The sequence below is a fragment of the Pseudacidovorax intermedius genome, from assembly GCF_001476815.1.
Classification (GTDB): Bacteria; Pseudomonadota; Gammaproteobacteria; order Burkholderiales; family Burkholderiaceae_C; genus Xenophilus; species Xenophilus intermedius_A.
The window spans coordinates 1-54,901 of record NZ_LDSL01000051.1 but is presented as its reverse complement, the minus strand read 5'-3'; the positions used below and the strand labels follow the sequence as shown (position 1 = coordinate 54,901).

Sequence of the window (54,901 nt, the reverse complement as noted above, 5' to 3'; positions counted from 1 at the left end):
GCCGCCGGCGTGCACCACCGCGTTCAGCCGCTGCCGCAGGGCCGCCGGCGTGGTGGCCCGTTCCTGCGGCACGGCCTGCAGCCAGGGTGCATCGGGCACGGGAAGCAGGCGCTGCAGCGCGGCCAGGCGCTGGTCGAAGTCGCCGCCCTGGCGGGGCAGGTCGAAGACCATGAAGCGCAGGCCCCGCCATTCGGTGTCATCGGGCACCTGGCTGCGGACGGCGCCCGACGCCTGCTCGAAGCGTCCGCGCCCGGCCCACAGTTCGCCATCCATGGGCACGGCGGGCCAGTTGGCGGTGAACCAGGCGGGCGCGAAGATGCGCTCGCCGCCGCGCGTCCAGAGCGCGCGGCCGTCCCAGTAGCCGCGTACGCCGTCGTACTTTTCGCTGACCCAGTAGCCGGCGAGCGGCATGCCCGGGCGCCACACCTCCGCCAGCATCAGGGCGGGCGGTGCGCTCCATGCCGGCGCGGCCAGCGTCGCCGCGAACGCCGTCAGCAGGAATGCGCGGCGCTGCATCGATGGGCCGTGGACCGGCGGCCGGGTCAGCCTTCGGCCGGCTCGTCGATGCCGCCGACCACGTTGCTGAAGCCGCCGTCCACGTAGGTGATCTCGGCGGTCACGCCGCCGGCGAGGTCGGACAGCAGGAAGGCCGCGACGTTGCCCACGTCGTCGATGGTCACGTTGCGGCGGATGGGCGACACGGCCGCCACGGCGGGCAGCAGCTTGCCGAAGCCCTTGATGCCGCTGGCGGCCAGCGTCTTGATGGGGCCGGCACTGATGCCGTTGACGCGCACGCCCTTCGGGCCCAGCGAGCCGGCCAGGTAGCGCACCGAGGCTTCGAGGCTGGCCTTGGCCAGGCCCATGGTGTTGTAGTTGGGCACCACGCGCACGGCGCCCAGGTAGGTCAGCGTGAGCAGCGCGGCCTGGTCGTTGAGGTAGGGCAGGGCCGCCTTGGCCATGGCCGGGAAGCTGTAGGCGCTGATGTCGTGCGCGATCTTGAAGGCCTCGCGCGACAGGCCTTCGAGGAAGTCGCCGGCGATGGCCTCGCGCGGCGCGAAGCCGATGCTGTGCACGAAGCCGTCGAACCTGGGCCAGGTCTGCGACAGGTCTTCGAAGAGTTTGGCAATCTGGGCGTCGTCGCCCACGTCGCAGTCGAAGACCAGCTTGGAATCGAAGTCGGCAGCGAACTCGGTGATGCGGTCCTTGAAGCGCTCGCCCACGTAGCTGAAGGCCAGTTCGGCCCCTTGCGCATGGCAGGCCTTGGCAATGCCGTAGGCGATGGAACGGTTGGAGAGGACGCCGGTGATCAGAAGTTTCTTGCCGCTGAGAAAGCCCATGGGTCTGCCTTGAGAAAAACTTGGGCAGAATTCTCGCATGCGACTCTGGCTGCTCCCGGCCCTTCTGGTTGCGGCGCTGCCCGCCTGGGGTGCGCACGCCTATGCCCAGTTCGGCGACATCAAGTACCCGGCGGGCTTCACCCACTTCGACTACGTCAATCCGGACGCGCCCAAGGGTGGCGAGATCCGGCTGGTGCCGCCCATTGCCGTCACGCAGTTCGACAAGTTCAATCCTTTCACCCTCAAGGGCACGGCGCCTGCGGGCCTCACGGACCTGGTCTTCGAATCGCTGCTCATCGGCAATCTCGAGGAGCCGTCCACGGCCTACGGTCTGCTGGCCGAGGACGTGGAGGTGGCGCCGGACCATCGCTCGGCCGTGTTCCGCCTGCGGCCCGAGGCGCGCTTCAGCGATGGGCAGCCCGTTCTGGCCGAAGACGTGGTCTATTCCTGGCGCACGCTCATCAGCAAGCAGGCATCGCCGCAGTTCCGCACGTTGCTGGCCGGCATCCGCAGCGTCAAGGCGGTGGGCGAGCGCACGGTGCGCTTCGACTTCGATTCGGACAGCCGCGAACTGCCGCTTCTGGCCGGCGGCATCCCGGTCTTCAGCCCGCGCTGGGGCAAGGGCAAGCCCTTCGACCAGGTCATCACCGAGCTGCCCATCGGCTCGGGGCCTTACCAGCCGTCCAGCGCGCGCCTGGGGCGTGACATTACCTATGTGCGCGACAAGAACTACTGGGGCCGCGACCTTCCCGTGCGCCGCGGCCAGTACAACTTCGACCGCATCACCTACAAGCTCTACCTCGACGACACGGCCCGCTTCGAGGGCCTGAAGGCGGGCGAGTACGACCTCAAGCGTGAATTCATCTCGCGCAACTGGGCGCGTCAGTACACCGGCCGGGCCTTCGACAGCGGCGAGGTCAAGAAGCAGGTGTTCCCGAGCGGCGCGCCGGGCGACTACCAGGGCTACATCTTCAACCTGCGCAATCCCAAGTTCCAGGACGTGCGGGTGCGACAGGCGCTGGGCCTGACGATGGACTTCGAATGGCTCAACCGCCAGCTGTTCTACGGCATCTACACGCGGGTGCAGGGCTGGTTTCCCAACAGCGACTTCCAGGCCAAGGGCGCGCCGGGCCCCGACGAACTGGCACTGCTGGAGCCGCTGCGCGACAAGCTGCGGCCCGAGGTCTTCGGACCCGTGCCGGCATCGCCCAGCACCGCGCCGCCGTCCAGCCTGCGCGAGAACCTGCGCAAGGCGCGCGCGCTGCTGGCCGAGGCCGGCTGGACCTACCGCGATGGGGCGCTGCGCAACGCCAAGGGCGAGGCCTTCACCGTGGAGTTCCTCAATGCCCAGCCCTCCGGCGTGCGGCTGGTGCTGCCCATGCAGGCCGCCATGGCCAAGCTGGGCATCCAGATGACCGTGCGCAACGTCGACGGGGCGCTCTACCAGCAACGCATGGACGACTTCGATTTCGAGCTCGGCAGCATCCGCATCCCGGCACGCACCACGCCCGGCAGCGAGTTGCTGGAGTACTTCGGCTCGGAGGCGGCGGGCACGCATGGCTCGGCCAACTACTGGGGCCTGAAGGATCCGGCGGTGGACGCGCTGATCCGGCACGCGCTGGCCGCAACCACGCGCGAGCAGCTGGGCACGGCCATGCGCGCACTCGACCGGATACTCACGACCGGCTACTACGGCATTCCGCAGTGGTACAGCAGTTCTTTCCTGGTCGGCTACCGGCCGGCGGGCTTCGTGCTGCCGCCGGTCATCCCGCCGTACTACGAGCCTGACACCTGGGCCGCCGCCACCTGGTGGCCGTCGGCCCGCAACAAATAAGGCGCCATGGGCAGCTACATCCTCAAACGCCTGCTGCTGATGGTGCCGACGCTGTTCGGCGTGCTGCTGGTGAGTTTCGTCGTCATCCAGTTCGTGCCTGGCGGGCCGGTGGAGCAGATGGTGTCGCAGTTGCAGGGCCGCGCCGCGGGCGGCGAAGGGCCGTCGGCCGGCGGCTCCGCCTACCGCGGCCGGCAGGGCCTGAGTGCGCAGCAGGTCAACGAAATCCGCGCCCTCTACGGCTTCGACAAGCCGCCGGTCGAGCGCTTCTGGCAGATGCTCAAGGCCTTCGCCACCTTCGACCTCGGCCAGAGCTTCTACCAGCGCAAGGCCGTGTGGGAACTGGTGAAGGAGAAGCTGCCGGTCTCGATCAGCCTGGGGCTGTGGACCTTCTTCATCAGCTACCTGATCGCGGTGCCGCTGGGCGTGGCCAAGGCGGTGCGGGCGGGCTCGCGCTTCGACTTCGTCACCACGCTCATCGTGCTGATCGGCTATGCGATTCCCGGCTTCGTGCTCGGCGTCGCGCTGCTGGTGGTGTTCGGCGGGCAGCTGCAGTGGTTCCCGCTGCGCGGGCTGACGTCGGCCAACTGGGCGCAGCTGTCGTGGGGCGCGCGCATCGTCGACTACCTGTGGCACATCGTGCTGCCCGTGACGGCCATGGTGCTCGGCAGCTTCGCCGTGACGGCCATGCTGACCAAGAACGCCTTTCTGGAGGAGATCCGCAAGCAGTACGTGCTGACGGCCCGCGCCAAGGGTCTGCGCGAGAAGCAGATCCTCTGGAAGCACGTGATGCGCAACGCGCTCATCCCCATCATCACCGGCTTCCCGGCGGCCTTCATCGGCGCCTTCTTCACCGGCTCGCTGCTGATCGAGACGCTGTTCTCGCTCGACGGCCTGGGCCTGCTGAGCTACGAGAGCGTGATCCGCCGCGACTATCCCGTGGTGCTGGGCACGCTCTACCTCTTCACGCTGATCGGCCTGGTGACCAAGCTGATCAGCGACCTGTGCTACGTGTGGGTGGATCCGCGCGTGAAGTTCGATTGAGCATGAGCGAGCCCTCCGCGCCTTCCGTCCCGCTGTCGCCCGGCCGCCGTGCCTGGCGGCGCTTCCGCCGCAACCGGCTGGGCTTCGTCAGCCTGGTGCTCTTCACCGTGCTCGTGGTGCTGAGCCTGTTCGCCGAGGTGCTGTCGTCCGACCGGCCGCTGGTGGTGCGCTACGAGGGGCGGCTGTACTTCCCGGTGCTGACCGACCATTCGGAGAAGACCTTCGGCGGCGACTTCGAGACGCCGGCCGACTACCTCGACCCCTTCATCCGCGAGCGCATCACCCAGGGCGCCAACTGGGCCATCTACGCGCCCAATCCCTATGGCCCGCGCACGCTCAACTACTTCGCCAGCCGGCCCAACCCGGCGGCGCCCTCGTCCGAGAACCTGCTGGGCACCGACGACCGCGGCCGCGACCTGCTGGCGCAGCTGATCTACGGCTTCCGGGTGAGCGTGCTGTTCGCGCTGGCGCTCACGGCCATCGGCGTGGTGCTGGGCGTGGTCACCGGCGCCATCCAGGGCTTCTTCGGCGGCAGGACCGACCTGGCCTTCCAGCGCTTCATCGAGATCTGGGGCTCCATGCCCGAGCTGTACCTGCTGATCATCTTCAGCGCCATCTTCGCGCCCAGCGTGGCGCTGCTGCTGGTGCTGCTGTCGCTCTTCGGCTGGATGGGGCTGTCGGACTACGTGCGGGCCGAGTTTTTGCGCAACCGGCAGATGGACTACGTGCGCGCGGCCCGGGCCCTGGGCGTGGGCAACGTGGCCATCATGTGGCGCCACATCCTGCCCAACAGCCTGGTGCCCGTCGTCACCTTCCTGCCCTTCCGCATGAGCGCGGCCATCCTGGCACTGACCTCGCTCGACTTCCTGGGGCTGGGCGTGCCGCCGGGCACGCCGTCGCTGGGCGAACTGCTCAACCAGGGCAAGGCCAACATCGACGCCTGGTGGATCTCGCTGTCCACCTTCGGCGTGCTGGTGGTGACGCTGATGCTGCTGACCTTCATGGGCGACGCGCTGCGCGACGCCATGGACCCGCGGAAGACCTGAGCCATGGCCGAAGCTCTCCTGCGTGTGAAGGACCTGCGCATCGCCTTCGGCGGCAAGCCGGTGGTGCATGGCGTCGATTTCGAACTGGCGCCCGGCGAGAAGCTGGCGCTGGTGGGCGAGTCCGGCTCGGGCAAGACGGTCACGGCGCTCAGCCTGCTGCGGCTGGTGCCCGATGCCCAGGTGAGCGGGCAGGCCTGGCTGGCGGGCGAGCCGCCGCGCGACCTGCTGGCCTTGCCTGAGCGCGAATTGCGCGCCATCCGGGGCCGCGAGATCGCCATGATCTTCCAGGAGCCGATGACGGCCCTGAACCCGCTCTACCCGGTCGGCGACCAGATCGCCGAGGTGCTGCGCCTGCACGAGGGCCTGGACGCCCGCGCCGCGCACGAGGCCGCGGTGCAGTTGCTGGCCGACACGGGCGTGCCGGAGCCGGCCCGCCGCGCGCGGGCCTTTCCGCACCAGCTCTCCGGCGGCCAGCGGCAGCGCGCCATGATCGCCATGGCGCTGGCCTGCAAGCCGCGCCTGCTGCTGGCCGACGAGCCGACCACCGCGCTGGACGTGACGCTGCGCGTGCAGATCCTCGACCTGCTCGACAGCCTGCAGCAGCGCTACGGCATGGCAGTGCTGATGATCACCCACGACCTGAACCTGGTGCGCCGCTTCGCCGACCGCGTGGCCGTCATGGAGCACGGCCGCCTGGTGGAGGAGGGCGCGGTGCAGACCGTGTTCGGCGCGCCGCAGCATGCCTACACCCGCAAGCTGATCGACAGCCGGCCCGAGCGCCACGTGGCCGAGCCGCCCGCGGGCGGCGACGAGGCACCGCTGCTGTCGGCGCGCGACGTCGTCGTCAGCTACCCGGTGCCGCGTCCGGGCATCCGCGGCTGGTTCGGCCGTGACCGTTTCGTCGCCGTGCAGGACGCCGACCTGCGGATCGCGCCCGGCGAAACGCTGGGCGTGGTGGGCGAGTCGGGCTCCGGCAAGTCCACGCTCGCGCTGGCGGCGCTCGGCCTGCTGCCCTTCTCGGGCGAGATGCGCATCGCGGGCCAGGCCTGGCGTGGTGGTGCGACGGCCGACCGGCCGCTGCGGCGGCAGGTGCAGGTGGTCTTCCAGGACCCGTTCTCCTCGCTCTCGCCGCGCATGACCGTCGGGCGCATCGTGGGCGAGGGCCTGGCGGTGCACAGCCCCGGGCTGTCCGAGGCCGAGCAACTGGCGCGCGTGGTGCAGACGCTGGCCGACGTGGGCCTCACCGACGCGCAGTTCCCGCAACTGCTGTCGCGCTATCCGCACGAGTTCTCCGGCGGCCAGCGCCAGCGCATCGCCATCGCCCGTGCGCTGATCGTGCAGCCGCGCCTGCTGGTGCTGGACGAACCCACCAGCGCACTCGACGTCACCATCCAGAAGCAGGTGCTGGCCCTGCTGCAGCGCCTGCAGCGCGAGCACGGCCTGGCCTACCTGCTCATCACCCACGACGTCGAGGTGGTGCAAGCCATGGCCCACCGCGTGATGGTGATGAAGGACGGCCGCATCGTCGAGCACGGGCCCGTCGAGCAGGTGCTGGGGGCGCCGCGCGAGGCCTACACCCGCCAGCTCGTGACCGCGGCCCTGGCCGTGCCGCCGCTGTGAGCGGCCGTGGACGGGGCGACGCACGCTCGGACGCCGCCCAGGGCTGGCGGGCGGCGCTGGCCTGCATGGTCGCGCTGTCGGTCGCCATGGGCCTGGGCCGCTTCGCCTTCACGCCCATGCTGCCGGTCATGCTGCACGAGGGGCAGATCGGCCTGCAGCAGGGCGGGGTGCTGGCCTCGCTCAACTACCTGGGCTACTTCCTCGGCGCGCTGAGCAGCGCCTGGCTGCGGGTGCCGGCCCGCGCCATGGTGCGCGGCGGGCTGGCGGCGACCGCGGCGCTGCTGCTGGGCATGGGGCTGCTGCACGGTTTCGCGGCCTGGGGGCTGCTGCGCGCGGCGGCGGGCCTGGCCAGTGCATGGGTGTTCGTCTTCGCCTCGGGCTGGGGCGCGCGCCGGCTGGCGGAATGCGGCATGCCGGCGCTGGGCGGCGTGATCTACGCCGGCCCGGGCATCGGCATTGCCGTCACCGGCCTGCTGGGCGGCGCGGCCGGGCGCTGGGGCGCCGCCTGGGCGTGGATCGCCTACGGGCTGCTGGCCGTCGCGCTCGTCGCCGCGGTGTGGTCGCTGTTCGGCGATGGCGACGCCGGGGCGCCGACGGCGGCCGCCCCGCCCGTTCCGAATGCCGCATCACCGGATGCGGATGCGCGCTGGCTGATCGGCGGCTACGGCCTGGCCGGCTTCGGCTACATCATCACCGCCACCTTCCTGCCGGTGATCGCGCGCCAGGCGCTGCCGGGTTCGCCGTGGCCGGACCTGTTCTGGCCGCTGTTCGGCCTGGCCGTGGTGCCGGGCGTGCTGATCGGGGGCAGGGCGCCCGTGCATTGGGACAACCGGCTGCTGCTGGCAGCGGCTTATGCCATGCAGGCGGCGGGCGTGCTGCTGTCGGTGGTGTGGCCGTCCATTCCGGGTTTCGCGCTCGGCAGCCTGCTGCTGGGGCTGCCTTTCACGGCGATCACGCTGTTCGCGGTGCGCGAGGCGCGGCGGCTTCGGGGCAATGCCGCGGCGGGACTGATCGGCTATGCGACCGCGTCGTACGGGCTGGGCCAGATCGTCGGCCCGCTGTTTGCGGCGCCGGTGGCGCAGCGCTCGGGCAGTTTTGCGGTGCCGCTGCTGGTGGCCGCCGCGACGCTGGCAACCGGCGCGGTGCTGTTCGTGTGGCGCTGGCGGGTCGCCCCGGGCCGCGCGACGGCCGGCTGAGACGACCGGGCGATTCGGGGCCGACTGCGCGGCAGGACCTGCCGTGATGCCCCGGAAACCAGGCACGGCATTCGCGTGGCCTGGCGCGAATGACAGGCCTTTTCCCGATGCCCGCCTACATTCGCACGCGGCGCAGATGCATTTGCGTGGCAAATTCCCTATAATCGGAGGCTCACGACCAAACGGGCGGGTACTTACCGCCCGTTTTTTTTGGTTGTCATTTTCCTCCGCTGTCTCGGGTACTCCATTTGCAGGCCCGCCGGATGCCCCGCCGTCCGGCAGGCCTTCGGTTCTGGGGCAGCGGAAACAGATTTGCACAGAAGGACGCACGCGACCGGTGGCATTGCAGCAGACGGTGGAAAAAACGGTGACCCAGACGGTGTCTGGGTTGGGTTACGACCTGGTCGAGATCGAACGCTCGGCGGGCGGGCTGCTGCGCGTCACCATCGACCTTCCCTGGGCCGGACCCGCGGCCGACGGTGCCGATGACGCACTGGTCACCGTCGAGGACTGCGAGAAGGTCACGCGCCAGCTGCAGTATGCGCTGGAAGTCGAGGGCGTCGACTACAAGCGGCTGGAGGTGTCCTCCCCTGGCATCGACCGCCCGCTGCGGCACGAGCGCGACTTCGAGCGCTTCGCCGGCGAGGTGATCGACATCGTGCTCAAGGCACCCATGGGCGAAGCGGCCGCCGGCCAGGTCAGCGCCAACCGCAAGAAGTTCCGCGGCACGCTGGAGCGCGTGGAGGCCGCGGACGGCAGCCACGGCTGGCAGATCGTCTGGAGCGACGAGCCCGCCGCCAAGCCGGGCCAGAAGGTCAGCAAGAAGCGCCCGCCTGCCACGCTGCAGGCGCTGGGCTTCACCCTGGACGAGCTGCGCGAGGCGCGCCTCGCCCCCATCGTGGATTTCAAGGGCCGCAAGCCCAGGAGCGGCGCGGCGACGCCGCAGTGACAAGAACGAACAGTAGGGTCATCGAATGAATCGCGAAATGTTGATGCTGGTGGATGCGATCTCGCGCGAGAAGAACGTCGAGCGCGACGTCGTCTTCGCCGCCGTGGAATCCGCCCTGGCTCAGGCGACCAAGAAGCTGTATCCGGGCGATGTGGACATCCGTGTGGCCATCGACCGGGACACCGGCGCCTATGAAACCTTCCGTCGCTGGCACGTCGTGCCCGACGAGGCCGGCCTGCAACTGCCCGACCAGGAAATCCTGCTGTTCGAAGCCAAGGAAGACGTGCCCGACGTCCAGGTGGACGAGTACATCGAGGAACCCGTCGAGTCGCTGCCCATCGGCCGCATCGGCGCCATGGCCGCCAAGCAGGTCATCCTGCAGAAGATCCGCGACGCCGAGCGCGAGATGCTGCTCAACGACTTCATGTCGCGCGGCGAGAAGATCTTCACCGGCACGGTCAAGCGCATGGACAAGGGCGACATCATCGTCGAGTCCGGCCGCGTGGAAGGCCGCCTGCGCCGCAGCGAGATGATCCCCAAGGAGAACCTGCGCAACGGCGACCGCGTGCGGGCCATGATCATGGAGGTCGACCTGACGCTGCGCGGCGCGCCGATCATCCTGTCCCGCTCGGCGCCGGAGTTCATGATCGAGCTCTTCCGCAACGAAGTGCCCGAGATCGAACAGGGGCTGCTCGAGATCAAGAGCTGCGCCCGCGACCCCGGCAGCCGCGCCAAGATCGCCGTGCTGAGCCACGACAAGCGCGTCGACCCCATCGGTACCTGCGTCGGCGTGCGCGGCACGCGCGTCAACGCCGTGACCAACGAGCTCGCCGGCGAGCGCGTGGACATCGTGCTGTGGTCGGACGATCCGGCCCAGTTCGTCATCGGCGCGCTGGCCCCGGCCAACGTGCAGTCCATCGTCGTCGACGAAGAGAAGCACGCCATGGACGTGGTGGTGGACGAGGAAAACCTCGCCATCGCCATCGGCCGCGGCGGCCAGAACGTGCGGCTCGCTTCCGAGCTCACGGGCTGGAAGATCAACATCATGGACGCGAACGAGTCGGCGCAGAAGCAGGCCGAGGAAAGCGCCGTCACGCGCCAGCTCTTCATGGAGAAGCTGGACGTGGACGAGGAGATCGCCGACATCCTGATCCAGGAAGGCTTCTCCAGCCTGGAAGAGGTGGCGTACGTGCCCATCGCCGAGATGCTCGAGATCGAGGCCTTCGACGAAGACACCGTCAACGAACTGCGCGCCCGTGCCAAGGACGTGCTGCTCACGATGGAGATCGCCCGCGAGGAGAAGGTGGAGGCCGTGTCGCAGAACCTGCGCGACCTGGAAGGCCTGACGCCCGAACTGATCGGCAAGCTGGCGGAAGCCGGCATCCACACCCGCGACGACCTGGCCGACCTCGCCGTCGATGAACTCACCGAAATCACCGGCCAGACCGCCGACGAAGCAAAGTCCCTCATCCTCAAGGCGCGCGAACACTGGTTCGACGGCGCACAAGAGTGATGTGATGGGAGGCACCAGATCCTATGTCCAGCACCACCGTTGCAGAGTTCGCACAGGAACTCAAGAAGACGCCCGAAACCTTGCTTGACCAACTCCGCAGCGCCGGCGTGGCCAAGTCTGCCGCTTCGGATGCCCTCACCGAGGGCGACAAGCAGCGCCTGCTCAGCCACCTCAAGGCGAGCCATGGCACTGCCGCGCCCGCCGAGCGCAAGAAGATCACGCTGACCAAGAAGTCGACCAGCGAGATCAAGCAGGCCGACGCCCTGGGCCGTGCGCGCACGATCCAGGTGGAGGTGCGCAAGAAGCGCACCTTCATGCAGCGCGACGACGCCCCGGCCGACAACGCCGCCGCCCGCGAGGAGGAAGAGGCCGAACTCGCCCGCCGCGCGGCCGAGCTGGCCCGCCGCGAGGAAGAGGCGCGCCAGGCCGCCGAGGCGCTGCGCCGTCAAGAAGAAGAACTCGCCCGCCAGCGCGCCGAGCGTGAAGCGGCCGAGGCCGCCGAGCGCGAACGCCAGGCGCGCGAAGACGCCGAAGAGGCCGCCGCCCGCGCCAAGGCCGATGCGGTCGACGCCGTCGACCGCACCCGCCGCGACCGCGAGGTGCAGGCCGAGCGCGCCCGCGCCGAAGCCGCCGCGCTGAACGCCGCCGCCCACCAGGCCCGCGTGGCCTCGTCGCCCACCGCCCGCGCCCAGGCCGAAGCCGATGCCGCCGCCGCCGCCAAGGCCAGCGCCGACAAGGTGGCCGCCGACCGCGCCGCGGCCGAGAAGGCCCGCGAGGACGCCAAGGAAGAAGCCCGCGCCAAGGCCGCCGCCGAATCCAAGGCCGCCGCCGATGCCGAGGCCGCCCGTGCCCGCGACCTGGACGAGCGCCGCCGCAAGGCCCTGGCCGAGGCCGAGGCCATCCGCCAGATGATGAACGCGCCCAAGCGCGTGCTCGTCGCCAAGAAGGAAGAGCCGAAGCCGGTCGAGGCCAAGCCCGCCGTCAAGGGCACGCTGCACAAGCCGGCCACCGGCACGGGCACACGTCCGGCCGGCGCCGCCGGTGCTCCGGCCGCGGCACCCGCAGGTCCTGGCAAGGAAGTCAAATCGGCCAAGCTGTCCTCCAGCTGGGCGAACGACAACGCCAAGAAGAAGGAAATCAAGACCCGCGGCGATGCCAGCGGCGGCGTGGGCCGCAACAACTGGCGCAGCGGGCCCCGCAGCCGCCGTGGCGGCAACGACCGCGACGATGCGCAGCAGCAATCGGCACCGGCCGAGCAGCGCATCCTCGAAGTGCACGTGCCCGAGACGATCACCGTCTCCGAGCTGGCGCACAAGATGGCCATCAAGGCCTCCGAGGTGATCAAGCAGCTGATGAAGCTGGGCCAGATGGCGACCATCAACCAGTCGCTGGACCAGGACACGGCCATGATCCTCGTCGAGGAAATGGGCCACAAGGCCGTCGTGGCCGCGCTGGACGATCCCGAAGCGTTCACCGAGGAAGAAGTGCAGGCCGCAGCGGCCGATGCCCTGCCGCGCGCACCCGTGGTCACCGTCATGGGCCACGTCGACCACGGCAAGACCTCGCTGCTGGACCGCATCCGCACCACCAAGGTGGCGGCGGGCGAGGCCGGCGGCATCACGCAGCACATCGGCGCCTACCACGTCGAAACGCCGCGCGGCATGATCTCCTTCCTGGACACCCCGGGCCACGAGGCCTTCACGGCCATGCGGGCCCGCGGTGCGCAGGCGACCGACATCGTCATCCTGGTGGTGGCGGCGGACGACGGCGTCATGCCCCAGACCAAGGAAGCCATCAAGCACGCCAAGGCGGCGAAGGTGCCGATCGTGGTCGCGATCAACAAGATCGACAAGCCCGACGCCAATTCCGAGCGCGTGCGCAGCGAGCTGGTGGCCGAAGAGGTGGTGCCCGAAGAATTCGGCGGCGACTCGCCTTTCGTCGAGGTCTCGGCGAAGACGGGCAAGGGCATCGACGAACTGCTGGAGCAGGTACTGCTGCAGGCCGAAGTGCTGGAACTGAAGGCGCCGGTGGATGCCGCCGCCAAGGGCCTGGTCATCGAAGCCCAGCTGGACAAGGGCCGCGGCCCGGTGGCCACGGTGCTGGTGCAGTCGGGCACGCTCAAGGTGGGCGACGTGGTGCTGGCCGGTGCGACCTTCGGCCGCGTCCGCGCCATGACCGACGAAGACGGCAAGAACACCAAGTCGGCCGGTCCCTCCATCCCGGTGGAGATCCAGGGCCTGACCGAGGTGCCGCAGGCCGGCGACGATTTCATGGTGATGGTCGACGAGCGCCGTGCGCGCGAGATCGCCACCTACCGTGCCGGCAAGTTCCGCAACACCAAGCTGGCCAAGCAGCAGGCCGCCAAGCTGGAGAACATGTTCTCCGAGATGACGGCGGGCGAGGTCAAGACGCTGCCGATCATCATCAAGGCGGACGTGCAGGGCTCGCAGGAAGCGCTGTCGCAGTCGCTGCTCAAGCTGAGCAACGAAGAGGTGCGGGTGCAGGTGGTGTACGCCGGCGTCGGCGGCATCAGCGAGTCGGACGTCAACCTGGCGATCGCCTCCAAGGGCATCGTCATCGGCTTCAACGTGCGGGCCGATTCCGGTGCGCGCAAGCTGGCCGAAGGCAACGGCGTGGACATCAAGTACTACAGCATCATCTACGACGCCGTGGACGAGCTGAAGACGGCGATGGCCGGCATGCTGGCGCCCGAGCGCCGCGAAGAGATCATCGGTCATGCCGAGATCCGCACGGTGTTCGTGGCCACGAAGATCGGCACGGTGGCCGGCTCGTACGTGCTGGACGGCGTGGTCAAGCGCGACGCCCATTTCCGCCTGCTGCGCGACAACGTGGTGATCTACACCGGCGAGCTCGATTCGCTCAAGCGCATGAAGGACGACGTCAAGGAAGTGCGCGAAGGCTTCGAGTGCGGTATCAAGCTCAAGAACTACAACGACATCCGCGAGGGTGATCAGCTGGAGCTCTTCGAGATCAAGGAAATCGCCCGGACGCTGTAAGCGCCGGCCAGAGGTCCCACGCCATGCCAGCGAAGAAGTCATCCGTCCCCAACCGCGGCTTCAAGGTCGCGGACCAGATCCAGCGCGATCTGTCGGAGCTGATCGCCCGCGAGCTGAAGGATCCGCGCGTGGGCATGGTCACCCTGCAGGCCGTCGAGGTCACGCCCGACTATGCCCATGCGAAGGTCTTCTTCAGCCTGCTGGTGGGCGATCCGCAGGAGACGCAGGAGGCCCTGAACCAGGCCGCCGGCTTCCTGCGCAACGGCCTGTTCAAGCGGCTGCACATCCACACGGTGCCGACGCTGCATTTCGTGTTCGACCGCACCACCGAGCGTGCGGCGGACATGAACGCCTTGATCGCCAAGGCGGTGTCCTCGCGCTCGAAAGACGAGTAGACCGATGACGTCGCCATCCCGTGTCAGGGTGCAGCGGCGCCCTGTGCATGGGGTGTTGCTGCTCGACAAGCCGCTGGGCCTGTCCAGCAACCAGGCGTTGCAGAAGGCCAAGTGGCTGCTGCGCGCCGAGAAGGCCGGCCACACTGGCACGCTGGATCCGCTCGCGACCGGCGTGCTGCCGCTGTGCTTCGGCGCCGCGACCAAGTTCAGCCAGCTGCACCTGGACGCCGACAAGTGCTACGAGACCACGGTCCGCCTGGGCCGCACGACCAGCACCTGCGACGCGGAGGGCGAGGTGACCGGCGAGCGGCCGGTCGACTGCACGCCCGAGCAGGTGCATGCGGTGCTGGCGCGCTTTCGCGGGCCGATCTCGCAGGTGCCGCCCATGCACAGTGCGCTCAAGAAGGACGGCAAGGCGCTGTACGAATACGCCCGCGAAGGCATCGTGCTGGAGCGCGAGCCGCGCGCGGTCGTGATCCATGCGCTGACGCTGCTCGCGCTGCAGCTGGACGGGCCGGAGCCCTTCCTTCGCCTGGCGGTGCAGTGTTCCAAGGGCACCTACATCCGCACGCTCGGCGCCGACATCGGCGCGGCGCTGGGCTGCGGCGGCCACCTGACGGCCCTGCGCCGCACGCGCACCGGGCCGTTCGAGGCGCCGCAATGCGTGTCGCTGCAGGCGCTGGAAGCGATGGACGAGGCGCAGCGCGTTTCGGCGCTGCTGCCCACCGAGGTGCTGGTGGACGGCCACGTGCCCGTCACGCTGGGCCCGGAGGATGCCGGGCGCTTCCTGTCCGGCATGCGCCGGCGCGGCAGCTGGGCCGATGCCGAGGCGGTGGCCGTCTTCGGCGCCAGGCCGCGCGCCTTCCTGGGCTCGGCCCATGCGAAGGCCGGCGAACTGATCCCGGGCCGACTGCTGAGCCCGACCGAAATCCAGCAAACCCTATTGCAAACCCAATCAAAGTCCCCGGAGGCCTCGCAGGAGGTAACGACACCATGACCCGACAGATCCGCAACATCGCCATCATCGCCCACGTCGACCACGGCAAGACCACCATGGTGGACCAGCTGCTGCGCCAGTCCGGCACCTTCGCCGACCACGAGAAGGTGGTCGACACGGTGATGGACAACAACGCCATCGAAAAAGAGCGGGGCATCACCATCCTGGCCAAGAACTGCGCCGTGAGCTGGAAGGGCACCCACATCAACATCGTCGACACCCCCGGCCACGCGGACTTCGGCGGCGAGGTGGAGCGGGCGCTGTCCATGGTGGACGGCGTGCTGCTGCTGATCGATGCGCAGGAAGGCCCGATGCCGCAGACGCGCTTCGTGACCAAGAAGGCGCTGGCGCTGGGCCTGAAGCCCATCGTCGTGGTCAACAAGGTGGACAAGCCCGGTGCCAACCCCGACAAGGTGGTGAACGCCGCCTTCGACCTGTTCGACAAGCTGGGCGCGACCGACGAGCAGCTGGACTTCCCGGTGGTGTACGCCTCGGGCATCAACGGCTGGTCCTCGCTCGAAGAAGGCGCGCCGGGCGAGCAGTGGGGCCCCGACATGTCGGCCCTGTTCGACACCGTGCTCAAGCACGTGCCCTCGCAGACGGGTGACCCCGCGGCGCCGCTGCAGCTGCAGATCTCGGCGCTGGACTTCTCCACCTTCGTCGGCCGCATCGGCGTCGGCCGCATCAGCCAGGGCACGCTCAAGCCCATGCAGGACGTGCTGGTGTGCGAAGGCCCGGACGGCAAAAGCTACAAGGGCCGCGTCAACCAGGTGCTGACCTTCCAGGGCCTGGACCGCGTGCAGGCCACCGAAGCCGGCCCCGGCGACATCGTGCTGATCAACGGCATTGCCGACATCGGCATCGGCGTCACGGTGACCGACCCGGCCAACCCCATGCCGCTGCCCATGCTCAAGGTGGACGAGCCCACCCTGACCATGAACTTCTGCGTGAATACCAGCCCGCTGGCCGGCCGCGAAGGCAAGTTCGTGACCAGCCGCCAGATCTGGGACCGCCTGCAGAAGGAACTGCAGCACAACGTCGCGCTGCGCGTGAACGAGACGGACGAGGAAGGTGTGTTCGAGGTCATGGGCCGTGGCGAACTGCACCTGACCATCCTGCTGGAGAACATGCGCCGCGAAGGCTACGAGATGGCCGTGTCCAAGCCGCGCGTGGTGTTCCGCACCGTCGACGGCGAAAAGCACGAGCCCATCGAGCTGGTGACGGCCGACATCGAGGAAGGCCACCAGGGCGGCGTGATGCAGGCCCTGGGCGAGCGCAAGGGCGAGCTGGTCAACATGGAACCGGACGGCCGCGGCCGCGTGCGCCTGGAGTACCGCATTCCGGCGCGTGGCCTGATCGGCTTCACCAACGAGTTCCTGAACCTGACGCGCGGCTCCGGCCTCATCAGCAACATCTTCGACAGCTACGAGCCGCACAAGGGCGACATCGGCGGCCGCAAGAACGGCGTGCTGATCTCCATGGACGACGGCGAGATCTTCACCTACGCCCTGGGCAAGCTGGATGATCGTGGCCGCATGTTCGTGAAGGCGAACGATCCGGTGTACGAAGGCATGATCGTCGGCATCCACAGCCGCGACAACGACCTGGTGGTCAACGCCACGCGCACCAAGCAGCTGACGAACTTCCGCGTGTCCGGCAAGGAAGACGCGATCAAGATCACGCCCCCGATCGACCTCACGCTGGAATACGGCGTCGAGTTCATCGAGGACGACGAACTGGTCGAGATCACGCCCAAGAGCATCCGCCTGCGCAAGCGCTTCCTGAAGGAACATGAGCGCAAGCGCGCCAGCCGCGAAGCCTGATCCCGCGCGCCCGGCGCGGCGCGGCCTGACGCATGGCCGCGCCGTCGCATTGATGGTGCTGGTCACGCTCATGTGGGCGACGGCCGGCGTCGTCACCCGGCAGCTGGAGCGGGCCGCCAGCTTCGAGGTCACCTTCTGGCGGAGCTTCTTCACGCTGCTGGCCATGGCACTGATCCTCGGTGCCTGGCGCGGGGGGCGGGGCCTCTGGCGCAGCCTGCGCGAGGGCGGGCGCCACCTCTGGATTTCCGGCGCCTGCTGGAGCGTGATGTTCACCGCCTTCATGGTGGCGCTCACGCTGACCACGACGGCCAATGTGCTGGTCACGCTGGCCATCGGGCCGCTGCTCGCGGCCCTGGCGGCGCGCCTTTTCATCGGCCATCGGCTGCCGCCGCGCACCTGGGCTGCCATTGCCGTCGCCGGCGCCGGCATCGCGTGGATGTACGGGGCGCAGATCGGCGACCAGGGCGCATTGGCGGGCACGCTGGTGGCGCTGTGCGTGCCCGTTGCCGGCGCCTGCCACTGGACCAACGTGCAGCAGGCGCATGCCGGCGGGGCCGACGTCGACCTGCTGCCTGCGGTGCTGATCGGCGCGGCCGTGTCGGCCGCCTGCACGCTGCCGCTGGCCTGGCCGTTCACGGCAAGCGGACGCGACCTTGCGCTGCTGGGCTTCCTGGGCGTGTTCCAGCTCGCCATTCCCTGCATGTTGTCGATGGTGGTGGCGGGCGTGCTCAAGGCGCCCGAGGTGGCGCTGCTGGCCCTGCTGGAGGTGCTGTTCGGCATCGCCCTGGCCTGGTTCGGTGCGGGCGAGGTGCCGGCACCGACGGTGTTCAGCGGCGGCCTGCTGGTGATCGGCGCGCTGGTGGCCAACGAGTGGCTGGGTTGGCGCGGGGCGCGCGTTGCCCGTTGAGGCGCGGCGTCACGGCTTAGGCCGGTGCCAAGCAAAAGGGGGCGTCATGCCCCCTTCGTGCTTCTTGGCGTCAGGGCCTCCTGAAAAGACGGCCCTGGGCACCTGCCGGATCCGGTTTACGGACGGGCGACCTTCCAGGCGCCGTTGAGCATGCCTTCGCCGGTGCGGTCGCCGGGCTTGGCATCCTTGGACCAGTAGTAGAGCGGCCAGCCGTTGTAGGCCCACTGCTTGCTGCCGTCATCGCGCATCACGATGGTGTAGCCGCCCATGGGCTTGGGATCGGCCGGGGCCATCAGCGGCGGCCAGTTGGTGGCGCATTGGCCGTTGCACATCGACTTGCCGCTGTTCTGCGCGTCGCGGGCGAAGGTGTAGAGCGTCTTGCCGTTCGGGCCGATCAGCACGCCGTCGACGGTGCGCGTGGGCGTGTCGGGCGCGGATGTCGTGGCGCAGCCGGCCAGCAGCGCGGCCAGGGCGAGGGCGGGCACGCCGATCAGGGGGGTCTTCTTCATGGCAATCATGCGGTTCTCCTGGTTGAACGAAAGACAGCCATGGGAGTGTAGGAAGAGGGACAGCGCCGAGCACGTAGGCGCAGGGCGAATTCCGCAGCGTTGGCCAAGGCCTGCCTTCCGACCCGGGGATGGCGTCAAAAGGCCAGATCGGGCAGCGTCAGCGGCCGACCGAGCGGGGTCACCCCGTCGTGGACCGGTTCACCGGTTATGGGTCTTGAGTGCCCGCTCGACCTCGCGCTTGCCTTCGCGGTCCTTGATGGTGTCGCGCTTGTCGTGCTCGGCCTTGCCCTTGGCCAGGGCGATGTCGCATTTGACCTTGCCCGCCTTCCAGTGCAGGTTGAGCGGCACCAGCGTGTAGCCCTTCTGCTCGACCTTGCCGGTCAGGCGCCGGATCTCTTCCTTGTGCAGCAGCAGCTTCTTGGTGCGGATGGCGTCGGGGTTGACGTGCGTGGACGCGCTCTTCAGCGGGTTGATCTGGCAGCCGACGATGAACATCTCGCCGTCGCGGATCATCACGTAGCCGTCGGTCAGCTGCACCTTGCCTTCGCGCAGCGCCTTGACTTCCCAGCCTTCGAGGACCATGCCCGCCTCGTAGCGTTCCTCGAAGAAATAGTTGAATGCCGCCTTCTTGTTGTCGGCGATGCGGGCGTTGGAGTTGTCCTGCTTTTTGTTGGCCATGTGGATTCCAGATGGGGGCGCATGGCATTCCTACAATCGGCCCGCACACACGTGCAGATTCTATGAAAAGTGTCCATAAGTCCGTCCTGATCTGGTACAGCGCCACCGAGATGTATGACCTGGTGACCGATGTGGCCCGCTACCCGGAGTTCCTGCCGTGGTGCGACCGGGCCCAGGTCCTCGAGCAGGACGAGGCCGGCATGACCGCCGAAGTGGGCCTGGCCTTCAGCGGCATACGCCAGAGCTTCACCACCCGCAACACCCATGTGGCCGGCCGCGAGGTGCGGCTGAAGCTGGTGAAGGGGCCGTTCTCGCAGCTGGAAGGCGTCTGGAAGTTCGCGCCCGTGGGCCAGGAAGGCGAACGCGCCTGCCGCGTCACGCTCGACCTGAACTACGGTTTCGACAACTTCGCGCTCCAGGCGCTGGTGGGACCGGTGTTCGACAAGATCGCCTCGACGCTGGTGGAGGCCTTCGTCAAGCGCGCCGAGCAGGTCTACGGCGAAGGCGGTCCGGCCGCATGATCGAGGTGGTGGTCTGCTGGTCGGCGGCGGCGCGGCAGGTGGTCGAGCAGGTGGTGCGTCTGCCCGATGGCGCATCGCTCGAAGACGCGGTCATGGCGGCGGACGTCGTTCACCAGTGGCCCGAATGGCAAGTGGGCAGCACGCCGGGCATCTGGGGCCGTGCGGCCGATTGGCGCGCTCCGCTGCGCAATGGCGACCGGGTGGAGCTGTGCCGGCCGCTGCTGGTCGATCCGAAGGTGGCGCGCCGGGAGCGTTTCCAGCGGCAGGGGTCGCGCACCGCGGGGCTGTTCGCGCGGCGGCGGCAGGGCGCGAAGGCAGGCTACTGAGGGCGGGGCGTCGTGCCGGGCTTGGCACGACGGTCGGCAAGAAATGATCTGACCTGGGCTCGGGCCCCTGGCACATCCAGCATCGAAGGGGCCATGCCCCCGCCCGTTCAACGCGCCGCGCAGTCGCTCTGCACGACGGACTGCAGCCGGCGCTGCTCGGCGGCCCGCGCGGCGTCGTCCATCACTTCGCGCTCGCCCTGGCTGTTGACGCGGGCGATGCGCATGCCGCTGTCCAGCGTGGCCAGCCCCTGGCGCGCACGGCTGCAGTTCTCCTGCTTGGCGCGGGCGAGCTTCTGCTCTTCCTCCGCACGCTTGGCTTTTTCCGCCTGCTCGGCCTGCCGGGTGCGTTCTTCCAGCGCCTTGTCCACGCGGGGCGCCGAGGCGGCCGCGGCAGGTGCCGGAGCGCGGCCGGCGTCGGTGGAGGGCGTGACCATCGGTGGGGGCGTGCCGCCCGGCGGACGGGCCAGGATGTTGCGCTCGGGCACTTCGGGCGGCGGTGCGCGGTCGCTGAAGACCTTGCGGCCGTTGCCGTCGATCCATTGCCATTGGGCCTGGGCAGCCAGCGGCAGCGCCAGCAGGGCCACCATGACGCAGAGTGCGGGTCTCATCCGGCCAGTGTAGTGGCTGCAGTGGCGCCTCGTTACAATCCGTCTTTTGGAGCTTCCACCATGCGCCTTCTCGGCAAAGCGCTCACCTTCGACGACGTGTTGCTGGTGCCTGCGTTCTCCCAGGTCCTGCCCAAGGACGCCTCCCTCAAGACCCGCCTTTCCCGCAACATCGCGCTGAACCTGCCCCTGGTCTCGGCCGCGATGGACACCGTGACCGAAGCCCGCCTGGCGATCGCCATCGCCCAGGAAGGCGGCATCGGCATCGTGCACAAGAACCTCACGGCCCAGCAGCAGGCGGCCGAGGTGGCGAAGGTCAAGCGCTACGAATCCGGCGTGCTGCGCGACCCCGTCGTCATCACGCCCCAGCACACGGTGCTGCAGGTGCTGCAGCTGTCGGAAGAGCTGGGCATCTCGGGCTTCCCGGTGATCGACGGCGGCAAGGTCGTCGGCATCGTCACCGGCCGCGACCTGCGCTTCGAGACGCGCTACGACGTGCCAGTGACCGAGATCATGACGCCGCGTGCCAAGCTGATCACCGTGGGCGAAGGCACCTCGCCGCTGGAGGCCAAGGCCCTGCTCAACAAGCACAAGCTGGAGCGCCTGCTGGTGGTCGACGACGAGTTCGTGCTCAAGGGCCTGATCACCGTCAAGGACATCACCAAGCAGACCAGTTTTCCGAATGCCGCGCGTGACGGCTCCGGCCGGCTGCGTGTGGGCGCGGCGGTGGGCGTGGGCGACGGCACCGAAGAGCGGGTCGAGGCGCTGGTCAAGGCCGGCGTGGACGCCATCGTGGTCGACACCGCCCACGGCCACAGCAAGGGCGTGATCGACCGCGTGCGCTGGGTCAAGCAGAACTATCCGCAGGTCGACGTGATCGGCGGCAACATCGCCACTGGTGCCGCCGCCATGGCGCTGGCCGACGCGGGCGCGGATGCGGTCAAGGTCGGCATCGGCCCCGGCTCGATCTGCACCACCCGTATCGTGGCCGGTGTGGGCGTGCCGCAGATCATGGCCATCGACAGCGTGGCGACGGCGCTGGGCGACAGCATTCCGCTGATCGCCGACGGCGGCATCCGCTACTCGGGCGACATCGCCAAGGCCATCGCCGCCGGTGCCAGCACCGTGATGATGGGCGGCATGTTCGCCGGCACCGAAGAGGCGCCGGGCGAGGTGATCCTGTACCAGGGCCGCAGCTACAAGAGCTACCGCGGCATGGGCTCCATCGGCGCCATGCAGCAGGGCAGTGCGGACCGCTACTTCCAGGAGTCGACCACGGGCAACCCGAACGCCGACAAGCTGGTGCCCGAGGGCATCGAAGGGCGTGTGCCGTACAAGGGCTCGATGGTCTCCATCGTCTACCAGATGGCCGGCGGCCTGCGCGCCTCGATGGGCTACTGCGGCTGCGCCACCATCGACGAGATGAAGTCGAACGCCGAGTTCGTGGAGATCACGGCCGCTGGCATCCGCGAAAGCCACGTGCACGACGTGCAGATCACCAAGGAAGCGCCGAACTACCGGGCAGAGTGATCCAGTTCTCGAGGGAAAGGGCCAGATTGTTCTGGCCCTTTTTCATTTTTGGCCTAGAATATGGTCCAAATTCTCCATAGATGGACCAGATTCGCCGCCATGCACACCGTTCCGATCCACCAGGCCAAGAGTCAGCTCTCCGAACTGATCCGCGCCGTCGAGAACGGCGAGGAGGTCGTGCTGACGCGCCACGGCAAGCGGGTGATCCGGCTCATCAAGGAGCCCGAGTCTGTGCAGCCGAGCATCGAGGCCCGCCGCCAGGCCATCGTGGCTGAACTGCAGGCCCTACGCGCCAAGGTGGCCGCGACGGCCGCGGGGCAGGGTGTCGGTTTCGACCTGCTGTGGCATCAGCATCAGGCCGCGCAGGTGTCGCGCACGGCTGCCTGGGGCGGCGCCGACGCAGCAGCGATGAACACGCGCAAGGATGCCGATGCTGGTCATTGACGCCTCGGCCTTCACCCGCTGGGCCTTCCCGGCCGAGGGCAGCGACCGTGTGTCGCAGGCGCTGATCCGCGTCATGACGGAGGAAGAGAGTGCGACCAGCGCCGCCACCTTCCCGCTCGACGTGCTGCAGGCCACCGGCTGTGCCCTCGCCACCGGCCGTTTCACGACCGCCGTCCACCAGCACGTGCTGCGGCTGCTGAGCCGGCTGCCGGTGGCGCTGGCGCCCATGCGCATCTCGCCGCTGGAGTTCTGGACCTGGGCGCAGTCGATGCAGCTCGGCCCGCACGACGCGGCCTACCTCAAGCTGGCCGTCGACCTCAAGGCGCCGCTGGTCACGATGGACCCGGCGCTGTGCCGCGCCTGTGTCCAGCTGGACCATCCCCTGATCACGGACCTGCAGTGAGCGCCCGAGCGTCGCTCGCCCACGCCCGCCTCGCACGGCAACCAACGCCCAGCCTCTGAACCACGCACCGCACGGTCCTGCCAACCCCTTCTTTCGGAGCCCACCATGCAACACGACAAGATCCTCATCCTCGACTTCGGCTCGCAGGTCACGCAGCTGATCGCCCGCCGCGTGCGCGAGGCCCATGTGCTGAGCGAAGTGCATCCCTGCGACGTCAGCGACGACTGGGTGCGCCAGTACGCGGCCGATGGCTCGCTCAAGGGCGTGATCCTGTCGGGCAGCCACGCCAGCGTGTACGAGGAGACCACCGACAAGGCGCCGCAGGCCGTGTTCGAGCTGGGCGTGCCGGTGCTGGGCATCTGCTACGGCATGCAGACCATGGCGCACCAACTGGGCGGCAAGGTCGAGGGCGGCCACAAGCGTGAATTCGGTTTCGCGGCCGTCCGCGCCCGTGGCCACACCGAACTGCTGCGCGACATCGCCGACTTCACCACCGACGATGGCCACGGCATGCTCAACGTCTGGATGAGCCACGGCGACAAGGTCAGCGAGCTGCCGCCCGGCTTCAAGCTGATGGCCAGCACCGACAGCTGCCCCATCGCCGGCATGGCCGACGAAGCGCGCAAGTTCTACGCGGTGCAGTTCCACCCCGAGGTGACGCACACGCAGCAGGGCAAGGCGATCCTGGAGCGCTTCGTGCTCGGCATCTGCCAGGCCCAGCCCGACTGGGTGATGAAGGACCACATCGCCGAGGCGGTGGAAGCCATCCGCCAGCAGGTGGGCGACGAGGAGGTGATCCTGGGCCTGTCCGGCGGCGTCGATTCGAGCGTGGCCGCGGCGCTGATCCACCGCGCCATCGGCGACCAACTCACCTGCGTGTTCGTCGACCACGGCCTGCTGCGCCTGGACGAGGGCAAGATGGTGATGGAGATGTTCGCCGGCAAGCTGCATGCGCGCGTCATCCACGTCGATGCCAGCGAGCAGTTCCTCGGCCATCTGAAGGGCGTGAGCGATCCCGAGCAGAAGCGCAAGATCATCGGCCGTGAGTTCGTCGAGGTGTTCAAGGCCGAGGCTGCCAAGCTCAAGGCCGGCACCGGCGGCCACAAGGGCGCCACCTTCCTGGCCCAGGGCACCATCTATCCGGACGTGATCGAGTCCGGCGGCGCCAAGAGCAAGAAGGCCGTCACCATCAAGAGCCACCACAACGTGGGCGGGCTGCCCGAACAGCTGGGTCTGAAGCTGCTGGAGCCGCTGCGCGACCTGTTCAAGGACGAGGTGCGCGAACTGGGCGTGGCGCTGGGCCTGCCGCCCGAGATGGTGTACCGCCATCCCTTCCCGGGCCCCGGCCTGGGCGTGCGCATCCTGGGTGAAGTGAAGAAGGAGTACGCCGACCTGCTGCGCCGGGCCGACGCGATCTTCATCGAGGAACTGCGCAACTTCGTGGACGCGTCCACCGGCAAGACCTGGTACGACCTCACCAGCCAGGCCTTCACCGTCTTCCTGCCGGTCAAGAGCGTGGGTGTGATGGGCGACGGCCGCACCTACGACTACGTGGTGGCCCTGCGCGCCGTGCAGACCAGCGACTTCATGACCGCCGACTGGGCCGAGCTGCCCTACGCACTGCTCAAGAAGGTGTCGAGCCGCATCATCAACGAGGTGCGCGGCATCAACCGGGTGACCTACGACGTGTCGAGCAAGCCGCCGGCGACGATCGAATGGGAGTGAAGCGGTCCTCTGCAGGATCAACGCCGCGGGCGTGACACCGCTGCGACGTTCTCAATACGGTGGCTGTTGCTGGAGCAGGCGGTTCTACCGGCCCATCGCTTCATCGCATGGGGAACGATGTGTCGTGAAAGGCATGTGGGCGAGCATCCTGGCCAAGTAGCGGATGCGCCCGCTGCCGATCATGCCGGACCGGGCACGACCGGGCGCATCAGAAGGCCTTGCCCAACCTCCGATCGACCGACCAGATGCCACCGCCGAACGCGGCGAAGAACAGGCAGCCGAAGGCCCAGATGCTGGACAGCTGCACGGCCTTGCCCTGCAGCAGGTCGGTGAAGGCGACACCGCCGTCCATGAGCCGCCTGGCGCCGTTGGGCGTCAGGAACTCGGGGTGGGCCTTGATCGCTTCCAGGCCGGCACCGCTGAGCAGCGGCTGGGCGTTGTATGGAAAGTGGAAGTGGAACCACACGGTCACGAACAGCATCACGGCGTTGGCCAGGGCGAAGGGCCGCGTCAGCAGCCCCAGCATGATGGCCGCACCCCCGACGACCTGCATGACCGCCAGCAGCGGCGAAAACAGCCAGCCCGGGTGGAAGCCGACCATCTCCACGAACTGCACCTGGCCCATCGGATCGAGGATCTTCGGCCAGCCCTCGTGCAGCAGCCAGCCGCCCAGGACCAGCCGCAGCAGCAGCCATCCCGCGGGCTGCGCGAAGTGTTCATACAGGCCGGCCAGTGCCGGGATGCACAGTTCGTCTCTGGAGACGCTGAAGTCGAAGGGCTGACGCATGGGAAGAAGCCTTGAGCAATGAATTGGCGCTGCGGCGTCCCGCGCAGGCGGGAGCGGGGCACACGCCATCTTCCCAGGCGCACGCCGAAGGCTGTTGATGCATGTCATGGTGGGGCCATGCTGGCCTTCCCGACCTGCGCCGCCATGGATCCGGTGTTGGCGTCGATGGAGAACCGATCGACTGCGCCGAAGTCAAAGTGACCCACCCGGGACACGACGGCGGGCTTTTGAAGGCTGCTGATGTCGACTCAGCAGCGGGCAGCGGAGATACGAGTGATGGCCCAGTCTCTTCGGCCCGCTACTCCGCGACGAAGCGGTTGCGCAGTGCGCCCAGGCCCGTGATGGCGACTTCCACGACATCGCCGGCGACGATCCGGGGCGACTTGCCGTCGGTGCCCATCCAGATCACGTCCCCGGGATGCAGCGTGAGATAGCGGCTCATGCGGCTGATGAAGGTCGGGATGTCGAACAGCATCGCGGATGAGGCAAACCGCGTCGTGACTGCCCCATTGACGCTGACCGTGGTCTCGGCCTTCGCCAGGTCGAAGTCCGTGTCGACCCACGGGCCCATGGGCTTGAAGGTGTCCGCGTTCTTGGCGCGCCAGAACGTGCGGTCGGATTTTTGCCAGAGGCGCTCGCTCACGTCGTTGCCGATGGTGTAGCCGAACACGCAGCCCAGCGCCTCGTCGGGGCTCAGGTTGCGTGCCCGCTTGCCGATCACCACGACGAGCTCGCCTTCGTACTCGATCTGCTGGGCATCCGAAGGGATCACCACGTCCTCCCCATGCGCAACGAGCGCATTGATGGCGCGGTAGCCGATGTCGGCCTGCTGGGGAACGACGGCCTGCGTTCCCGTCTCGGCAGCGTATTGCCGGATGTGCGTCACATAGTTCAGTCCTGCCGCGTAGAAGGTGCGCGGGATCAGCGGCACTTCGACCTTCACGTCGGCCAGTCGGTGGACCTGCCCCGTCCTTTCGGGGTCCATCCAGGGCAAGCCGCGCACGGCGTGAACCCGGTCGTCATCGTCCAGGATGCCGTGGTGCATTGCGCCGCTGGCCGGCTCGGAAAACTGTATCCATCGCATGGGCGGTCTGTCCTCGTGGGGGTGAAAGCTCTGGACTGTCGCACCGCACGCGGCCGACAGGATCGGCAACGCGAAGACGCCGGGTTTCGATTTCGTAAACCTCGGATTGGCGAAAGCGGCACGGCTGCGCCGTACCTGGACCCTAGATTTCTCCCGGACATCACCTTGCAGGAGACCCTCTTCGCCATGCTCACCGATTCGCGGAATACCTAAGTCGCACCACGGCCCGTGGGCCTGTTCGTTTCCGCGCCGGTTGCCGCCAGCGACGGGCAGCGCCTGCTCGAAGCCTGCGCCGCGGTCGGCCTGGAGGCCGTGCTGGTGGTGCACGACCGGCACCGTGCGCCGACCGAGGCGGCGTTGGCGCAGATCGACTACGCGCTGCTGTCCGTCGATGTCATCGGCGGCTCCAGCAAGAGCTTCATCGAGCCTGAACTCGCCACCTTCTCGGACACGCTGCGCCGGGCCCCGCGCCTGCGTTGGCTGCAGGCATGCAGCGCAGGCATGGACCGGGGCCTCTACAGCGAGTAGTACGACCGTGGCGTGCGCCTGTCTTCAGGATCGGGCAGCAACGCGCTGGCGGTGGCGCAGACCTCGATCGCCGCCGTGCTGGCCCTGGCACGCGGCGTTCCGCAATGGATCGCGGCGCAGCGCGAGCACCGCTGGCTGCCCTGGCGCGGTGGGCTCACGCCCGTGGCGCTGGAAGGCCAACGCGCGGTCGTCGTGGGCATGGGCGGCATCGGCACCCATGTCGCGCGCCTGCTGTCGGCGCTCGATGTCCGGGTCACCGGTGTGCGACGCGCGGCCGCGCCTGCCACGCACTTCGACCACGTCGTTGGATTCGACGCCCTGGGCACGGTGCTGCCCCAGGCCGATTGGGTCGTGCTCGCCTGTCCGCTGACGGACGAGACGCGGGGCCTCTTCAATGCCGCACGGCTCGCCGCCATGAAGCCCGGCGCCCGGTTGATCAACGTCGTCCGCGGAGAGATCGTCGACGAGGATGCGCTGGCCGATGCGCTTCCCGCCGGCACGCTGGCAGGCGCCTACATGGACGTCTTCGCCGTCGAGCCACCCCCGTCCGCGTCGCCCTTGTGGGACGTGCCGCATCTGCTGATTTCCCCGCACAGCGCCGGCAATTCGACCCAGCACCAGCGCAATGTGATCGAGATGTTCCGCGACAACCTGCAACGCCTGGCAGCCGGACAGCCGCCCGCCAACGAATGGAAAGCGCGCAGCCCAGCCTGAGCACGCCGCGCGGCGGGCCAGGAACGGGCAGTCGCACACCCAACCCCAAGGAGACAAGCGAGTGAAGAGACGTGTTCTGTTGAAATCGGCCGCGCTGGCGGCGGGCGCCTGCACCGGGCTGGCGCAGGCCCAGGGCGCCAGCGACTACCCGGCCCGACCCGTGACCATCGTCGTGCCCTTCGCGGCGGGAGGCAGCGCGGACGTCATCGTGCGCGCTCTGGCCCAGGAACTGTCGAGCCGGTGGGGACGGGCCGTGGTGGTGGACAACCGCGGCGGCGGCAACACCGTCATCGCGACGAGCGTCGTCGCCGGGGCGCCCGCGGACGGCTACACCCTGCTGTGCGCCAGCTATGCCTGGGTGACCAACCAGTTCCTGCATCCCAAGCTGCCCTACACGCCCGCCGCACTGGCGCCGGTCACGCTGCTGGGAACCTACCCGGAGATGCTGTTCTTGCGCGCCGACATACCGACGACCAACGTGTCCGAACTGGCAGCCTGGGTCAAACGCGCCGGCCGGCCGATGACTTTCGCCAATTCCGGCCCGGGCTCCAGCCTGCATCTGGCGGCTGCCGCATTCGGCGATGCCGCAGGCATACCCCTTACGCACGTCTCCTACCGCGGCAGCGCCACGGCCATGCAGGACGTGGCCGGAGGCCAGGTCGATGCCATGTTCGAAGGCCTCACCTTCAGGCCGCTCGCCGACGGGCGGCGCATCCGCGCCATGTCCGTGGCCCAGCCCAAGGCGTTGCTCGAATGGCCGGAACTGCCGGATGCGCGCCAGGCCGGCGTCGCCGACTTCAGCATGGCCTCGTGGTTCGGCCTGATGGCGCCGGCCCGTACCCCGCGACGCCGTGCTGGCGCGGATCGCCAGCGATGCGGGGGCGGCCCTGCGCAAGCCGGCGCTCGACGCGCAGTTGCGCAAGCTTGGCCTGCTGCCGGCGCCGGGGACGCCGGCCGAGTACGCGGCTTTCCTCGACAGCGAGCGCGTCAAACTGCACTCGGTGATCTCCCGCAACGGCATCACGATGGAGTAGCTGGGGGACAGGCGCCCAGACGGGCGCCCATCTTCTCTCAACAAAAAGCGCCGGCACCGAGCCGGCGGGCTTCATTCAGCCATCTGGTCGCGGTGGCGCTCGACCAGCTTGCTCAGCTTGTCGCGCTGGTCTTGCAGAAAGGCGCCGAACTGTTCGGGGCGCATGGGTGCAGGCTGCAGGCCGAGCGCCATCACGCGCTCATGGATCTTCTCGTCCTTCAGCACCGCGGCGACGTCTGCCGCGATCTGTGCCTGGATGGCTTTGGGCGTCTGCGCGGGCACGACCAGTCCGAAGTAGCCCGACACGTCCAGCCCGGGATAGCCGGCCTGCGGCGACGCCGGCAGGTCGGGCCAGTTGGGCAGGCGATCGGGCGGCGCCAGCACCAGGGCCTTGAGTCGCTTCTCGTCCGCGTACTGCTTGAAGTTGCGGCCTTCGGAGAACGCGTCGATCTGGCCGCCCATGAGGTCGTTGAATGCGCCGATGGTGCCCGCCTTGTAGCCGACCCGCAGCACCTTGATGCCGACGGTGTCGGCAAAGTCCAGGGCCGCGAGATGGGATCTGGAGCCGGTGCCAGCATGGCCGAAGGCGAGTGGCCTGGAGGCCTTCCTGGCATACGCGACGAACTCGGCCAACGAGTTCACCGGCAGGTCGCCCTTGACGAAGAGCGCCAGCGGATACCGGCCCGGCAGCGTCACCGGTGCCAGGTCGGCGGGTTGGTAGGGCAGGTTCTTGGCCAGGAGCTGGTTGACGGTGAAGGCGTAGCTCACGTAGCCGATGGTGTAGCCGTTGGCAGGCGCTTGGCGACGTAGTGGGTGGCAATGGTCGTCTGCCCGCCCGCGCGGTTGTCGATGATGACGGGCTGCTTCCACTTCTTGCTCAGTTCCTGGCCCAGGATGCGGCTGATCGCATCCGAGCTGCCGCCCGGGGCGAAGGGAACGACGATCGTCACGGCTTTGTCCGGGAAGGTCTGCGAGTGGGCGCAGACGCTGGCGCTCAAGACGCAGCAGACCAGCACGGCACGGGCGATGGGCTTTTTCATGGTGTTGTCTCCTCCGGCGCGGTCGGCCGGGGTGGGGTGAACGAGGCCAGGATCTCAGTCCTTGTAGGTCGGATCGATGTGTTCGAGTTGCCGCAGCATGGCCGGCCATTCGAGGACGCCGCGCCGGGTGACGCCGGGCTTCCACTGCGATTCGGCGAGCCGCACCACGTGTTCCGGCGGCATCACCAGCTCGGTGTTGCAGGCCATGGCATCCACCTGCACCTTGCAGGCGAGCTCCAGGCGGTACATCGTGTTGAAGCATTCGGGCACCGATGCGCCGAGCGCGACCAGGCCGTCGTTGCGAAGCACCATCACCTCCGCATCGCCCAGGTCGCTCACCAGGCTCTCGCGCTCGGCCAGGTCCACCGCAATGCCCTCGAAGTCGTGGTAGGCCACCTTGTCGAAGCGGGTGGCGGTCTGGGTCAGCGGCAGCAGGCCGCATTTCAACGCCGACAGGGCCATGCCGGCGCGGGTGTGGGTATGCATCACGCAGTGCGCATCGGGCCGTGCGGCATGGATGGCGCTGTGGATCACGAAGCCTGCGCGATTGACGCCAAGGTCGAGTTCGGACCGGTCGACGATGGTGCCGTCCAGGTCGATCTTGATGAGGTTCGATGCGGTGATCTCGGTGTAGAGCAAGCCTTAGGCGTTGATGAGGAAATGGCCGGGTTCATCGGGCACGGATGCCGAGATGTGATTGGCGATCATGTCGGTCATGCCGTAGACCGACGCCGGCCGGTAGGCGGCGGCCAAGTCCACGCGGGTCTGCCATTCCTGGGGGCTCACGTCATGCCGGCGGGTCCGGACGACGACACTGGTCATAGCCATGGTTGTCTCCTGATTGCGGTGGGTGCGGTCATTCCGCCTTGATGTTGGCGCTGCGGATCAGGTCGGCCCAGCGCTTGCGGTCCTGGGTCAGCCATTCCCGGTACTGCGTCGGGCCGCGATGGACGACTTCCGCGCCGAGTGCCTTCAGCCGCGCCTGCGTGGCCGGTGCCGCCAGTGCGGCGACCACGGCGGCGTCCAGCTTGTCGGCTATGGCCGGCGGCAGGCCGGCCGGTGCGATGAAGCCGATGGGCTGCGCGTAGTCCTCGAAGCCCGGAAGGCCCTCTTCGGACGTCGTCGGGATGGTCGGGTAGTCGGGATGCCGGCGGGCCGTGGTGACGGCCAGGATGCGCAGCTTGCCGGTGGCGACGAAGTCGCCCGCACCGATCATGGGGAAGAACATGAAGTCCACCCGGCCGGCCATCACTTCGGTCAACGCCGGTCCGTTGCCCTTGAAGGGGATGTGGTTCATGCGGGTCTTGCTGCGCTGCTCCAGCAGGGCGGCGGCCAGATGCGCCGAGCCGCCCACGCCGGCGCTGCCGTAGCTCACGCGCTGCGGCGCCTCCTGCGCCTTCTTCACCAGATCTTCGAGGGTCTTGAAGGGCGAGTTGCCGGCCACCACGATCATCTGCGGCAGCACGGCCACCTGGGCCACCGGGGTGAAGTCGGCAATGGGGTCGTACTTGACGAGCTCGGGCTGCAGCAACGGGTTCACGTTGTGCGAGATCGTGTTCATGAGCAGCGTGTAGCCGTCGGGTGCGGCATGTCTCACGAACTCGGTCGCGATGTTGCCATTGGCGCCGGCCTTGTTCTCGACCACCACCGGCTGGCCCAGGCGGTTGGCCATCTCCTGGCCGAGCACCCGGGCCAGCACGTCGGTGGGGCCGCCGGCGCTGTAACCCACCACCAGGCGGATGGGCCTGGAAGGGTAGTCGGGCTGGGCCATGGCGGGCAGGGCCGTAGCGCCCAGCAGCGTGGCGGCGCCGAACGCCGCAAGCCGCAGTACGGTGCGACGGGGTAGTTGCTTGTCCATGCGATGTCTCCTGTTATCGATTGCCGCGCGTCGCTTCGCTTGGCGTTTCAGTGGGAATGGCTTGCTCGCCGGCACATGGCCGCGGTCCGGGCTGCGGCGCGACGAGGGGCGCTGCGTGCGGCGGATCGGCGGGCCTCAGCAACTCGGCCGTGATCAGATGGGGCGCATTGGCGCCACAGAGCTGCTGCGTGCGCAGCAGTTCGTCGTGCAGGATGTCCAGCGCGCGCAGGGCACCCGCGTCTGCGCCGGCCACCGCGCCGAACAGCGTGGCCCGGCCCAGCAGCACGCCATGCGCGCCCAAGGCCAGCGCCTTGGCGATGTCGCTGCCACGACGAATGCCGCCGTCCACCAGCACCGGCACGCGTCCGGCGGCGCCCTGAAGCACTTCCGGCAGCGCCTGCAGGCTGGGCACTGCGCCGTCGAGCTGCCGCCCGCCGTGGTTGGACGCCACGATGGCATCGACACCCATGGCGGCCAGGCGCCGGCTGTCCTCGGCCCGGCAGACGCCCTTGACGATGAGCTTGCGACGCCAGCGGTCACGGACCTCGGCCAGCCGGTCCCAGTCGAAGGCGGGGTCGTAGCTGCGCCCGACGGAGGAGGCGATGGCCGTGGCGCTGGTGGCGCCCGTCTGCAGGCCGCGCAGGTTCTCCATCACGGGCATGCCGCGCAACAGCATGTCCAGCGCCCAGCGCGGGCGTGAGGCGAAGTCCAGGACGTTGCGCGTGGAGAAGCGGAACGGGATGGAGAAGTGGTTGCGGAAGTCGCGCTCGCGCTTGCCGCCCACGGGCAGGTCCACCGTGATGACCAGCGCTTCGTAATCGGCGGCCTCGGCGCGCTGGACGAGTTGCCAGAAGAACTCGCGGTTGCGCAGCACATAGGCCTGGAACCAGTGGCGGCCGGGCGCCTGATCGGCGATGGTCTCGATGGCGGTGGTGGCGCTGCTCGACAGGGTGTAGGGAATGCCGTGTCGGGCCGCTGCGCGCGCGAGCGCGAGATCCGCGCCCCTGAATCCGAAGCCGGCCGCACCCGTGGGCGCGATGGCCGCAGGCATGCCCGCCGCGGCGCCCAGCAAGGTGCACGCGGTGGAGGCCTCGGCCACGTTCACCAGGACGCGGGGCGCCAGGCGCCAGCGCGCATAAGCCTCGCGGTTGCCGGCCAGCGTGACTTCGTCCTCGGCGCCGCCGTCGTAGAAGTCGAACACGGCGCGGGGCAGACGGCGCCGCGCAAGTGCACGCAGGTCGGCGATGGCGTAGCAGCTGGCGACGTCCTTCGGCATGCGGTGCTTGCGCTCGTTCACGCGGCCTGGGCTTCCTGCGCCACGGGCGCGCGGGGTGTCCCGTCGTCATGGAAGAAGCGCGTGGCCATCACCTGGCAGCGCTTGATGAGGCGCGGCTCGTCGGGGCGGTAGTCCGGAATCGCGTTGTGGATGGTGCCCATGTTGTCCCACATCAGCACGTCGCCGACCTGCCACTGGTGGGCGTAACGGTACTGGGGCTGGGTCTGATGCGCGAACAGGAAGTCGAGCGCCTCCTGGCTTTCCTTCTCGTCCATCTCGTTGATGCGGACGGCGTACCCGGGATTGCAGTACAGCACCTGCTTGCCGGTGATCGGATGCCGCAGGAAGAGCGGATGCGACACCGGCGGCTTGGCGGCGCGCTGGGCCGGCGTCAGCGGCGGGCGGGTGCTGCCACGCTCGCGGCGCATCATTTCCCAGAACTTGTCGAAGTCGTGCAGCACGGTCATTCCCTGCAGGCGCTGCTTCCATTCGTCCGGCAGTCCGGCGTAGGCGGCGTGCATGTTGCAGAACGCCGTATTGCCCAGCGGCCGGCCGTCCCGATGGGGAATCTTCAGGCCATAGAGCACGTTCGTGAAGGCGATCATGTGGCTGTAGGACATGTCGGTGTGCCAGTCCTGCCCGGCATCCGAAAGGCCCAGCGGCTTGCCGTTCTCCACGATGTTGGACAGCACCATCACCTCGGGCAGGCCCGGTTCCTGGTAGGCGCCAGCCACGTTGATCTCCAGACGGCCGAAGCGCTGCGAGAAGTCGCGCAGATGCGTGGCGGTCAGGTCCTGGCGCGGATAGCTCAGCACGCCGTAGCGGCCCAGGGCGCCGAGCAGTTGCTGGAAGTTGGCGTCGGAGAGCGGTTTCGACAGGTCGAGGTCATCGACGCGCGCGCCGAGCGTGGCGCCACTTGGAACGATGTGCAAAGGCATGGTGGTTGTCCTCAGAAGGGGATGTGGGGGAAAGACCGCACTCAGAAGGCCGCTTCGAGCAATGCGCGCAGCGGCGAGGCATCGGCGACGGGGCGTGGGTTGTAGAAGAGGCCGCGCTCGCGCAGCGACTTGGCGGCGATGCGGTCCAGGGCGTCGGCCGGCACGCCGATGTCGCGCAGCCGGGTCGGCACGCCTGCGGCCGTCTGCAGCCATCGCAGGGCCGACACCAGCTCGCCTGCGCCCGTGCCGCCACCCGGCAGGGCCGCGGCAGCGCGGGCCAGCGGCGCAGCCGCTTCCTCGGCGTTGAACGCGACGCTGTGCGGCAGCATCACCGCATTGGCCGCGCCATGGCCCACGCCGGTGACGGCGCCGATGGCATGGCAGACCGCGTGGTGCAGGCAGGTGCGGGCGTTGATCAGCACCAGGCCCGACAGGTGCGCGGCATAGAGCAGCGCTGCCCTCGCGTGCGGGTCGTGCGGTTGCCGGTGAACGGCCGGCAGCGCCGTGAAGAACCGGCCGATGGCGTCCAGCCCGATGGTCTCCGCCAGGGGCGAGCGCTCCCGGGAATACAGGCCCTCGATGCAGTGGGCCAGGCCGTTCATGCCGGTGGCGCACATCAATGCCGCCGGAATGTCCAGCGTGGCTGCCGGGTCGATCAGCACAAGACGGGCAGCGAGCTGGAAGTCCGTGAGCAGCAGCTTGGCGCCTTCTTCGTCGCGCACGCCCAGGCTGGGCGTGACCTCGGCGCCCGACGCGGTACCCGGCAGGGCCACGATGGGCAGCTTGGGCGCGCGCAGCGGCGGCGCGACCAGCGTCGCGGGCGGCGTGAAACGTACGGCGTGATCGGCGAGCCGGCCGCCCTCGGCCGCCAGCAGGCACACCGCCTTCGCGGTATCGGAGGCGCTGCCGCCGCCGATGGCGACGAAGCCATCGATGCCTTTGGCACGCACCCGCCTCGCCAGGCGCTCCACCAGGGCGACGCTGGAATGCGCCGGCACCGGCTCTGCCAGCACGTGGTCCGCTGCGGCAAGTGCTTCGTGGGCGTGCCGGTAGAGTGCCGACGCTCTGACACGGGTGCCAGTGAGCACGAGCGGCCGGCGGATGCCAAGCCCGGCGAGTTCCTCGCCGAGACGGCCGATGCAGCCGTCGCCCAGTACCAGCCGCGTGGCCGGACTGCGATGGACGAAGGCGCGCATGTCCGGCATCAGGGCCGGGGAGGTCGGCTGCGCGCTCATTCCACGAAGGCGAGCGCTGCCACCATCTGCTGCTCGGCGATGCGCCAGTCGTGGCCCGCATCTCGCCTGAACACGGTGTGCACCCGGTTCAGCTTCGAGGGACCGGCGATGCGTGCCACGGCCACGCCATCCGCGGCTGTATAGCGGTAGGCGGTCATGTAGGCCTCCAGGACGGCCTGGTCGTCCGACATGTCGGCGACGTAGGCATTGGTCATGACGTGAAGGGTCTGCACATGGCCGGCACGCGCCTTCAAGGCGGCACCGATGGCTTCGCGGCCGTCCAGCCACTGGCCCTGCCGCAGCCAGCGGCCATCGTGGGTGAACTGCGCCAGCATCGCGTCGTAGCGGCGTTCGTCGAGCTGGTGGAAGAAGCGGTGCAGCTGCTGCACGAGCTGGCCCAGAAGGGGCGCGGCGGCGCTGGAGGGAACGGGCGTCATGGCGAAGAAGTCTAGGAAGCGGGTTGTCCGCCGGAGCACGCTGTTCGACAATCCGATGTTTCGAAAACAGAAACTGGAATTGACGGCATGGATCGCCTTCGCTGCCTTCAGATCTTCTCGGAAGTGGCCCGCTGCGGCAGCTTCGTACGGGCGGCCACGCAGCTTTCGCTGTCCAAGGCCACCATCACCAAACACGTGGCGGCGCTGGAGGCGACCATGGGCGCTCAGTTGCTCAAGCGCAGCTCGAAGCAGGTGGCGTTGACCGAGGCCGGGGCTCGGGTGCTGGAGTCCGGGCGCGATCTGCTGGAGCGTTACGACGCCATCGAAGCCGAAGTGCGCGACGCCGTGCACCTGCCGCGTGGCGCGATCCGTGTCGGCACGCCGCCGTCATTCGGTGCCTGTCACCTGGTGGGCCTGGTCGCGGAGTTCACCCGCCGGTATCCCGACATCGCCGTCACACTGGTCTACGACGATGGTCGTTCGGACCTGGTCGGCGAGGCGCTCGATCTCTCCATCCGGATCGCGCCTTCCTTGCAGGATGCGAGCTATGTGGCGCAGTCGTTGATGAAGTCGGCCCAGGTGGTGGTGGCTGCGCCGTCCTATCTGCGCCGATACGGCAGGCCGGCCGTACCCACCGATCTGGCCCGGCACAACTGCCTGGTGCACACGGTGAAGTCCGAGGCGAGCGTCTGGCGCTTCCAGGGCGACCCACCCTGCGAGGTGCGCGTGCGCGGCAGTGTGCGCTCCAACTTCGGCGACGCCCTCAAGCAGGCTGCCTTGCTCGGCGAAGGCATCTCGGTCCACCCGTACTACATGGTGTCGGAGGAACTGAAAGCGGGCCTTCTCGAAGCGCTGCTGCCGGGCAAGGAGCCCGAGGCCATGGACATCAACGTTGTCTTCTCCACCCGCCGCAACATGCCCATCCGGGTGAGGCGTTTGCTCGAATTCCTCAAGGAGTGGGCGCGCCATCCCCCTGAATGGGCGCGTGCATCGGGCCACGCCGCGTGACCCCGAGATCGCGCCGCCGCCGACCTCACGGGGCTGCTCGAGCCCCGGCGGACGCCTGGCCGACAGGCTCGCGGCGCGCGTTGGCGACGTTTCTCTGCAGGTAGTCCGCCAACGCTTCCGCAGCCGGCGAGGGATGCCGATCGGCCGGCACGTAGAGCGACATTTCGCGCATGGGCGTCGGGTCGTCGATGTCGCGGCGCACCAGCCCCAGGGGCCTGGCGAGCGACTCCACGTAGGCCGGCGACAAGGTGAAGCACAGGCCGGCGGCGGCCAGGCCCAGGGCGGTAGAAATGTTGTCGACCACATGCTGCGGCACGACCCGGCCGCCATCGGGCAACTGCGAGCGCATGCTCGCCAGATGGATCTCGTGGTCCCGGCCGGCGGTGACCAGTTCGAATCGCGCGAGATCGGACCACCCGATGCGTTTCCATCCGTGCCAGGCGGTGACTGGGCGCGCACCACACCCGCCAGGGGCTCGGAAACAGCGCGATGCGCCGGACCTCGGGGCCGACGGGGCGGTCGGGCCCGATGGACAGGTCCGCCTGCCGCGAGGCGACCTTTTCCACCAGCTCTTCCACCGCGCAGTCGAGCGGCCGCACGATCGACTTCGGATGCTTCTTCCTGAAACCCGCCAGCAGGCGAGGGAGCATGGTGCTGGCGATGACCAGCGGCGCGGCGACCCGCACCAGCCCGGCCGCCTGGTCGCGGATGTCGGTGGCCACCATGCGCGTGGTGTCCATCTGCCGCAGCAGGTGGCGCACGGAAGGCAGGAAGGTGCGGCCTGCCGCGGACAGCGCGACCTTGCGGGTGCTGCGGTCGAACAGCTTGTAGCCCAGCAGCGACTCCAGTTCCATGATGAGCTGGCGGACGGCCGAGGGGGTCAGGCTGAGGTACTCGGCCGCCCCCCACGCAGGTGCCCGGCGATGTGGACCTTGTGGACCAGTTCTGCGACTGGGTGCCGGATGCGCGGGCGCGCCAAGCGATCCTGGTCGACAACCCGGCGCGGCTCTACGGTTTCGGCTGAGCCGCGCGCGAAGGACAGCGGGGCTCGACACGCTGGCCCTGTGCATCGATGACCGGCTCGCCATCTTCCTTGGTGAACGCACCGCGCTGGGGGTTGGGCAGGATGTCCAGTACCTGCTCGGAAGGGCGGCACAGGCGCGTGCTGAGCGGCGTGACGACGATGGGCCGGTTGAGGAGGATGGGATGCTGCAGCATGAAGTCGAGCAGTTGCTAGTCGGTCCACTTCGGATCGTCCAGGCCCAGCGCGTCGTAGGGCGTGCCCTTGCGGCGCATCGCTTCGCGCGTGGTCATGCAGGTCGCGGCGATGAGGCGCTTGAGCGTCTGGCGGTCCGGCGGTCCGGCGGCGTCCTGAGGTAGTCGGCGACGTCGGGCTCGTCCTCGCTGTTGCGGATCAAGGCCAAGGTGTTGCGCGAGGTTTCGCAGGCCGGGTTGTGGAAGATGGTGATGGTGCGCATGCACGGCTCCTGGGTTCGATGCGTCAGGCTGCGCTCAGGCGCAGAGCGAGTGCGGCCAGCGTGACCGCCAGCACGGGCAGCGTCAGCACAAGGCCGACGCGGAAGTAATCACCCCACGCGATGGTCATGCCCTTGCGCGACAGCACGTGCAGCCAAAGCAGGGTGGCCAGGCTGCCGATCGGCGTGATCTTGGGGCCCAGGTCGCAGCCGATCACGTTGGCGTAGACCATGGCCTCCCTGACCACCCCCGTCGCCGCCGACTGGTCGATGGCCAGCGCGCCGACCAGCACCGTCGGCATGTTGTTCATCACGGCGGACAGTCCGGCCGTGACGAAGCCGGTGCCGAAGGCGGCGCCCCAGATGCCCCCATGCGCGACCTGGTCCAGCAGTCGGGCGAGGTGGTCCGTGAGTCGGGCGTTGCGCAGGCCATAGACCACCAGGTACATGCCCAGGGAGAACACGACGATCTGCCAGGGCGCCCCCCGGAGCACCTTGCGCGTGGAGATGACGCGGCCTCTGGCGGCCACCGCCAGCAGGACCGCCGCACCCGCGGCCGCGACCGCGCTGACCGGCACGCCCAATGGCTCCAGCCAGAAGAAGCCGCCCAGCAGCAGCGCAAGCACCGCCCAGCCGGCACGGAAGGTCGCGCGGTCCCGGATGGCCTGGCGGGGCGCCTTGAGCTGCCCGATGTCGTAGCCTGCCGGCACGTCCCGACGGAAGTACAGGTAGAGCACGACCAGGCTGGCGGCCACCGCCGCCAGGTTGACCGGCACCATGACCGAGGCATAGGCGTCGAAGCCGATGCCGAAGAAGTCGGCGGAGACGATGTTGACCAGGTTGGACACCACCAGCGGCAGGCTGGCGGTGTCGGCGATGAAGCCGGCCGCCATCACGAAGGCGAGGGTGGCCGCCGGCGAGAAGCCCAGCGCGACCAGCATGGCCATCACGATGGGCGTCAGGATCAGCGCCGCGCCGTCGTTGGCGAACAGCGCCGCCACGGCGGCCCCGAGCAGCACGATCAGGGCGAACAGCCGCGCACCGCTGCCCCGGCCCCAGCGCGCGACGTGCAGCGCTGCCCACTTGAAGAAGCCGGCCTCGTCCAGCAGGAGGCTGATGACGATGACGGCCACGAAGGTCGCCGTGGCGTTCCAGACGATGCCCCAGACCACCGGGATGTCCGACGGGTGCACGACGCCAAGCGCCATGGCGACCAGCGCACCGGCACTGGCGCTCCAGCCGATGCCCAGCCCGCGGGGCTGCCACATGACCAGAACGAGGGTGAAGACGAAGATCGGGATGGCCGCAGGCATGGCGCGGAATGGGTTCGTGGGTGGTGGTGGAGGTAGGCGAGGCCAGTCAGTGGCCGTGGCTAAGCGAGCGCGGCACGCGCCTCAGCACTGGCAGGCCGCGCACGACGTTGTCGGTGCCGGTGACGAAGGGGTTGCGCCCGGTGCCGCCCTGCTGGCGGGCCTGCAGCGTTGGCTACGGCCAGCGCTTCGTCCGCATCGCGCACGCGGATCACCGTGGCCACCGGGCCGAAGATCTCCTCGCGGTTGATGCGCATGGCGTTGGTGGTCTCGGTGAACAGGGCCGGCTGCAGGTAGAAGCCCGGCTTGCCGTCGACCTGGGCCATCGCGTCGCCGCCGGCCACCAGGCGTGCGCCTTCCTCGCGGCCGATGCGGATGTAGTCCAGGTTCTGTTCCAGCTGCTTCGCATCGACGACGGGGCCGATCACGGTGCCCGGCGCGCGCATCGCCCACGGCCAGGCCGCGCATGCGCTCGACCATGGCGGCCACGAAGCGGTCGTGGATGCCGTCGGTGACGATCAGGCGCGAGGACGCGGTGCAGCGCTGGCCGGTCGAATAGAAGGCGCCGTTGATGGCGCAGGACACGGCCACCTCCAGGTCGGCATCGTCGAGCACGACCAGGGGGTTCTTGCCGCCCATCTCGAGCTGGAACTTGGCCATGGCGCGGGGCCGCGACACGCAGGCCTGCGCCACCCTGCGGCCGGTGGCTTCCGAGCCGGTGAAGGTGACCGCCGCCACGCGCGGGTCTTCGAGCAGGGTGTCGCCGATCTCGCGGCCGCGGCCCATTACCAGGTTGAAGGTGCCGGCGGGCAGGCCGCAGCGGCTCAGGGTCTCGGCCAGCGCCCAGGCGCTGCCCGGCAGCAGCTCGGCCGGCTTGAACACCACCGCATTGCCTTAGGCCAGGGCTGGCGCGATCTTCCAGGCCGGGATGGCGATGGGGAAGTTCCACGGCGTGATGATGCTCACCACGCCGACCGGCTCGCGCGTGATCTCCACGCTCATGCCCTGGCGGGTGAAGGGCAGCAGTTCGCCGCCGACGCGTAGTGCCTCGCCGGCGAAGAACTTGAAGATCTGCGCGGCGCGCACGACCTCGCCCAGCGCGTCGGGCAGGGCCTTGCCTTCCTCGCGCGCGAGCAGTTCGGCCAGTTCGGCCCTGCGCGCCTGGATCTCGCTGCCGGCCTGGTCCAGCGCGTCGGCGCGCTGCTGGGGCGACAGCGCAGCCCACGCGGGCTGGGCGGCATGCGCCGCGGCGATGGCGGCCACGGCGTCGGCGCGGCTGGCGCGTGCGTAGAGGCCGACCACGTCGCGCGTGTCCGACGGGTTGACGTTGGGCGCGGCGTCCTGGCCTTCGGTCCATTGGCCGCCGATGTAGTTGCCGTGGGTCTTCATGGTCATGCGGGGTTGGGTTCGGGGTACAGGCCGTGCACTCGGTCGAAGAGCCGGGCCAGGCCCAGCAGGGCGCCGAGGGCGTGTACGACGCCTTCAGCGCCCTGCTGGCCGAGCAGGCCGGCTTCGAGGCGCTGTACCTGTCGGGCGCCTCGATCGCCTACACGCGGCTGGGCCGCTCCGACGTCGGGCTCACCACCTTCACCGAGGTCTGCGACACGCTGGCCCACATCACCGAGCGGGTGCGCACGCCGGTCATCGTCGATGCCGACACCGGCTTCGGCAATGCGCTGAACGTGCAGCGCGCCGTGGCCGGCCTGGAGCGCGCCGGCGCCGCCATGATCCAGCTGGAGGACCAGGGCTTTCCCAAGCGCTGCGGGCACCTGGACGGCAAGACCGTGGTGCCCGTCGCCGAGATGCAGGGCAAGCTGCGCGCCGCGCTGGACGCGCGCCGCAGCGCCGACACGCTGATCCTCGCGCGCACCGACGCACTGGCGGTAGAAGGCTGGGACGCGGCCATGGACCGCGCCGAGGCCTATCTGGCGTGCGGCGTCGACGCGCTCTTCATCGAGGCTTTGCGCACGCCCGAGCAGCTGGCCCGGGCCGCCCGGCAGTTCGCCGGCCGCGTGCCGCTGCTGGCCAACATGGTCGAAGGCGGCAAGACGCCGATCACGCCCGCCGACGAACTGGGCCGGATGGGTTTTCGCATCGTCATCTTTCCCGGTGGCACGGTGCGGGCGCTGGCCCATGCGATGCAGGGCTACTTCGCCAGCCTGCGTTCGCACCAGACCACCGAGCCCTGGCGCGGCGCGATGCTGGACTTCGACGGCCTCAATGCCGTGATCGGCACGCCCGAACTGCTGGCCCTCGGCAAGCGCTACGAAGGCTGAGAAGGTGTGAGCGCAGCCGCGCGGTGCCGCTCACACCATCCGCTCGATCCTCTTGTGCCGCCACACCCCGCGGTAGTACGCCGTCTGCATCAGCAGCATGGCGCAGAAGCCCAGGGGGTAGGCCATCCAGATGCCCTGCAGGCCGAAGCGGTGGCTCATCCACCAGGCGGCGGGCACCTCCACCAGCAGCACGGCGCCGATGGTGATGGCGGTGGGCACCAGCACCGAGCCGCTGGCGCGCATCACGCCCGCCAGCGCCGAGCCCATGCCGAAGACCACCAGGCTCCACAGCATGATGTGCAGCAGCTGCTGCGCGACCTCGATCACCGCCGGGTCGGTGATGAACAGGCCCATCAGCGGCCGTGAGGCCAGGTAGGCGAGCAGCACCAGCCCGCCGGTGAGCGCCAGGTTCATGCCCAGCGCCGTGGCCGTGATGCGGCCCAGCTGGTCGGCGCGGCCGGCGCCGATGGCCTGCGCCCCCAGCACCGAGGCGGTGATGGCGATGGAGATGGCCGGAAACTGCACATAGGCGATCACCTGGTTCACCGCGCCGTAGGCCGCCGTGGCGTCCGAACCGAAGCCGTTGACCAGCGACAGCAGCACCACCGCCGCCAGCGAGATCACGATCATCTGCACGCCCGTGGGCACGCCCACCTTGAGCACCGCGCGCAGCAGCGTCCAGTCGATGCGCAGATGGCGCAGCAGCGCCCGGTCAGGGGCCAGCGGGCTGCGCCGGCGGCGCAGGTGCAGGCCCATCCACAGGCTGGCGAGCACGAAGCCGACCACGGTCGCCCAGGCCGCGCTGGCCACGCCCAGTTGCGGCAGCCCGGCCCAGCCGCGGATCAGCGCCGGCGTCAGCAGCAGGCCGGTGCCGGTGGAAATGAGCAGCGTGTACAGCGGCGTCAGCGTGTCGCCCACGCCGCGCAGCATGGCGGTGGACAGCAGGTAGACGAACAGCCCCGGCATGGCGATCAGGATGATGCGGGCATAGGCCGTCGCGTCCGGCAGGATGTCCGCCGGGGTGCCCAGCGCATGCAGCAGCGGCCGGGTGAACAGGCCGCCGAACACCGCCACCATGAGGCCGAAGACCAGCACCACCGACAGGGCGGTGCCGGCCACGGCCCGCGCCCGTTCGGGCTCGCGCGCGCCCCAGGCCTGGCCGATCAGCACCGAGGCACCGGCGCCCAGGCCGATGGTGAAGGCGATGAAGAAGAACATCACCGGGAAGAAGCCCGAGACGGCCGCCAGCGCGCGCACGCCCAGCATCTGGCCCAGGTAGATGTTGTTGACGGTGCCCGACAGCGACTGCAGCACGTTCGACAGCAGCATGGGCAGCAGGAAGAACAGGAAGGTCTTCCACAGCGGGCGCGAGGGATCGGGCAGGGCGGCGCCCCCTGGCGGGGCCGCAGGCAGGGCGTGGGCGGGCGCGGCGTCCAGCGGCGGGCGGCCGCTCACGAGGCCTGCTCCGGGACGGCCGCCCAGGCGCCGCGGGCCAGGTGCCGGGCGTAGTCCGCCACGTCGGCGGGCCAGCCGCTCAGATGCGCGGCGAAGCGCTCCGGATCGCCCGCGAAGAGCGCGCGGGACGCTTCCTCGAAGCCGGGCAGGGCGCTGGCCACGCTGCTCATGAAGCCGTAGGCGGCTTCGCGGGCGGCACGCGCGGCGTCGCGGTCGGCATAGACCCGCCGTGCGTCCTCCACCAGCCGGCGCAGGGCCACGGAGGCGCCGCCCGGCTGGCGGCTGAGCCAGTCCCAGTGGCGCGGCAGCAGGGTGACTTCGCGCGCCACCACGCCCAGGCGCGGCCGGCCGACGCCGCGGGCCGGCCGCGCGCCGCCGTCGGCGGCAGGCGCGGGCGCCGTGGACCACAGGTCCAGCTCCACGCGCTCGCCGCTCGCATCGTCGAAGACCAGGGCGGGCGGGTTGTCGTTGCGCCGGCGCAGGTCGGCGAGCACGCGCTCGCGCGGGCCCTGTGCGATGCGCGTGCAGCCCAGAAAGGCCGTGAGCCCTGGGGTCGAAGTGGCGTCGGTCATCGCCAAATATTACCCGGCTGAAATCACGGTTGCAATATGCCCGGGTAAAAACAAGCCGGCATTTGTCCTACGCCGGTTCTGGTCGCCGGATGCCGGGGGCTGGTGACGGGCAGGCCCGGCTGCCGTCAGCGCGTTTGGGCAGAATCCCGGCCGATGAAGCTGGTGCGTGATGTGACGGTCTGTGAGGGATGCGATGCAGTATTTCGCACGCCGCGTCTTCGGCCGCGCGAAATCGCCCACTGCCCGCGCTGCGGCACGGAGCTGGCGCGGCATCCCGGCCAGCAACGCGAACGCCTACTGCCGCTCACGCTGGCCAGCCTGATCCTGTTCGCCATCGCCAACCTGTTCCCCATCGTCGAAATCGAGCTGCAGGGCCGCAGCAGCCAGACCACGCTGGCCGGCGCCGTGGTGGTGCTGGCGGGCGAGGGCATGTCGCCCGTCGCGCTGCTGGTGCTGGCGACGACGCTGCTCTTTCCGCTGGCACAGCTGTGCATCCTCTTCTATCTGCAGGCGGCGCCGCTGGTGTGGGGCGCGGGCCGGACCGGCGGCGTAGCGGCGGCGCCGCGCCGCCCGCCCGGCTTCGCGGTGCTGGTGAAGGCGCTGCAGTCGCTGCGACCCTGGGGCATGGTGGAGGTGTTCCTGCTCGGCGTGCTGGTCGCCATCGTCAAGCTCTTCGGCATGGCGACGGTGGTCGTCGGGCCGGCGCTGTGGGCCTTCGTCGGGCTGACGGTGCTGCTGACCTCGCTGCTGTCCTTCGACCCGCGCAGCTTCTGGGAGATGGCCTTCGAGCGCGAAGGCTTGGCCGAGGCCGGAGGCGGGCGGTGAGCGGCCCGTCGCGTCCGATCGGCCGCGCCCTGGCGGCGCGCGACCGCCTCGCCCGCCTGGCCGGCCGTGCGAGCCCGCACCTGAGCGTCGAACAGGGCGGCGGCGCCATCGTCACGGCGCACGATGCCGGCCTGCTCGACTGCCATCGCTGCGCCAGCGTGTGGGAAGGCGCCCGCCCGGGCGAGCCCTGCGCGCTGTGCGGCACCCGGCTGCGCGAGCGCAAGCCCGACAGCCTGCGCCGCACCTGGGCCTATCTGATCGCCGCGGCGGCGCTCTACCTGCCGGCCAACCTGCTGCCGGTGATGATCACCAAGAGCCTGCTCGGCACGCAGCAGGACACCATCCTCAGCGGCATCATCTTCTTCTGGATCTCGGGCTCCTACGGGCTGGCGGCGCTGATCTTCACCGCCAGCTTCCTGGTGCCGCTGTTCAAGCTGGCCGCGCTGGCGGTGCTCGCGGTCACCACCCAGCGCCGCAGCCGCTGGCGCCAGCGCGAGCGGGCCCGGCTGTACCAGGTGCTGGAATTCATCGGCCGCTGGTCGATGCTGGACGTCTTCGTGGTCGCGCTGCTGGCCGGGCTGGTGCGCATCCAGGGCTTTGCCGTGGTGCAGGCGGGCCTGGGCATCGGGGCCTTCGGCGCGGTGGTGGTGCTGACCATGCTGGCCTCGCTGAGCTTCGATCCGCGGCTCATCTGGGACGCGGGCCCGCCGGAGCCCGAAGACGCCGTGGACGACCAGGGCGCCGCGGTGCCGGCGCCCGTCTCGAAAGCCGGTGCGTGAGACGGGCCCCGCCGCGGAGCCGGCCGCATCCCGCCCCTCGTGGGCGAACAAGGAGTTGGAATGAGTGATCCCGGGCCCCAGGCGGGCCAGCAACCCGGCGGCGATGCGCCCGCCGCCCCGCCCGCGCTGGCGCGTCCGCACGTGGTGCGCCGGCGCGACTGGGTGCCGTCGCTGATCTGGCTGATCCCCGTGATCGCCGCCCTGGTCGGCATCACGCTGGTGGCCAAGGTGCTGTGGAACCGCGGCCCGGAGGTCGTCATCACCTTCAAGACGGCCGAGGGGCTGGAGGCCAACAAGACGGCCGTCAAGTACAAGGACGTGCAGATCGGCACCGTGCAGAGCATCCGCCTGGCGCGCGACCGTTCGCACGTGCGGGTGACCGTCGAGCTGGACAAGAACGCCGCCAGCGGCTTCACCGCCAAGGATGCGCGCTACTGGGTGGTGCGCCCGCGCTTCGACACCTCGGGCGTGTCGGGCCTGGGCACCCTGCTGTCGGGGGCCTACATCGGCGCTGATGCCGGGGCCGACGAGGAAACGGCCAGCGAATTCGCCGGCCTGGAGGCGCCGCCCATCGTCACACGCGACGCCAGCGGGCGCCAGTTCGCGCTGCGTGCGCGCGATGCCGGCTCGCTGGACATCGGCTCGCCGGTGTACTTCCGCCGCGTGCGGGTGGGGCAGGTGGCCTCGGTGGAACTGGATGGGGACGGCCGCGGCGTCGCGCTGCGCGTCTTCGTGAACGCGCCCTACGACCGTTTCGTCGGCGCCAACACCCGCTTCTGGCATGCCAGCGGCCTGCAGGTGCAGGCGGGCGCCAGCGGCTTCGAGGTGCGCACCCAGTCGCTGGCCTCCATCGTGCTGGGCGGCATCGCCTTCGCCGCGCCCGACGACGTGATGGGCCCGCAGGCCAACGAGAACTCGGTGTTCGCCCTGGCCGACGACGAGGCCACCGCCATGAAGCCGCCGGACGGCCCGGCGCAGACGCTGCTGATGTACTTCAACCAGTCGCTGCGCGGCCTGTCGCCGGGCGCGCCGGTGGACTTCCGCGGCGTCATCATCGGCGAGGTCAAGTCCATCGGCGTGCAGTTCGACCGCAACGAGCGGGAGTTCCTGATGCCGGTGGTGATCACGGTCTACCCCGACCGCCTGCGCCGTGCCAATACGCTGGAAGGCTCGCAGGCGGCGCCGCCGGTGGAGCCGCGCTTCACGCAGCAGGAGCGCACCCGCTTCCTGATCAGCCGCGGCCTGCGCGCGCAGCTGCGCACCGGCAACCTGCTGACCGGCCAGCTGTACGTGGCGCTGGACTTCTTCCCCAAGGAGAAGCCGGTGAAGGTGGACACCAACCAGGACCCGATCCAGATCCCGACGGTGGCCGGCAGCTTCGACGAGCTGCAGCAGCAGATCCAGGAGATCGCGACCAAGATCAACAGCATTCCCTTCAAGGAACTGGCGGGCGACCTGCGCAAGACCCTGGCCACGCTGGACCGCACGCTGACCAGCGCCGAGGCCACGGTTAGCCGCATCAACACCGACGTCACGCCGGAGCTGGCCGGCGCCATGAAGGATGCGCGCCGCACCATCAACGCGGCGACGCGCACGCTGTCGGAAGACGCGCCCCTGCAGCAGGACCTGCGGCAGACGCTGCAGGAGCTGTCGCGCGCCGCCGGCTCCATCCGCGTGCTGACCGACTACCTGGAACGCCATCCCGAATCGCTGCTGCGCGGCAAACCGGAGGACAAGAAGCGATGAGCCGCACGGCACCCCGACGAATCGCCGGCGCGCTCGGCGCCGCCCTGCTGGCCCTGGGGCTGGCGGGATGCGCGTCCGAGCCCGACCGCTACTTCACCCTGGCCGAGCCGGCACTGCCGCAGCCGCTGGTGGCGCCGCCGCCGGGCGGCATCGCCATCGAGATGGCGCCGCTGGCCGTGCCCGAGCGCCTGGCCCGCCCCCAGATGGTGGTGCGCGGCCCGGCGGGTGGCGAAGTGCAGGTGCTGGAGCAGCACCGCTGGGCCGCCTCCTTCGAACAGGAACTTCGCGACGCGCTGGCCACGGGCGTGGCAGCGCGGCTGGGCGCCACCGACGCGACGCGCGGGCCGGGCATGGCCTCGGTGCCGCCGTGGCGCATCACCACCCAGGTGGAGCGCTTCGACGCCACCGCGGGCGGCCAGGTGCAGGCCGGCTTCAACTGGACGGTGCGGCAGTCCGACGGCACGCAGCGCAGCACCTGCCGCTGGAGCGGCAGCGAGCCGGCGCCCGGCGGCATCGAGGGCGTCGCGCTGGCGGGGCAGCGCATCGTGGCGCAGGTGTCGGACGCCATGGCGCGCCATGTCGCGGCGCTGCAGGCGGGACGGCCGGCGGCCTGCCCGGGGCCGAACGGCTGAAGGTCCTCCGGATAGCCGACGACGCTCAGGATGCCGGCGGTGGCGCCAGCACCGCATCCACCAGCGCCTGCACCGACCGCGGCGCGCTGCCCTCGGCCTTGTTGTTGATGGTCACGTAGGCGGCCTGGCCTGCCTGGGTGGTGCCGGCGATCACGCGGGCCAGCACCTGGCGGGTGTGCGGGTCGGGATCGACCAGCCGGTCGAATGGCTCGTAGAGCCCCTTGGCCTCCTCGTAGCCGTAGGCGCCGTGCAGGCGGTTGAGGTTCCAGCGGCACACCAGCGGCCCGGGCCACAGCGCGCGCAGCAGCGGCAACTGGTCCTCGATGGCGGGCAGGCGTGGATGCAGGCCCAGGCAGTAGGTGGCGCCGTGGGCCTTGAGCACGCGCGCGAACTCGGGCGTGAGGAATTCCGGGTTGCGCACCTCCACCGCGATGACGCCATCCGGCGCCGTGGCGCGCAGGGCGGGCAGGGCGCCGAGCATGGCATCCAGCCGCGCCAGCACCTCGGGCATGCGCGCCAGCAGGGCGGCGGGCAGGGGGCTGAGCTGGAACACCAGCGCGCCGACGCGGTGGCCCAGGCCGTCCAGCGCCGGCTGCACGAAGTCCTGCACGGCCAGTTGCGGATTCAGGAAGGCCGGGTTGGGCCGCTGGCCGCGGCCGTCCTCGGCGCGCACCAGGGCGTCGCTCACCACCGACGGTGCCTTCACCACGAAGCGGAAATCCTCCGGCACCTGCGCCGCATAGGCGGCGAACTGCGAGGCGGTGAGCGCTCGGTAGAAGTTGCGGTCCAGGCTCACGGTGCGCAGCAGCGGATGCTGCGCATAGGCGGCCAGGCCGTGGCGGGACAGCACGGTGCCGTCGTAGTCGCCGTTCCACACCAGCCCGGCCCAGCCGGGAAAGTGCCAGGAGGAGGTGCCCAGGCGCAGGCCGGGCGGCAGGCGGGCCGCTTGGGCGCGCAAGGCGTCGTCCACCGCGGCGGGCTCCACCTTGGGCGCGTTCTTGGGGCGCGAGGCGCGGCGGGCGCTTGCCGGCGCATCGGCCTGCGCCGGCGCGGCAGCCTCGGCGGGCACGGGCCGCGCGGCCGCGGGCGCCGCCGCTGCCGGAAGGGGAAGGTCGTCGCCGAAAAGTGAATCCTGCATGGGGCCCGCGTTGCACCGGTGGCCATGGCGGCGGGCCGCAGGCTGGACAATCGCCCGCTTCGCCCCCGAGGTCTGTCCATGTACCTGCCCGCCCATTTTGACGCCGCCGACCCCGCGCTCGCCGCGCAGCTCATGCGCGAGCATCCCTTCGCCAGCCTGGTGACGACCGACGAGGACGGCTTTCCCTTCGTGACGCACCTGCCGCTGGTGCTGCAAGGCGATGCCGGTGCGGCGGCCGGCTGGACGCTGCTCGGCCACGTGGCGCGTCCCAATCCGCAATGGAAGCACCTGCAGGCCCGCCCGCAGGCGCTGGTCACCTTCCTCGGTCCGCATGGCTATGTGTCGCCCACCGTCTATCCGGACCGGCAGCGCGTGCCCACCTGGAACTACGTGGCCGTGCATTGCCGCGTGCACGCCACGCTGCTGCCGGAGGCCGAGGCCAAGGACGCCCTGCTCAAGCAGCTCATCGGCCAGCACGAGCCGCCCTACGCGCAGCAATGGCGCGACCTGGGCGACGACTACCAGCGCCGCATGCTGGCCGGCATCGCCGCCTTCTCGCTGCGGGTCGAGCACTGGCAGTGCAAGCTCAAGCTCAACCAGCACCGGCAAGAGGCCGAGGCGGCCATGCGCCGGCTGCATGCCGCGCAGGGCGGTGCCGCGGCGGGCCTGGGTGCCTGGATGGACCGCGTCGGCGCCGAAGGCTGATGCGCGAACCGGCGTCCCGTTCCGGCGCGTCCGGCCTCGCGCCGGCGCCATCCCCGGCGACCGCCGAGGACCGCCGCTGGATGGCCCTCGCGCTGGACGAGGCCCGCGCCGCCGCCGACGCGGGCGAGGTGCCGGTGGGCGCGGTGCTGGTGCGCGACGGCCGCGTCGTCGCCACCGGCCGCAACGCGCCCGTCGCGACCTGCGACCCGAGCGCCCATGCCGAGATGGCCGCCTTGCGTGCCGGCGGCCAGGCGCTGGGCAACTACCGGCTCGACGGCTGCACGCTCTACGTCACGCTGGAGCCTTGCGCCATGTGCGCCGGCGCCATGCTGCATGCGCGGCTGGCGCGCGTGGTATACGGTGCGCCCGATGTCCGCACCGGCGCCGCCGGCTCGGTGCTGGACCTGTTCGGCATCGGCCCGCTGAACCACCAGACGGCCGTGGCGGGTGGCGTGATGGCCGAGGACTGCGGCGCGCTGCTGCAGGACTTCTTCCGTGCACGGCGCGCCCAGGCCCGGTCGCAGGCGCAGCCGGTGCGCGACGACGCTCTGCGCACGCCCGAATCGCGCTTCGCCGGCCTGGACGGGCCGCATGCCTTCGCCAGCGCGCTGCCCGCGCTGGCCGGCCTGCGGCTGGCCTATGCCGACCACGGCCCCGGCGTTGACGGGGATGCGCCGCCGCCCGCGTCGGCCGGGCAGCCGCCCGCCGTGCTGTGCCTGCATGGCCCGGGCCAGTGGGGCCACCTGTTCCGCCATCTGCCGGCCCATCTGCCGGACCGCCGCCTGCTGGTCCCCGACCTGATCGGCTTCGGCCGCAGCGACAAGCCCAAGCGCGAGGCCGCGCATGCGCTGGACTGGCATGCGCAGGTGCTGCAGGAGTGGCTGGCGGCGCTGCAGGCGGGCCCGGTCGGCCTGCTCTTCTATGCGGACATGGCGCCGCTGGCCGAGGCGCTGGCGCAGCGTGGCGTGCTGGCGGGCCCCCGGCTGGCCATGCCCGCCGAACTGCTCGCCGTGCGCGGCGATGCGGCCACCGCCGCCGCCCGCGCGTGGGCGGCGCCCTTTCCCGACCGCGGCCATGCCGCCGCGCTGCGCGCCTTCGCCCGCCGCCGGCGGCCCGAGGTGCAGGACCTGGGCCCCGACGCCGCCGCCGCCCTGGCCGCCCGGTGGCGCCGCGCGGAGGCCGCGGCGGTCGCCGGGGGCCGGGTGGGATACTCCCGCGGGTGAATCCGAAGCACATCTACATCTATTCCCCCTCCAGCGCCGTGCGCGAGAAGCCGGCCTTCCGCCGCGGCGTGGCCTGGCTGCGCGCCCAGGGCCACGAGGTGGAGGTCGACGAGACCGCCCTGACGGCCCAGCAGCGCTTCGCCGGCGATGACGCCACGCGCGTGGCCGCCATCGGCCGCGCCGCAGCCAGCGGTGCCGACGTGGCGCTGATCTCGCGCGGCGGCTACGGCCTCACGCGCATCCTCGACGCGATTCCCTACAAGGCCGTCGCCAAGGCCATCGAGCGCGGCACCGCCTTCGTGGGCATGAGCGACTTCACCGCCTTCCAGCTGGCGCTGCTGGCGCGCACAGGCGCCGTGAGCTGGGCCGGGCCCACGCTGGCCGGCGACTTCGGTGCCGAGGCCGGGGTGGACGAGATCACGGCCGCCTGCTTCGACGACCTGCTCGACGGCGCGGGGGAGGGCACCGGCTGGCGCCTGCCGGCCCGCGACGAGCCGCCTGTCTTCAAGCCGGTGCGCGGCGCCACGCTGTGGGGCGGCAACCTGGCGGTGCTGTGCAGCCTGCTGGGCACGCCGTACTTCCCGCAGGTGGACAAGGGCGTGCTATTCCTGGAGGACGTGGGCGAGCATCCCTACCGCATCGAGCGCATGCTGGAGCAGCTGCGCCTGGCCGGCGTGCTGGCGCGCCAGAAGGCCATCGTGCTCGGCCAGTTCACCGGCTTCAAGGCGGCGCCGCACGACCGCGGCTTCAAGCTCAGGACAGTGGTGGACCGGCTGCGCACCCAGGTCAAGGCACCGGTGCTCACGGGCCTGCCCTTCGGCCACGTGCCGACCAAGGTGCTGCTGCCGGTGGGCGCGGCGGTGGATGTGGCGGTGGAAGGCCGCGAGGGTTTCATCGTCTGGGGCCATGGCGTGGGCGGCAGCGGGCACGGCGGCCATCACCACCACAACCACGCTGAGGCCTGAGCGCCTCCTGCGGCCGGTGCATGGCGTTTGCGCCGAGTCTCGCCATAATCCACACACATTTCGTTAAATAAGTCACATGCCCCAAACAGTCGTCTTTGCGGACCTCACCGGCAGCACCCGGGTGTTCGAGGCGATGGGCAATGTGCGCGCCACCGACACGGTCACCCGGCTGGTGCAGTGGGTGGGTCAGGTCTGCGAGGTGCACGGCGGCCGGGTGGTCAAGACGCTGGGCGACGGCGTGTTCGCGCTCTTTCCCGATTGCGCCCAGGCGGTGCACGCCATGCTGGAGGTGCAGCGCAGCCACCACAAGCGGTTGCTGAAATGGCCCGAGCCGATGCGCATGGAACTGCAGATCGGCATTGCCAGCGGCGAGCTGGTGGAGGTGGAAGGCGACATCTACGGCGACGCGGTCAACGTCGCCTCGCGCCTGAGCGACCTGGCCGGGCCGGGCCAGATCTGGGCCACCGAATCGGTGGCTGCGCCGCTCGGCCCCGACGTGCGCCACCGCAGCCTGGGCCCCATCGCCATCCGCGGCCGGCAGCTGGCGGCGACGGTGCACCGCATCGACTGGCAGGACGAGCTGGCCGACCTGCTCACCATGCCGGCGCCCCTGTCGGCGATGGCGCAGGCGGGCGCGTCGTCCTCCTTCGGCCAGATCGAGCTGGCCTGGCTGGACGTGCAGGCGGCCTTCCTGGCGGACGAACTGCCGATCCATCTGGGCCGGGTGCACGAGGCCGACTTCGTGGTGAACGACCCGCGGGTGTCGCGGCTGCATGCGCGCATCGACACGCGCAACGGCAGCTGCATCCTGACCGACGTCAGCAGCTACGGCACCTGGGTGCGCTTCCACCATGCCGAGGGCAGCACCAGCGAGGTCGCGCTGCGGCGCGACGAATGCGTGCTGCACGGCAGCGGCGAGATCGGCCTGGGCGCGCCGCTGTCGGACTTCACCGCGCCGACGATCAGCTTCCACACCGGCGGCGGCCAGGTGCGGCTGGCGGCGCAGGCGCTGCGGCGCTGAGCCGGGCCGGGCTGGCCGCGCGGCGGGCCTGCTCGCTCACCGGTCCACCGGCAGGATCAGCGTCTCCTTCACTTCCTCCATCACCACATAGCTGTGCGATTCCGCCGGCACGGGCAGCTTCTTGAGGATGTCGCCCAGCAGGTGCCGGTATTCGCCCATGCCGCGCAGCCGCGCCTTGACCAGGTAGTCGAAGCCGCCGGAGACCAGGTGGCATTCCAGCACCTCGGGCATGTGCAGCAGTTCGTTGCGCACCTTGTCGAACACGTCGGCCGACTTGGACGAAAGCTTGATCTCCACGAACACCAGCAGCATCTTGCCCAGTGCCTCCGGCGCCACGCGGGCGTGGTAGCCGCTGATGACGCCCGTGCGCTCCAGCCGCTTGACCCGCTCCGAGCAGGGGGAGGTGGACAGGCCCACGCGCTGCGCCAGGTCGGTGATGGCGATGCGGCCCTCGCGCTGGAGGATGTCCAGGATCTTGCGGTCGATGCGGTCCAGGGTGGCGAATTCGGGCATGTCGTCGGGCCGGGAGGGGCGTGCACAGGATTGGGCAGCGGATTTTGCTGCACATCACCAGAAGAACCGTCAAGTTTTCGGATTGGTCCTGAATAAAGTCCTGCAATCGACTCCTTGAGTCTTCTTTCTCAGCGGGATTGGCCATGAAAGTCATTGTTCTCGGCGGCGGCGTGATCGGTACGACCACGGCTTACTACCTGGCCCGCGCGGGCGCCCGCGTGACGGTGCTGGAGCGCCAGCCCGGCGCTGCGCTGGAAACCAGCTTCGGCAATGCCGGCCAAGTCTCGCCCGGCTACTCCACGCCCTGGGCCGCGCCCGGCATCCCGCTGAAGGCGCTCAAGTGGATGTTCCAGAAGCATGCGCCGCTGGCCATCCGCGCCGACGGCAGCCTGTTCCAGCTGCGCTGGATGGCCCAGATGCTGCGCAACTGCTCCGCCGACCGCTATGCCGTCAACAAGGAACGCATGATGCGCGTGGCCGAGTACAGCCGCGACTGCCTGCGCCAGCTGCGCGCCGACACCGGCATCGACTACGAGCAGCGCACCGGCGGCACGCTGCAGCTCTTCCGCAAGCAGCAGCAGCTGGATGCCGTGCAGCGCGACATCGCCGTGCTGCAGGAATGCGGCGTGCCCTACGAACTGCTGGACCGCGAAGGCCTGGCCCGCGTCGAGCCCGCGCTGGCCCGCACCGGCGGCGGCCTGGTCGGCGGCCTGCGCCTGCCCAACGACGAAACCGGCGACTGCCACATCTTCACCACCCGCCTGGCCGAACTGGCCCGGGGCCTGGGCGTGGAATTCCGCTACGGCAGCCATGTGCAGGGCCTGGGCACGGACGGCGGCCGCATCAGCGGCGTGCAGGTCAACGGCCAATGGCTGGAGGCCGACCGCTACGTGCTGGCCTTCGGCAGCTATTCGCGTGCACTCATGGAGCCGCTGGGGCTGGACCTGCCGGTCTACCCCGTCAAGGGCTACTCGCTGACCGTGCCGCTGGTCGACGAGTCGCTGGCGCCCCAGTCCACCGTGCTGGACGAAACCTACAAGATCGCCGTCACCCGATTCGCCGACCGCATCCGCGTCGGCGGCATGGCCGAACTGTCGGGCTTCGACCTGAGCCTCAAGCCCGCCCGCCGCGCCACGCTGGAGAAGGTGGTGGGCGAGCTGTTCCCCGGCGGCGACCTGCCGGCCGCGAGCTTCTGGACCGGCCTGCGTCCCATGACGCCCGACAGCACGCCCATCGTCGGCGGCACGCGCTGGGGCAACCTGTTCCTCAACACCGGCCACGGCACGCTGGGCTGGACCATGGCCTGCGGCTCCGGCAAGCTGACCGCCGACCTGGTGACCGGCCAGCGGCCCCAGATCAGCACCGACGGCCTGGCGGTGGACCGCTATGCCGGCCGGGGCCGCAGCGTGCACCGGCACCCGTCGGCCGGCGTGCAGCCCGCCTGAGCGCCGGAGCGGCGGCGGGGGCCTGCGCCCGCGCGCCGCCTCAAGCGCTCATCCCGTCACGGAGGGCAGCCGGCGCCGCTGGACACCAGCAGGTTACGGATGCCGATGGTCTGCGCACTGTCGTCCGGCCCGGCCGTGTTGACCGTGAAGGTGCAGCCGTAGTTGGTGTTGGCCACCGTGGCCGGCGTCAGCACGTCGTCGCCCGCCGGCTTCACGCCGTCGCGCTCCCACTTGATCATGGCGTCGAAGGCGGCCACCTGTTCGGCGACCGTGAAGTCGCAGTGCGTGATGCCGCGGATGGCCCGCTGCACCAGCCAGTTGCCGTTGCCCTTGGCCACCACGCGCTGGCGGTAGATCTGCTCCATGCTGAAGGGCACGAACAGGTCGCCCAGCGTGTGCAGCGTCACCACCGGGATCTTGATGTCGCCGTTGTTGCGCGGGATCCAGCGCAGGCCGTCGCGGCGCAG

Annotated in this window: 53 protein-coding genes and 5 pseudogenes (1 of these 58 cut by a window edge); 33 read left to right on the top strand and 25 right to left on the bottom strand. The window is 69.8% G+C overall.

All coding sequences use genetic code 11. From position 1 onward, the window contains the following. On the bottom strand, positions 1-516 hold the 5' portion of the coding sequence (locus NS331_RS07815) for a DNA ligase (RefSeq protein ID WP_058641440.1). The gene continues 321 nt to the left of window position 1, outside the view; only the first 516 of its 837 coding nucleotides appear in the window; its start codon is at positions 514-516; the stop codon falls past the left edge of the window. 26 nt (positions 517-542) lie between these two features. After that, positions 543-1,337, bottom strand: a complete 795-nt coding sequence (gene fabI, locus NS331_RS07810; protein WP_058641439.1) for an enoyl-ACP reductase FabI — start codon at positions 1,335-1,337, stop codon at positions 543-545. Between the two features lie 37 nt (positions 1,338-1,374). Here fabI and NS331_RS07805 point away from each other — a divergent pair, with 37 nt between their 5' ends. From NS331_RS07805 to NS331_RS07750, 12 genes are all read left to right on the top strand, one after another. Beyond that, positions 1,375-3,171, top strand: a complete 1,797-nt coding sequence (locus NS331_RS07805; RefSeq protein WP_058641438.1) for an extracellular solute-binding protein — start codon at positions 1,375-1,377, stop codon at positions 3,169-3,171. 6 nt (positions 3,172-3,177) lie between these two features. Then, positions 3,178-4,212: a microcin C ABC transporter permease YejB gene (locus NS331_RS07800; RefSeq protein ID WP_058641437.1), complete on the top strand. Its 1,035-nt coding sequence runs from the start codon at positions 3,178-3,180 to the stop codon at positions 4,210-4,212. 2 nt (positions 4,213-4,214) lie between these two features. Beyond that, the gene (locus tag NS331_RS07795; protein WP_058641436.1) at positions 4,215-5,258 is read left to right on the top strand and encodes an ABC transporter permease; all 1,044 of its coding nucleotides are present in this window, start codon (positions 4,215-4,217) and stop codon (positions 5,256-5,258) included. A gap of 3 nt (positions 5,259-5,261) precedes the next feature. Further along, positions 5,262-6,878, top strand: coding sequence for an ABC transporter ATP-binding protein (locus NS331_RS07790; RefSeq protein ID WP_058641435.1), 1,617 nt, complete (start codon positions 5,262-5,264; stop codon positions 6,876-6,878). A 65-nt stretch (positions 6,879-6,943) separates the two neighbouring features. Further along, positions 6,944-8,074 carry a YbfB/YjiJ family MFS transporter gene (locus tag NS331_RS07785; RefSeq protein ID WP_058641434.1) on the top strand — a complete coding sequence of 377 codons (1,131 nt, stop codon included), beginning with the start codon at positions 6,944-6,946 and terminating at the stop codon, positions 8,072-8,074. Between the two features lie 337 nt (positions 8,075-8,411). Beyond that, the gene (gene rimP, locus NS331_RS07780) at positions 8,412-9,023 is read left to right on the top strand and encodes a ribosome maturation factor RimP (RefSeq protein ID WP_058641433.1); all 612 of its coding nucleotides are present in this window, start codon (positions 8,412-8,414) and stop codon (positions 9,021-9,023) included. A 25-nt stretch (positions 9,024-9,048) separates the two neighbouring features. Continuing rightward, positions 9,049-10,536, top strand: a complete 1,488-nt coding sequence (gene nusA, locus NS331_RS07775; RefSeq protein ID WP_058641432.1) for a transcription termination factor NusA — start codon at positions 9,049-9,051, stop codon at positions 10,534-10,536. 23 nt (positions 10,537-10,559) lie between these two features. Continuing rightward, positions 10,560-13,553 carry a translation initiation factor IF-2 gene (gene infB, locus NS331_RS07770; RefSeq protein ID WP_058641431.1) on the top strand — a complete coding sequence of 998 codons (2,994 nt, stop codon included), beginning with the start codon at positions 10,560-10,562 and terminating at the stop codon, positions 13,551-13,553. A 23-nt stretch (positions 13,554-13,576) separates the two neighbouring features. Beyond that, positions 13,577-13,948: a 30S ribosome-binding factor RbfA gene (gene rbfA, locus NS331_RS07765; RefSeq protein ID WP_017760210.1), complete on the top strand. Its 372-nt coding sequence runs from the start codon at positions 13,577-13,579 to the stop codon at positions 13,946-13,948. A 4-nt stretch (positions 13,949-13,952) separates the two neighbouring features. Beyond that, positions 13,953-14,945: a tRNA pseudouridine(55) synthase TruB gene (truB, locus tag NS331_RS07760; protein WP_058641430.1), complete on the top strand. Its 993-nt coding sequence runs from the start codon at positions 13,953-13,955 to the stop codon at positions 14,943-14,945. Further along, positions 14,942-16,768, top strand: a complete 1,827-nt coding sequence (gene typA, locus NS331_RS07755) for a translational GTPase TypA (RefSeq protein WP_058641429.1) — start codon at positions 14,942-14,944, stop codon at positions 16,766-16,768. Before truB ends, typA begins: the two co-directional genes overlap by 4 nt. Continuing rightward, positions 16,737-17,675 (top strand): DMT family transporter, encoded by a 939-nt coding sequence (locus tag NS331_RS07750; protein WP_345940341.1) that lies wholly within the window; start codon positions 16,737-16,739, stop codon positions 17,673-17,675. Before typA ends, NS331_RS07750 begins: the two co-directional genes overlap by 32 nt. Before the next feature lie 116 nt (positions 17,676-17,791). Here NS331_RS07750 and NS331_RS07745 read toward each other — a convergent pair whose 3' ends face one another. Together NS331_RS07745 and smpB are read right to left on the bottom strand one after the other, a co-directional pair. Further along, positions 17,792-18,184 (bottom strand): COG4315 family predicted lipoprotein, encoded by a 393-nt coding sequence (locus NS331_RS07745; protein WP_058641567.1) that lies wholly within the window; start codon positions 18,182-18,184, stop codon positions 17,792-17,794. 198 nt (positions 18,185-18,382) lie between these two features. Next, positions 18,383-18,862, bottom strand: a complete 480-nt coding sequence (gene smpB / locus NS331_RS07740; protein WP_058641428.1) for an SsrA-binding protein SmpB — start codon at positions 18,860-18,862, stop codon at positions 18,383-18,385. Positions 18,863-18,924: 62 nt separating this feature from the next. On the opposite strand from smpB, the gene NS331_RS07735 reads away from it, so the two are divergent. Together NS331_RS07735 and NS331_RS07730 are read left to right on the top strand one after the other, a co-directional pair. After that, positions 18,925-19,383 carry a type II toxin-antitoxin system RatA family toxin gene (locus NS331_RS07735; protein WP_058641427.1) on the top strand — a complete coding sequence of 153 codons (459 nt, stop codon included), beginning with the start codon at positions 18,925-18,927 and terminating at the stop codon, positions 19,381-19,383. Beyond that, positions 19,380-19,709, top strand: a complete 330-nt coding sequence (locus tag NS331_RS07730; protein ID WP_058641426.1) for an RnfH family protein — start codon at positions 19,380-19,382, stop codon at positions 19,707-19,709. Before NS331_RS07735 ends, NS331_RS07730 begins: the two co-directional genes overlap by 4 nt. A 107-nt stretch (positions 19,710-19,816) precedes the next feature. On the opposite strand, the gene NS331_RS07725 is transcribed toward NS331_RS07730, so the two are convergent. Beyond that, the gene (locus tag NS331_RS07725; RefSeq protein ID WP_058641425.1) at positions 19,817-20,317 is read right to left on the bottom strand and encodes a DUF4124 domain-containing protein; all 501 of its coding nucleotides are present in this window, start codon (positions 20,315-20,317) and stop codon (positions 19,817-19,819) included. Positions 20,318-20,377: 60 nt separating this feature from the next. Here NS331_RS07725 and guaB point away from each other — a divergent pair, with 60 nt between their 5' ends. The 4 genes from guaB to guaA all read left to right on the top strand — a co-directional run bounded on the left by guaB (position 20,378) and on the right by guaA (position 24,416). Beyond that, positions 20,378-21,844, top strand: coding sequence for an IMP dehydrogenase (guaB, locus tag NS331_RS07720; RefSeq protein WP_058641424.1), 1,467 nt, complete (start codon positions 20,378-20,380; stop codon positions 21,842-21,844). A gap of 99 nt (positions 21,845-21,943) precedes the next feature. Continuing rightward, positions 21,944-22,288 carry a type II toxin-antitoxin system Phd/YefM family antitoxin gene (locus NS331_RS07715; protein ID WP_058641423.1) on the top strand — a complete coding sequence of 115 codons (345 nt, stop codon included), beginning with the start codon at positions 21,944-21,946 and terminating at the stop codon, positions 22,286-22,288. Then, the gene (locus NS331_RS07710) at positions 22,275-22,691 is read left to right on the top strand and encodes a type II toxin-antitoxin system VapC family toxin (protein WP_153012779.1); all 417 of its coding nucleotides are present in this window, start codon (positions 22,275-22,277) and stop codon (positions 22,689-22,691) included. The genes NS331_RS07715 and NS331_RS07710 overlap by 14 nt, the downstream gene beginning before the upstream one ends. A 105-nt stretch (positions 22,692-22,796) precedes the next feature. Then, entirely contained in the window at positions 22,797-24,416 is a 1,620-nt protein-coding gene (gene guaA / locus NS331_RS07705) for a glutamine-hydrolyzing GMP synthase (protein WP_058641421.1), read from the top strand. A gap of 208 nt (positions 24,417-24,624) precedes the next feature. On the opposite strand, the gene NS331_RS07700 is transcribed toward guaA, so the two are convergent. After that, positions 24,625-25,203, bottom strand: a complete 579-nt coding sequence (locus NS331_RS07700; protein ID WP_058641420.1) for a DoxX family protein — start codon at positions 25,201-25,203, stop codon at positions 24,625-24,627. 298 nt (positions 25,204-25,501) lie between these two features. After that, positions 25,502-26,287, bottom strand: coding sequence for a fumarylacetoacetate hydrolase family protein (locus NS331_RS07695; protein WP_058641419.1), 786 nt, complete (start codon positions 26,285-26,287; stop codon positions 25,502-25,504). A gap of 228 nt (positions 26,288-26,515) precedes the next feature. Between NS331_RS07695 and NS331_RS07690 the strand changes: the two genes are divergently transcribed. The 4 genes and pseudogenes from NS331_RS07690 to NS331_RS26075 all read left to right on the top strand — a co-directional run bounded on the left by NS331_RS07690 (position 26,516) and on the right by NS331_RS26075 (position 28,563). Continuing rightward, a complete protein-coding gene (locus tag NS331_RS07690) occupies positions 26,516-26,815 on the top strand; it encodes a Rossmann-fold NAD(P)-binding domain-containing protein (RefSeq protein WP_058641418.1) in 300 nt (99 codons plus the stop codon). Positions 26,816-26,866: 51 nt separating this feature from the next. Beyond that, positions 26,867-27,529, top strand: coding sequence for a D-2-hydroxyacid dehydrogenase (locus tag NS331_RS07685; RefSeq protein WP_193758061.1), 663 nt, complete (start codon positions 26,867-26,869; stop codon positions 27,527-27,529). Between the two features lie 61 nt (positions 27,530-27,590). After that, positions 27,591-28,364 (top strand): annotated as a pseudogene (locus tag NS331_RS27440) (Bug family tripartite tricarboxylate transporter substrate binding protein); the annotation flags it as partial. 16 nt (positions 28,365-28,380) lie between these two features. Next, the gene (locus tag NS331_RS26075) at positions 28,381-28,563 is read left to right on the top strand and encodes a hypothetical protein (protein WP_058641415.1); all 183 of its coding nucleotides are present in this window, start codon (positions 28,381-28,383) and stop codon (positions 28,561-28,563) included. Between the two features lie 71 nt (positions 28,564-28,634). On the opposite strand, the gene NS331_RS25440 is transcribed toward NS331_RS26075, so the two are convergent. Genes NS331_RS25440 through NS331_RS07635 form a run of 9 tightly spaced genes read right to left on the bottom strand, consistent with a single transcriptional unit; the run spans position 28,635 to position 35,346 of the window. Beyond that, a complete protein-coding gene (locus tag NS331_RS25440; protein ID WP_058641414.1) occupies positions 28,635-29,330 on the bottom strand; it encodes a Bug family tripartite tricarboxylate transporter substrate binding protein in 696 nt (231 codons plus the stop codon). Next, on the bottom strand, positions 29,327-29,602 hold the full coding sequence (locus NS331_RS27425) for a tripartite tricarboxylate transporter substrate-binding protein (RefSeq protein ID WP_058641413.1): 276 nt from the start codon (positions 29,600-29,602) through the stop codon (positions 29,327-29,329). Before NS331_RS27425 ends, NS331_RS25440 begins: the two co-directional genes overlap by 4 nt. Before the next feature lie 54 nt (positions 29,603-29,656). Continuing rightward, positions 29,657-30,241 (bottom strand): class II aldolase/adducin family protein, encoded by a 585-nt coding sequence (locus NS331_RS07660; protein WP_345940340.1) that lies wholly within the window; start codon positions 30,239-30,241, stop codon positions 29,657-29,659. 3 nt (positions 30,242-30,244) lie between these two features. Beyond that, complete coding sequence (locus NS331_RS27420) at positions 30,245-30,430, bottom strand: class II aldolase/adducin head domain-containing protein (RefSeq protein ID WP_345940339.1); 186 nt, start codon at positions 30,428-30,430, stop codon at positions 30,245-30,247. A gap of 28 nt (positions 30,431-30,458) precedes the next feature. Further along, entirely contained in the window at positions 30,459-31,460 is a 1,002-nt protein-coding gene (locus NS331_RS07655; RefSeq protein WP_058641412.1) for a Bug family tripartite tricarboxylate transporter substrate binding protein, read from the bottom strand. A 13-nt stretch (positions 31,461-31,473) separates the two neighbouring features. Then, positions 31,474-32,757: an alpha-hydroxy acid oxidase gene (locus NS331_RS07650; RefSeq protein WP_242873685.1), complete on the bottom strand. Its 1,284-nt coding sequence runs from the start codon at positions 32,755-32,757 to the stop codon at positions 31,474-31,476. Then, a complete protein-coding gene (locus NS331_RS07645) occupies positions 32,754-33,674 on the bottom strand; it encodes a TauD/TfdA dioxygenase family protein (RefSeq protein ID WP_058641411.1) in 921 nt (306 codons plus the stop codon). The genes NS331_RS07650 and NS331_RS07645 overlap by 4 nt, the downstream gene beginning before the upstream one ends. Before the next feature lie 41 nt (positions 33,675-33,715). Next, on the bottom strand, positions 33,716-34,909 hold the full coding sequence (locus tag NS331_RS07640; RefSeq protein ID WP_082702330.1) for an iron-containing alcohol dehydrogenase family protein: 1,194 nt from the start codon (positions 34,907-34,909) through the stop codon (positions 33,716-33,718). Further along, on the bottom strand, positions 34,906-35,346 hold the full coding sequence (locus NS331_RS07635) for a nuclear transport factor 2 family protein (protein WP_058641409.1): 441 nt from the start codon (positions 35,344-35,346) through the stop codon (positions 34,906-34,908). Before NS331_RS07635 ends, NS331_RS07640 begins: the two co-directional genes overlap by 4 nt. Positions 35,347-35,433: 87 nt before the next feature. Here NS331_RS07635 and NS331_RS27105 point away from each other — a divergent pair, with 87 nt between their 5' ends. Then, on the top strand, positions 35,434-36,354 hold the full coding sequence (locus tag NS331_RS27105) for a LysR family transcriptional regulator (RefSeq protein ID WP_058641408.1): 921 nt from the start codon (positions 35,434-35,436) through the stop codon (positions 36,352-36,354). A 25-nt stretch (positions 36,355-36,379) separates the two neighbouring features. Here the strand turns inward: NS331_RS27105 and NS331_RS27100 are convergent. The 4 genes and pseudogenes from NS331_RS27100 to NS331_RS25430 all read right to left on the bottom strand — a co-directional run. Beyond that, a pseudogene (locus tag NS331_RS27100) lies at positions 36,380-37,208 on the bottom strand (LysR family transcriptional regulator). Between the two features lie 154 nt (positions 37,209-37,362). Then, positions 37,363-37,832: pseudogene (arsC, locus tag NS331_RS07615) on the bottom strand (arsenate reductase (glutaredoxin)). A gap of 23 nt (positions 37,833-37,855) precedes the next feature. Continuing rightward, positions 37,856-39,142 (bottom strand): arsenic transporter, encoded by a 1,287-nt coding sequence (locus NS331_RS07610; protein WP_058641405.1) that lies wholly within the window; start codon positions 39,140-39,142, stop codon positions 37,856-37,858. A gap of 167 nt (positions 39,143-39,309) precedes the next feature. Further along, positions 39,310-40,528, bottom strand: a pseudogene (locus NS331_RS25430) (aldehyde dehydrogenase family protein); the annotation flags it as partial. Positions 40,529-40,560: 32 nt separating this feature from the next. On the opposite strand from NS331_RS25430, the gene NS331_RS07590 reads away from it, so the two are divergent. Next, entirely contained in the window at positions 40,561-41,415 is an 855-nt protein-coding gene (locus NS331_RS07590) for an isocitrate lyase/PEP mutase family protein (RefSeq protein ID WP_058641401.1), read from the top strand. 30 nt (positions 41,416-41,445) lie between these two features. Here the strand turns inward: NS331_RS07590 and NS331_RS07585 are convergent, their stop codons facing one another. After that, a complete protein-coding gene (locus NS331_RS07585; protein ID WP_082702338.1) occupies positions 41,446-42,744 on the bottom strand; it encodes an MATE family efflux transporter in 1,299 nt (432 codons plus the stop codon). A gap of 122 nt (positions 42,745-42,866) precedes the next feature. Beyond that, on the bottom strand, positions 42,867-43,442 hold the full coding sequence (locus NS331_RS07580; RefSeq protein WP_058641400.1) for a DUF2239 family protein: 576 nt from the start codon (positions 43,440-43,442) through the stop codon (positions 42,867-42,869). 153 nt (positions 43,443-43,595) lie between these two features. On the opposite strand from NS331_RS07580, the gene NS331_RS26060 reads away from it, so the two are divergent. The 4 genes from NS331_RS26060 to NS331_RS07560 are packed head-to-tail and all read left to right on the top strand — an operon-like array spanning position 43,596 to position 47,424. Continuing rightward, positions 43,596-44,267, top strand: a complete 672-nt coding sequence (locus NS331_RS26060) for a paraquat-inducible protein A (RefSeq protein WP_058641399.1) — start codon at positions 43,596-43,598, stop codon at positions 44,265-44,267. A 56-nt stretch (positions 44,268-44,323) separates the two neighbouring features. Further along, on the top strand, positions 44,324-45,046 hold the full coding sequence (locus tag NS331_RS26055) for a paraquat-inducible protein A (RefSeq protein WP_440589373.1): 723 nt from the start codon (positions 44,324-44,326) through the stop codon (positions 45,044-45,046). A 60-nt stretch (positions 45,047-45,106) separates the two neighbouring features. Further along, entirely contained in the window at positions 45,107-46,792 is a 1,686-nt protein-coding gene (locus NS331_RS07565; protein WP_058641398.1) for a PqiB family protein, read from the top strand. Further along, positions 46,789-47,424, top strand: coding sequence for a PqiC family protein (locus NS331_RS07560; RefSeq protein ID WP_058641397.1), 636 nt, complete (start codon positions 46,789-46,791; stop codon positions 47,422-47,424). The genes NS331_RS07565 and NS331_RS07560 overlap by 4 nt, the downstream gene beginning before the upstream one ends. Before the next feature lie 25 nt (positions 47,425-47,449). On the opposite strand, the gene NS331_RS07555 is transcribed toward NS331_RS07560, so the two are convergent. Continuing rightward, positions 47,450-48,562, bottom strand: a complete 1,113-nt coding sequence (locus tag NS331_RS07555; protein ID WP_058641396.1) for a DUF72 domain-containing protein — start codon at positions 48,560-48,562, stop codon at positions 47,450-47,452. 78 nt (positions 48,563-48,640) lie between these two features. Here NS331_RS07555 and NS331_RS07550 point away from each other — a divergent pair, with 78 nt between their 5' ends. The 4 genes from NS331_RS07550 (at position 48,641) to NS331_RS07535 (ending at position 52,476) form a co-directional block, all read left to right on the top strand. Beyond that, a complete protein-coding gene (locus NS331_RS07550) occupies positions 48,641-49,267 on the top strand; it encodes an FMN-binding negative transcriptional regulator (protein ID WP_058641395.1) in 627 nt (208 codons plus the stop codon). Then, positions 49,267-50,490 (top strand): tRNA adenosine(34) deaminase TadA, encoded by a 1,224-nt coding sequence (tadA, locus tag NS331_RS07545; RefSeq protein WP_058641394.1) that lies wholly within the window; start codon positions 49,267-49,269, stop codon positions 50,488-50,490. Before NS331_RS07550 ends, tadA begins: the two co-directional genes overlap by 1 nt. After that, entirely contained in the window at positions 50,487-51,455 is a 969-nt protein-coding gene (locus tag NS331_RS07540) for an LD-carboxypeptidase (RefSeq protein WP_242873683.1), read from the top strand. The genes tadA and NS331_RS07540 overlap by 4 nt, the downstream gene beginning before the upstream one ends. Positions 51,456-51,531: 76 nt before the next feature. Beyond that, complete coding sequence (locus NS331_RS07535) at positions 51,532-52,476, top strand: adenylate/guanylate cyclase domain-containing protein (protein WP_058641393.1); 945 nt, start codon at positions 51,532-51,534, stop codon at positions 52,474-52,476. 36 nt (positions 52,477-52,512) lie between these two features. Here the strand turns inward: NS331_RS07535 and NS331_RS07530 are convergent, their stop codons facing one another. After that, positions 52,513-52,989 (bottom strand): Lrp/AsnC ligand binding domain-containing protein, encoded by a 477-nt coding sequence (locus NS331_RS07530; protein WP_058641392.1) that lies wholly within the window; start codon positions 52,987-52,989, stop codon positions 52,513-52,515. A gap of 143 nt (positions 52,990-53,132) precedes the next feature. Here NS331_RS07530 and NS331_RS07525 point away from each other — a divergent pair, with 143 nt between their 5' ends. Continuing rightward, positions 53,133-54,434 (top strand): D-amino acid dehydrogenase, encoded by a 1,302-nt coding sequence (locus NS331_RS07525; RefSeq protein WP_058641391.1) that lies wholly within the window; start codon positions 53,133-53,135, stop codon positions 54,432-54,434. A 56-nt stretch (positions 54,435-54,490) separates the two neighbouring features. Here the strand turns inward: NS331_RS07525 and NS331_RS07520 are convergent. Beyond that, positions 54,491-54,901 (bottom strand): annotated as a pseudogene (locus tag NS331_RS07520) (alpha/beta hydrolase); the annotation flags it as partial.

What these genes read in the sequence shown, in the direction of transcription:
- fabI (WP_058641439.1), bottom strand. Translation starts at nt 1,337, where the DNA reads ATGGGCTTTCTCAGCGGCAAGAAACTTCTGATCACCGGCGTCCTCTCC.
- NS331_RS07805 (WP_058641438.1), top strand. Translation starts at nt 1,375, where the DNA reads ATGCGACTCTGGCTGCTCCCGGCCCTTCTGGTTGCGGCGCTGCCCGCC.
- NS331_RS07800 (WP_058641437.1), top strand. Translation starts at nt 3,178, where the DNA reads ATGGGCAGCTACATCCTCAAACGCCTGCTGCTGATGGTGCCGACGCTG.
- NS331_RS07795 (WP_058641436.1), top strand. Translation starts at nt 4,215, where the DNA reads ATGAGCGAGCCCTCCGCGCCTTCCGTCCCGCTGTCGCCCGGCCGCCGT.
- NS331_RS07790 (WP_058641435.1), top strand. Translation starts at nt 5,262, where the DNA reads ATGGCCGAAGCTCTCCTGCGTGTGAAGGACCTGCGCATCGCCTTCGGC.
- NS331_RS07785 (WP_058641434.1), top strand. Translation starts at nt 6,944, where the DNA reads ATGGTCGCGCTGTCGGTCGCCATGGGCCTGGGCCGCTTCGCCTTCACG.
- nusA (WP_058641432.1), top strand. Translation starts at nt 9,049, where the DNA reads ATGAATCGCGAAATGTTGATGCTGGTGGATGCGATCTCGCGCGAGAAG.
- infB (WP_058641431.1), top strand. Translation starts at nt 10,560, where the DNA reads ATGTCCAGCACCACCGTTGCAGAGTTCGCACAGGAACTCAAGAAGACG.
- rbfA (WP_017760210.1), top strand. Translation starts at nt 13,577, where the DNA reads ATGCCAGCGAAGAAGTCATCCGTCCCCAACCGCGGCTTCAAGGTCGCG.
- truB (WP_058641430.1), top strand. Translation starts at nt 13,953, where the DNA reads ATGACGTCGCCATCCCGTGTCAGGGTGCAGCGGCGCCCTGTGCATGGG.
- typA (WP_058641429.1), top strand. Translation starts at nt 14,942, where the DNA reads ATGACCCGACAGATCCGCAACATCGCCATCATCGCCCACGTCGACCAC.
- NS331_RS07750 (WP_345940341.1), top strand. Translation starts at nt 16,737, where the DNA reads ATGAGCGCAAGCGCGCCAGCCGCGAAGCCTGATCCCGCGCGCCCGGCG.
- NS331_RS07745 (WP_058641567.1), bottom strand. Translation starts at nt 18,184, where the DNA reads ATGAAGAAGACCCCCCTGATCGGCGTGCCCGCCCTCGCCCTGGCCGCG.
- smpB (WP_058641428.1), bottom strand. Translation starts at nt 18,862, where the DNA reads ATGGCCAACAAAAAGCAGGACAACTCCAACGCCCGCATCGCCGACAAC.
- NS331_RS07735 (WP_058641427.1), top strand. Translation starts at nt 18,925, where the DNA reads ATGAAAAGTGTCCATAAGTCCGTCCTGATCTGGTACAGCGCCACCGAG.
- NS331_RS07730 (WP_058641426.1), top strand. Translation starts at nt 19,380, where the DNA reads ATGATCGAGGTGGTGGTCTGCTGGTCGGCGGCGGCGCGGCAGGTGGTC.
- NS331_RS07725 (WP_058641425.1), bottom strand. Translation starts at nt 20,317, where the DNA reads ATGAGACCCGCACTCTGCGTCATGGTGGCCCTGCTGGCGCTGCCGCTG.
- guaB (WP_058641424.1), top strand. Translation starts at nt 20,378, where the DNA reads ATGCGCCTTCTCGGCAAAGCGCTCACCTTCGACGACGTGTTGCTGGTG.
- NS331_RS07715 (WP_058641423.1), top strand. Translation starts at nt 21,944, where the DNA reads ATGCACACCGTTCCGATCCACCAGGCCAAGAGTCAGCTCTCCGAACTG.
- NS331_RS07710 (WP_153012779.1), top strand. Translation starts at nt 22,275, where the DNA reads ATGCTGGTCATTGACGCCTCGGCCTTCACCCGCTGGGCCTTCCCGGCC.
- guaA (WP_058641421.1), top strand. Translation starts at nt 22,797, where the DNA reads ATGCAACACGACAAGATCCTCATCCTCGACTTCGGCTCGCAGGTCACG.
- NS331_RS07700 (WP_058641420.1), bottom strand. Translation starts at nt 25,203, where the DNA reads ATGCGTCAGCCCTTCGACTTCAGCGTCTCCAGAGACGAACTGTGCATC.
- NS331_RS07695 (WP_058641419.1), bottom strand. Translation starts at nt 26,287, where the DNA reads ATGCGATGGATACAGTTTTCCGAGCCGGCCAGCGGCGCAATGCACCAC.
- NS331_RS27425 (WP_058641413.1), bottom strand. Translation starts at nt 29,602, where the DNA reads ATGAAAAAGCCCATCGCCCGTGCCGTGCTGGTCTGCTGCGTCTTGAGC.
- NS331_RS27420 (WP_345940339.1), bottom strand. Translation starts at nt 30,430, where the DNA reads ATGGCTATGACCAGTGTCGTCGTCCGGACCCGCCGGCATGACGTGAGC.
- NS331_RS07655 (WP_058641412.1), bottom strand. Translation starts at nt 31,460, where the DNA reads ATGGACAAGCAACTACCCCGTCGCACCGTACTGCGGCTTGCGGCGTTC.
- NS331_RS07645 (WP_058641411.1), bottom strand. Translation starts at nt 33,674, where the DNA reads ATGCCTTTGCACATCGTTCCAAGTGGCGCCACGCTCGGCGCGCGCGTC.
- NS331_RS07640 (WP_082702330.1), bottom strand. Translation starts at nt 34,909, where the DNA reads ATGAGCGCGCAGCCGACCTCCCCGGCCCTGATGCCGGACATGCGCGCC.
- NS331_RS07635 (WP_058641409.1), bottom strand. Translation starts at nt 35,346, where the DNA reads ATGACGCCCGTTCCCTCCAGCGCCGCCGCGCCCCTTCTGGGCCAGCTC.
- NS331_RS27105 (WP_058641408.1), top strand. Translation starts at nt 35,434, where the DNA reads ATGGATCGCCTTCGCTGCCTTCAGATCTTCTCGGAAGTGGCCCGCTGC.
- NS331_RS07610 (WP_058641405.1), bottom strand. Translation starts at nt 39,142, where the DNA reads ATGCCTGCGGCCATCCCGATCTTCGTCTTCACCCTCGTTCTGGTCATG.
- NS331_RS07585 (WP_082702338.1), bottom strand. Translation starts at nt 42,744, where the DNA reads ATGCTGCTGTCGAACGTGCTGCAGTCGCTGTCGGGCACCGTCAACAAC.
- NS331_RS07580 (WP_058641400.1), bottom strand. Translation starts at nt 43,442, where the DNA reads ATGACCGACGCCACTTCGACCCCAGGGCTCACGGCCTTTCTGGGCTGC.
- NS331_RS26060 (WP_058641399.1), top strand. Translation starts at nt 43,596, where the DNA reads ATGAAGCTGGTGCGTGATGTGACGGTCTGTGAGGGATGCGATGCAGTA.
- NS331_RS07565 (WP_058641398.1), top strand. Translation starts at nt 45,107, where the DNA reads ATGAGTGATCCCGGGCCCCAGGCGGGCCAGCAACCCGGCGGCGATGCG.
- NS331_RS07560 (WP_058641397.1), top strand. Translation starts at nt 46,789, where the DNA reads ATGAGCCGCACGGCACCCCGACGAATCGCCGGCGCGCTCGGCGCCGCC.
- NS331_RS07555 (WP_058641396.1), bottom strand. Translation starts at nt 48,562, where the DNA reads ATGCAGGATTCACTTTTCGGCGACGACCTTCCCCTTCCGGCAGCGGCG.
- NS331_RS07550 (WP_058641395.1), top strand. Translation starts at nt 48,641, where the DNA reads ATGTACCTGCCCGCCCATTTTGACGCCGCCGACCCCGCGCTCGCCGCG.
- tadA (WP_058641394.1), top strand. Translation starts at nt 49,267, where the DNA reads ATGCGCGAACCGGCGTCCCGTTCCGGCGCGTCCGGCCTCGCGCCGGCG.
- NS331_RS07535 (WP_058641393.1), top strand. Translation starts at nt 51,532, where the DNA reads ATGCCCCAAACAGTCGTCTTTGCGGACCTCACCGGCAGCACCCGGGTG.
- NS331_RS07530 (WP_058641392.1), bottom strand. Translation starts at nt 52,989, where the DNA reads ATGCCCGAATTCGCCACCCTGGACCGCATCGACCGCAAGATCCTGGAC.
- NS331_RS07525 (WP_058641391.1), top strand. Translation starts at nt 53,133, where the DNA reads ATGAAAGTCATTGTTCTCGGCGGCGGCGTGATCGGTACGACCACGGCT.